The sequence below is a fragment of the Sporosarcina sp. P26b genome (assembly GCF_002743245.1).
Classification (GTDB): Bacteria; Bacillota; Bacilli; order Bacillales_A; family Planococcaceae; genus Sporosarcina; species Sporosarcina ureae_C.
In genome coordinates, this window is the sequence record NZ_PDYW01000003.1 from 1 (window position 1) to 57,671 (window position 57,671).

General features: G+C 41.5%; 64 protein-coding genes, 1 pseudogene and 2 other annotated features (1 of these 67 running past the window's edge). Of the genes and pseudogenes, 56 read left to right on the forward strand and 9 right to left on the reverse strand.

Going from position 1 to position 57,671, the window contains the following annotated elements; translation table 11 throughout:
• Positions 1–98: 98 nt before the first annotated feature.
• The 14 genes and pseudogenes from CSV69_RS03740 (at position 99) to CSV69_RS03810 (ending at position 14,572) form a co-directional block, all read left to right on the forward strand.
• Entirely contained in the window at positions 99–1,421 is a 1,323-nt protein-coding gene (locus CSV69_RS03740; protein ID WP_143560793.1) for a TcaA NTF2-like domain-containing protein, read from the forward strand.
• A 15-nt stretch (positions 1,422–1,436) separates the two neighbouring features.
• Complete coding sequence (locus tag CSV69_RS03745) at positions 1,437–3,377, forward strand: dynamin family protein (RefSeq protein ID WP_099692736.1); 1,941 nt, start codon at positions 1,437–1,439, stop codon at positions 3,375–3,377.
• Complete coding sequence (locus CSV69_RS03750; RefSeq protein WP_099692737.1) at positions 3,374–5,161, forward strand: dynamin family protein; 1,788 nt, start codon at positions 3,374–3,376, stop codon at positions 5,159–5,161. Before CSV69_RS03745 ends, CSV69_RS03750 begins: the two co-directional genes overlap by 4 nt.
• Positions 5,154–5,534 (forward strand): hypothetical protein, encoded by a 381-nt coding sequence (locus CSV69_RS03755; RefSeq protein ID WP_099692738.1) that lies wholly within the window; start codon positions 5,154–5,156, stop codon positions 5,532–5,534. Before CSV69_RS03750 ends, CSV69_RS03755 begins: the two co-directional genes overlap by 8 nt.
• A gap of 72 nt (positions 5,535–5,606) precedes the next feature.
• Positions 5,607–6,242 carry a hypothetical protein gene (locus tag CSV69_RS03760; protein ID WP_099692739.1) on the forward strand — a complete coding sequence of 212 codons (636 nt, stop codon included), beginning with the start codon at positions 5,607–5,609 and terminating at the stop codon, positions 6,240–6,242.
• A 228-nt stretch (positions 6,243–6,470) separates the two neighbouring features.
• Positions 6,471–6,689, forward strand: a binding site (T-box leader).
• A 53-nt stretch (positions 6,690–6,742) separates the two neighbouring features.
• Entirely contained in the window at positions 6,743–9,388 is a 2,646-nt protein-coding gene (locus CSV69_RS03770; protein WP_099692740.1) for a valine--tRNA ligase, read from the forward strand.
• A gap of 209 nt (positions 9,389–9,597) precedes the next feature.
• Positions 9,598–10,083 (forward strand): GNAT family N-acetyltransferase, encoded by a 486-nt coding sequence (locus tag CSV69_RS03775; protein WP_099692741.1) that lies wholly within the window; start codon positions 9,598–9,600, stop codon positions 10,081–10,083.
• 43 nt (positions 10,084–10,126) lie between these two features.
• Positions 10,127–10,723, forward strand: a pseudogene (locus CSV69_RS03780) (class I SAM-dependent DNA methyltransferase).
• Between the two features lie 52 nt (positions 10,724–10,775).
• Positions 10,776–11,807 (forward strand): S66 family peptidase, encoded by a 1,032-nt coding sequence (locus CSV69_RS03785; RefSeq protein ID WP_099692742.1) that lies wholly within the window; start codon positions 10,776–10,778, stop codon positions 11,805–11,807.
• Between the two features lie 70 nt (positions 11,808–11,877).
• Positions 11,878–12,402 (forward strand): GrpB family protein, encoded by a 525-nt coding sequence (locus CSV69_RS03790; RefSeq protein ID WP_099692743.1) that lies wholly within the window; start codon positions 11,878–11,880, stop codon positions 12,400–12,402.
• A 61-nt stretch (positions 12,403–12,463) separates the two neighbouring features.
• Positions 12,464–12,982 carry a hypothetical protein gene (locus CSV69_RS03795; RefSeq protein ID WP_085426426.1) on the forward strand — a complete coding sequence of 173 codons (519 nt, stop codon included), beginning with the start codon at positions 12,464–12,466 and terminating at the stop codon, positions 12,980–12,982.
• 54 nt (positions 12,983–13,036) lie between these two features.
• Positions 13,037–13,486: a hypothetical protein gene (locus CSV69_RS03800; protein WP_099692744.1), complete on the forward strand. Its 450-nt coding sequence runs from the start codon at positions 13,037–13,039 to the stop codon at positions 13,484–13,486.
• A 79-nt stretch (positions 13,487–13,565) separates the two neighbouring features.
• Positions 13,566–13,877 (forward strand): hypothetical protein, encoded by a 312-nt coding sequence (locus CSV69_RS03805; protein WP_099692745.1) that lies wholly within the window; start codon positions 13,566–13,568, stop codon positions 13,875–13,877.
• Positions 13,878–13,978: 101 nt separating this feature from the next.
• Complete coding sequence (locus CSV69_RS03810) at positions 13,979–14,572, forward strand: dienelactone hydrolase family protein (RefSeq protein ID WP_085428960.1); 594 nt, start codon at positions 13,979–13,981, stop codon at positions 14,570–14,572.
• 57 nt (positions 14,573–14,629) lie between these two features.
• Here the strand turns inward: CSV69_RS03810 and CSV69_RS03815 are convergent, their stop codons facing one another.
• From CSV69_RS03815 to CSV69_RS03830, 4 genes are all read right to left on the reverse strand, one after another.
• Entirely contained in the window at positions 14,630–15,214 is a 585-nt protein-coding gene (locus CSV69_RS03815; RefSeq protein ID WP_085426423.1) for a helix-turn-helix domain-containing protein, read from the reverse strand.
• A 158-nt stretch (positions 15,215–15,372) separates the two neighbouring features.
• Positions 15,373–16,287, reverse strand: coding sequence for an MBL fold metallo-hydrolase (locus CSV69_RS03820; protein ID WP_099692917.1), 915 nt, complete (start codon positions 16,285–16,287; stop codon positions 15,373–15,375).
• Positions 16,288–16,289: 2 nt separating this feature from the next.
• Positions 16,290–17,075 carry an ATP-grasp domain-containing protein gene (locus tag CSV69_RS03825; protein ID WP_099692746.1) on the reverse strand — a complete coding sequence of 262 codons (786 nt, stop codon included), beginning with the start codon at positions 17,073–17,075 and terminating at the stop codon, positions 16,290–16,292.
• On the reverse strand, positions 17,072–17,938 hold the full coding sequence (locus CSV69_RS03830) for an ATP-grasp domain-containing protein (RefSeq protein ID WP_099692747.1): 867 nt from the start codon (positions 17,936–17,938) through the stop codon (positions 17,072–17,074). The genes CSV69_RS03825 and CSV69_RS03830 overlap by 4 nt, the downstream gene beginning before the upstream one ends.
• A gap of 59 nt (positions 17,939–17,997) precedes the next feature.
• Between CSV69_RS03830 and CSV69_RS03835 the strand changes: the two genes are divergently transcribed.
• The 30 genes from CSV69_RS03835 to pheA all read left to right on the forward strand — a co-directional run bounded on the left by CSV69_RS03835 (position 17,998) and on the right by pheA (position 43,137).
• Entirely contained in the window at positions 17,998–19,209 is a 1,212-nt protein-coding gene (locus tag CSV69_RS03835) for a bifunctional folylpolyglutamate synthase/dihydrofolate synthase (protein WP_099692748.1), read from the forward strand.
• A gap of 107 nt (positions 19,210–19,316) precedes the next feature.
• On the forward strand, positions 19,317–19,757 hold the full coding sequence (locus tag CSV69_RS03840; protein WP_099692749.1) for a PulJ/GspJ family protein: 441 nt from the start codon (positions 19,317–19,319) through the stop codon (positions 19,755–19,757).
• 13 nt (positions 19,758–19,770) lie between these two features.
• A complete protein-coding gene (locus CSV69_RS03845) occupies positions 19,771–20,238 on the forward strand; it encodes a prepilin-type N-terminal cleavage/methylation domain-containing protein (protein WP_255396848.1) in 468 nt (155 codons plus the stop codon).
• Between the two features lie 13 nt (positions 20,239–20,251).
• Positions 20,252–21,601, forward strand: coding sequence for a hypothetical protein (locus CSV69_RS03850; protein ID WP_099692751.1), 1,350 nt, complete (start codon positions 20,252–20,254; stop codon positions 21,599–21,601).
• A 25-nt stretch (positions 21,602–21,626) separates the two neighbouring features.
• Complete coding sequence (locus CSV69_RS03855; RefSeq protein WP_099692752.1) at positions 21,627–23,153, forward strand: VanW family protein; 1,527 nt, start codon at positions 21,627–21,629, stop codon at positions 23,151–23,153.
• Positions 23,154–23,168: 15 nt separating this feature from the next.
• A complete protein-coding gene (locus CSV69_RS03860; protein ID WP_099692753.1) occupies positions 23,169–24,836 on the forward strand; it encodes a GspE/PulE family protein in 1,668 nt (555 codons plus the stop codon).
• 11 nt (positions 24,837–24,847) lie between these two features.
• Positions 24,848–25,885 carry a type IV pilus twitching motility protein PilT gene (locus CSV69_RS03865; RefSeq protein WP_099692754.1) on the forward strand — a complete coding sequence of 346 codons (1,038 nt, stop codon included), beginning with the start codon at positions 24,848–24,850 and terminating at the stop codon, positions 25,883–25,885.
• A 2-nt stretch (positions 25,886–25,887) separates the two neighbouring features.
• Positions 25,888–27,099, forward strand: a complete 1,212-nt coding sequence (locus tag CSV69_RS03870) for a type II secretion system F family protein (protein ID WP_099692755.1) — start codon at positions 25,888–25,890, stop codon at positions 27,097–27,099.
• A gap of 118 nt (positions 27,100–27,217) precedes the next feature.
• Positions 27,218–27,640: a type IV pilin protein gene (locus CSV69_RS03875; protein WP_099692756.1), complete on the forward strand. Its 423-nt coding sequence runs from the start codon at positions 27,218–27,220 to the stop codon at positions 27,638–27,640.
• 185 nt (positions 27,641–27,825) lie between these two features.
• The gene (pilM, locus tag CSV69_RS03880; RefSeq protein WP_099692757.1) at positions 27,826–28,818 is read left to right on the forward strand and encodes a type IV pilus biogenesis protein PilM; all 993 of its coding nucleotides are present in this window, start codon (positions 27,826–27,828) and stop codon (positions 28,816–28,818) included.
• Positions 28,819–28,825: 7 nt separating this feature from the next.
• Complete coding sequence (locus tag CSV69_RS03885; protein ID WP_085426406.1) at positions 28,826–29,533, forward strand: PilN domain-containing protein; 708 nt, start codon at positions 28,826–28,828, stop codon at positions 29,531–29,533.
• Entirely contained in the window at positions 29,526–30,212 is a 687-nt protein-coding gene (locus CSV69_RS03890) for a hypothetical protein (RefSeq protein ID WP_099692758.1), read from the forward strand. The genes CSV69_RS03885 and CSV69_RS03890 overlap by 8 nt, the downstream gene beginning before the upstream one ends.
• A gap of 11 nt (positions 30,213–30,223) precedes the next feature.
• On the forward strand, positions 30,224–30,979 hold the full coding sequence (locus tag CSV69_RS03895; protein ID WP_099692759.1) for a prepilin peptidase: 756 nt from the start codon (positions 30,224–30,226) through the stop codon (positions 30,977–30,979).
• 91 nt (positions 30,980–31,070) lie between these two features.
• Positions 31,071–31,697, forward strand: coding sequence for a hypothetical protein (locus CSV69_RS03900; protein WP_085426403.1), 627 nt, complete (start codon positions 31,071–31,073; stop codon positions 31,695–31,697).
• A gap of 84 nt (positions 31,698–31,781) precedes the next feature.
• Positions 31,782–32,381, forward strand: coding sequence for a Maf family protein (locus CSV69_RS03905; RefSeq protein ID WP_158232601.1), 600 nt, complete (start codon positions 31,782–31,784; stop codon positions 32,379–32,381).
• A complete protein-coding gene (gene radC / locus CSV69_RS03910) occupies positions 32,381–33,079 on the forward strand; it encodes a RadC family protein (protein ID WP_085426401.1) in 699 nt (232 codons plus the stop codon). Before CSV69_RS03905 ends, radC begins: the two co-directional genes overlap by 1 nt.
• A gap of 169 nt (positions 33,080–33,248) precedes the next feature.
• Positions 33,249–34,262: a rod shape-determining protein gene (locus CSV69_RS03915; RefSeq protein WP_085426400.1), complete on the forward strand. Its 1,014-nt coding sequence runs from the start codon at positions 33,249–33,251 to the stop codon at positions 34,260–34,262.
• A gap of 24 nt (positions 34,263–34,286) precedes the next feature.
• Positions 34,287–35,180, forward strand: coding sequence for a rod shape-determining protein MreC (mreC, locus tag CSV69_RS03920; protein ID WP_085426399.1), 894 nt, complete (start codon positions 34,287–34,289; stop codon positions 35,178–35,180).
• Complete coding sequence (gene mreD / locus CSV69_RS03925; protein WP_085426398.1) at positions 35,177–35,698, forward strand: rod shape-determining protein MreD; 522 nt, start codon at positions 35,177–35,179, stop codon at positions 35,696–35,698. The genes mreC and mreD overlap by 4 nt, the downstream gene beginning before the upstream one ends.
• A 19-nt stretch (positions 35,699–35,717) precedes the next feature.
• Entirely contained in the window at positions 35,718–36,389 is a 672-nt protein-coding gene (gene minC, locus CSV69_RS03930) for a septum site-determining protein MinC (RefSeq protein ID WP_085426397.1), read from the forward strand.
• Position 36,390: 1 nt separating this feature from the next.
• Positions 36,391–37,191, forward strand: coding sequence for a septum site-determining protein MinD (minD, locus tag CSV69_RS03935; RefSeq protein WP_085426396.1), 801 nt, complete (start codon positions 36,391–36,393; stop codon positions 37,189–37,191).
• A 101-nt stretch (positions 37,192–37,292) separates the two neighbouring features.
• Positions 37,293–37,835, forward strand: coding sequence for a peptidoglycan DD-metalloendopeptidase family protein (locus CSV69_RS03940; protein WP_085426395.1), 543 nt, complete (start codon positions 37,293–37,295; stop codon positions 37,833–37,835).
• The gene (locus CSV69_RS03945; RefSeq protein WP_085426394.1) at positions 37,832–38,449 is read left to right on the forward strand and encodes a metalloprotease; all 618 of its coding nucleotides are present in this window, start codon (positions 37,832–37,834) and stop codon (positions 38,447–38,449) included. The genes CSV69_RS03940 and CSV69_RS03945 overlap by 4 nt, the downstream gene beginning before the upstream one ends.
• Positions 38,450–38,519: 70 nt before the next feature.
• Positions 38,520–38,596, forward strand: a sequence feature (ribosomal protein L21 leader region).
• 13 nt (positions 38,597–38,609) lie between these two features.
• Positions 38,610–38,918 carry a 50S ribosomal protein L21 gene (gene rplU, locus CSV69_RS03950; protein ID WP_085131022.1) on the forward strand — a complete coding sequence of 103 codons (309 nt, stop codon included), beginning with the start codon at positions 38,610–38,612 and terminating at the stop codon, positions 38,916–38,918.
• Positions 38,919–38,924: 6 nt separating this feature from the next.
• Positions 38,925–39,251 carry a ribosomal-processing cysteine protease Prp gene (locus CSV69_RS03955; RefSeq protein ID WP_085426393.1) on the forward strand — a complete coding sequence of 109 codons (327 nt, stop codon included), beginning with the start codon at positions 38,925–38,927 and terminating at the stop codon, positions 39,249–39,251.
• 12 nt (positions 39,252–39,263) lie between these two features.
• Positions 39,264–39,557 (forward strand): 50S ribosomal protein L27, encoded by a 294-nt coding sequence (gene rpmA, locus CSV69_RS03960; protein ID WP_085426392.1) that lies wholly within the window; start codon positions 39,264–39,266, stop codon positions 39,555–39,557.
• A gap of 348 nt (positions 39,558–39,905) precedes the next feature.
• Positions 39,906–40,439 (forward strand): Spo0B domain-containing protein, encoded by a 534-nt coding sequence (locus CSV69_RS03965; RefSeq protein WP_085426391.1) that lies wholly within the window; start codon positions 39,906–39,908, stop codon positions 40,437–40,439.
• 3 nt (positions 40,440–40,442) lie between these two features.
• Entirely contained in the window at positions 40,443–41,738 is a 1,296-nt protein-coding gene (gene obgE, locus CSV69_RS03970; RefSeq protein ID WP_085426390.1) for a GTPase ObgE, read from the forward strand.
• A gap of 27 nt (positions 41,739–41,765) precedes the next feature.
• Entirely contained in the window at positions 41,766–42,221 is a 456-nt protein-coding gene (locus tag CSV69_RS03975) for an ACT domain-containing protein (protein WP_029053700.1), read from the forward strand.
• A gap of 31 nt (positions 42,222–42,252) precedes the next feature.
• Complete coding sequence (pheA, locus tag CSV69_RS03980; RefSeq protein WP_099692761.1) at positions 42,253–43,137, forward strand: prephenate dehydratase; 885 nt, start codon at positions 42,253–42,255, stop codon at positions 43,135–43,137.
• Positions 43,138–43,339: 202 nt separating this feature from the next.
• Here the strand turns inward: pheA and CSV69_RS16760 are convergent, their stop codons facing one another.
• Entirely contained in the window at positions 43,340–43,486 is a 147-nt protein-coding gene (locus CSV69_RS16760; protein WP_157129917.1) for a hypothetical protein, read from the reverse strand.
• A gap of 207 nt (positions 43,487–43,693) precedes the next feature.
• On the opposite strand from CSV69_RS16760, the gene CSV69_RS17100 reads away from it, so the two are divergent.
• From CSV69_RS17100 to isdG, 4 genes are all read left to right on the forward strand, one after another.
• Positions 43,694–44,821, forward strand: a complete 1,128-nt coding sequence (locus CSV69_RS17100) for a LysM peptidoglycan-binding domain-containing protein (protein ID WP_233192320.1) — start codon at positions 43,694–43,696, stop codon at positions 44,819–44,821.
• A 6-nt stretch (positions 44,822–44,827) separates the two neighbouring features.
• On the forward strand, positions 44,828–45,697 hold the full coding sequence (locus CSV69_RS03995; RefSeq protein WP_099692762.1) for an aminoglycoside phosphotransferase family protein: 870 nt from the start codon (positions 44,828–44,830) through the stop codon (positions 45,695–45,697).
• Between the two features lie 12 nt (positions 45,698–45,709).
• Positions 45,710–46,435 carry a YebC/PmpR family DNA-binding transcriptional regulator gene (locus CSV69_RS04000; protein ID WP_085426385.1) on the forward strand — a complete coding sequence of 242 codons (726 nt, stop codon included), beginning with the start codon at positions 45,710–45,712 and terminating at the stop codon, positions 46,433–46,435.
• 145 nt (positions 46,436–46,580) lie between these two features.
• A complete protein-coding gene (gene isdG, locus CSV69_RS04005; RefSeq protein ID WP_099625890.1) occupies positions 46,581–46,901 on the forward strand; it encodes a heme oxygenase in 321 nt (106 codons plus the stop codon).
• A 72-nt stretch (positions 46,902–46,973) separates the two neighbouring features.
• Here the strand turns inward: isdG and CSV69_RS04010 are convergent, their stop codons facing one another.
• Genes CSV69_RS04010 through tatA form a run of 3 tightly spaced genes read right to left on the reverse strand, consistent with a single transcriptional unit; the run spans position 46,974 to position 49,816 of the window.
• Positions 46,974–48,722 carry a GMC family oxidoreductase gene (locus CSV69_RS04010; protein ID WP_099692763.1) on the reverse strand — a complete coding sequence of 583 codons (1,749 nt, stop codon included), beginning with the start codon at positions 48,720–48,722 and terminating at the stop codon, positions 46,974–46,976.
• 17 nt (positions 48,723–48,739) lie between these two features.
• Complete coding sequence (locus tag CSV69_RS04015) at positions 48,740–49,579, reverse strand: gluconate 2-dehydrogenase subunit 3 family protein (protein ID WP_085426382.1); 840 nt, start codon at positions 49,577–49,579, stop codon at positions 48,740–48,742.
• A 33-nt stretch (positions 49,580–49,612) separates the two neighbouring features.
• Complete coding sequence (tatA, locus tag CSV69_RS04020; RefSeq protein WP_085426381.1) at positions 49,613–49,816, reverse strand: twin-arginine translocase TatA/TatE family subunit; 204 nt, start codon at positions 49,814–49,816, stop codon at positions 49,613–49,615.
• Between the two features lie 688 nt (positions 49,817–50,504).
• Here tatA and CSV69_RS04025 point away from each other — a divergent pair.
• Positions 50,505–51,020 carry a GNAT family N-acetyltransferase gene (locus CSV69_RS04025; protein ID WP_099692764.1) on the forward strand — a complete coding sequence of 172 codons (516 nt, stop codon included), beginning with the start codon at positions 50,505–50,507 and terminating at the stop codon, positions 51,018–51,020.
• A gap of 66 nt (positions 51,021–51,086) precedes the next feature.
• Here CSV69_RS04025 and CSV69_RS04030 read toward each other — a convergent pair whose 3' ends face one another.
• Positions 51,087–51,710: a hypothetical protein gene (locus CSV69_RS04030; protein ID WP_099692765.1), complete on the reverse strand. Its 624-nt coding sequence runs from the start codon at positions 51,708–51,710 to the stop codon at positions 51,087–51,089.
• Between the two features lie 154 nt (positions 51,711–51,864).
• On the opposite strand from CSV69_RS04030, the gene CSV69_RS04035 reads away from it, so the two are divergent.
• The 7 genes from CSV69_RS04035 to CSV69_RS04065 all read left to right on the forward strand — a co-directional run.
• Positions 51,865–52,431, forward strand: coding sequence for an NADPH-dependent FMN reductase (locus tag CSV69_RS04035; RefSeq protein ID WP_085426378.1), 567 nt, complete (start codon positions 51,865–51,867; stop codon positions 52,429–52,431).
• Positions 52,432–53,132: 701 nt separating this feature from the next.
• Complete coding sequence (gene ruvA / locus CSV69_RS04040) at positions 53,133–53,738, forward strand: Holliday junction branch migration protein RuvA (protein WP_099625894.1); 606 nt, start codon at positions 53,133–53,135, stop codon at positions 53,736–53,738.
• Between the two features lie 19 nt (positions 53,739–53,757).
• Positions 53,758–54,756: a Holliday junction branch migration DNA helicase RuvB gene (ruvB, locus tag CSV69_RS04045; protein WP_085426376.1), complete on the forward strand. Its 999-nt coding sequence runs from the start codon at positions 53,758–53,760 to the stop codon at positions 54,754–54,756.
• Positions 54,757–54,774: 18 nt separating this feature from the next.
• Positions 54,775–55,827 (forward strand): tRNA preQ1(34) S-adenosylmethionine ribosyltransferase-isomerase QueA, encoded by a 1,053-nt coding sequence (gene queA, locus CSV69_RS04050; RefSeq protein WP_099625896.1) that lies wholly within the window; start codon positions 54,775–54,777, stop codon positions 55,825–55,827.
• A complete protein-coding gene (gene tgt, locus CSV69_RS04055) occupies positions 55,828–56,967 on the forward strand; it encodes a tRNA guanosine(34) transglycosylase Tgt (protein WP_085426374.1) in 1,140 nt (379 codons plus the stop codon).
• Positions 56,968–57,014: 47 nt separating this feature from the next.
• On the forward strand, positions 57,015–57,281 hold the full coding sequence (yajC, locus tag CSV69_RS04060) for a preprotein translocase subunit YajC (protein ID WP_369823338.1): 267 nt from the start codon (positions 57,015–57,017) through the stop codon (positions 57,279–57,281).
• A gap of 108 nt (positions 57,282–57,389) precedes the next feature.
• A protein-coding gene (locus CSV69_RS04065; RefSeq protein WP_085426373.1) for a DUF421 domain-containing protein crosses the window boundary here: on the forward strand, positions 57,390–57,671 show its beginning. 354 nt of this gene lie beyond the right edge of the window; the window shows 282 of its 636 coding nt (coding positions 1–282); it begins with the start codon at positions 57,390–57,392; its stop codon lies off the right edge, out of view.

The following is a 57,671-nucleotide window of genomic DNA, read 5'->3' on the forward strand; positions in this document are numbered from 1 at the left end:
AACCATCCACTTTTCCACTTCCTATTCCTCTCTTTCTATAGACTAGCTTCAGTATATAGAAAGTAGATTTATATTGGAAAACTGTTGATTCTTATTTGTTGGAAGCTGTTGAATCTAGTTTAACGTTTACAATAGATAGGTTTGAAAAGTATCTAGGAGATTTCGAGGTTATACAATATATGCCTTCATTATCAACAGAAAATCTTTTAAGTGTTTATTTAAATTATGAACCACTAACTGAAATAAAACGTAATAAAATTCTAGAACGACTTACTTATGATGTCGAAGAAAAATTGATTAGGGTTTCGAAGATTCGAAAAAGAATTGTAACACTTACAGGTGCCGCAGTCATGGGTTTCTCTTTATATAAATTTGATGCAATAGATAAAATCAAATCCATGGCAGATAATGATGAGGAACTTCTAGAAAGCGTGTATAGCAATTCGACTTTCGAGGATAATAACGGGAGTGACTTTGAAAATATACATGTGACTCCGACAGATGTTGAAAGTGAATCTAAAAGTACCACAGCAGTAACGATTGAAGTAGATGAAGCAGATTTAGAAAATTTTATAATCAATTATCGCCAAGCGTATATGAATGCATTAAATTATCCTTCATTTAACGAAGTGTCATCCTATTTACTTGAAGGTAGCAAGGCATACGTTCAAATTCAAGACTATATTCGTGAGATATCACCATTGGGAGATTACTTTAACTTTCAATCGATTAGTGCAGACAACTTTAATAGGATAGGACCTTCGAATTATGTGATTGCTACAACAGAGCATCTACTATTTGAAGAATCAAATGGAACAAAAACTCAATATGAAAGACAAAAAGAATATAATGTACGTCTGCTATCTTCTTCCACGTTTAAGATAGAAGGAATAAAGATTTTACGTACAGATAAGAGCAGAGTGGCAAGCAGTTCAGTATCGGCTGTTGAAACTAAGAAGCAAAAGAAAGTTGAAAAACAGAATACTGCTGAACAAGTAACCACTACTACAAATAAAAATAAGACAGAAGAAAATTTAAAGATAACAAAAAAACCATCAATAGTAGAAACGTCAGAAGCACATCATGGGAAATTCGTTCAAGACTATTATGTTGCGTATGTAAAAGCATTAAATGAAAGAAATCCTGAACGAATCAGTTCGTTTATGAGAATGGATACCAATGATTGGCAATCGATCTCGGATGGAATTGCAAACTTGTCTGAAGATACATCTTATACTCTCCTGGCTTCCAATATAGAAAGTAAAGAAATGATGAGTGAAGACTATTATGAAGTTACCGTTTATGTTGAAATTGAAGAACGAGATTCAACTGGAGTTCATATTGATCATTATGATTCTTTGATGTACATCATTGAAGAAAGCGGACAGTTCTATATTAGAGATATGGTTGTTAGTCATTAAAGAGGAGAGAATTGAATGTCCATTTCGCTAGATACATATCAAAAAAGAAAAAAGCAGTTACAAGGCATATTGGGTCTGCTATCTTTTGTACTGCAGGATTTAAACAGTCTGGATGAAGTAAAAGAAGTTGAATCTTTGAAAATGGACCTCGATCATGAGCAATTTCAACTTATTGTGGCAGGTGAATTTAATCGAGGGAAATCAACGTTTATCAATGCTTTATTGGGACAAAAGTTGCTTCCGGCGTCAGGGATACCTACGACCGCATTTAGAAACATAATTATTTATAGTGAAGAACCCAATATTGTAATCTACTATAAAGGTCAGAAAAAAAACAAACAAATAACTATAGAACAATTTTCGGATTTAATAGCACCGAAAGAGCCATATTTAGAAGATCCTGAATCTCAAAAAGAATATGATCAAAAAATTTCTGAATTACTTGAGATTGATAAAGCTGAACTTGGGTATCCGTTAGAATTATGTAAGGAAGGCGTTACTATTTTAGACACCCCAGGCTTAAATGATATGAACGCAGCACGTAGTTATTTAACGGAGGAATTAATTCCAAGGACTGATGCGGCTATTTATTTATTGTCTGCTAAACACCCATTATCGCAGTTAGAGATGAATTTTTTAAAAGAGCGATTATTAAAAAATTGTATTGATAAAGTTTTTGTGGTTATTAACTTTAAAGATGCATTAAAAACTGATGAACAAAGAAATGACGTATATACATACGTTGTGAAACAATTAGAAGGTATTATACCTTCTACGAATATATATCTAATTTCAAGTTTAGCTGAATTGAATAGGCATCGGACAGAAAATGGAGAAAATTTGATGAGTAGAGGAAGGCCCATGAAAATATGGAGCGACGAAGACACGGGTTTTATTCCATTAGCAAAAGATCTATCAAGTTTTTTACAGTATGAACAGGGCGCAGTGAAAATGCGTAAGCCAATTAAAAAAGCACAGAAAGTTATTGATGAGTCTATAAAGCAGAAAATCAACATTGGATTATCTGCTTTAGATAAATCAAAAGAAGAGCTTGCTATAAAAGTGGATGAGTTTGAAAGAAAGCTGATTACTATTCAAGAAGTAGGAAATAATGCTCAAAGTATCCTACGAAGTCAGCTGCAACGAGAAGAATATCGATTCAAAGAATGGTATGAAGAACAACTTAGTTTGATCGTCAATGAAGGAATACAGGCAGTACAGACTTCATCGACATCTACTATTGAAGAAATGGAGCAATTTGTAGAATCTAAAATTGCGCCACTCGAAAGAATAATATACGAAGCGAAAAAGCAAAGAATTCAAGTAATTTTAAAGAGTTCTATAGAAAAGGCAAGTAGCAAGCTTAGCGATGAATGGGAAATTTTTGACCGCCAATTTGATGAAGAATTTATTAATAATGATTCCAATGAAGTTCATCTAACTAAAGAACAGGAAACAGTTGTTATAGAAAGATTTGATATATTTGATAATCTGATAGATGAACTTTCCTCTGGATGGCATAGTAAAAGTATTAGTGAAAAATTAATGAGTGGAGCTGGTATCGTTTTAACAGCAACTGCTAGTGGCTTTTTTGGACTAGGCAGGTTTCTTTATGATTGGCTATCAGGAAAGCCAAACGAGAGCGAGCGTAACTTTGCAGCTATACAACTTAAGCTTAATAAGATGAAAATTCAAAAGATGGATTTATTTAAACATGAGTGGGAAGTTATTTCATCCGAATGGCAAGAGCAGTATGAACAAAGTATTGAACAACAAGTTAGACGTAAACGACAACAATTAAAAGAGTTACAGCGTAATGCACATTTAGAGGGACAGGAACTTCAAGAGAAAAAGAGCTTATTGATAAGACAAGGCAAAACATTGCTAGACATTAAAAGTGAATTGACTACTATGGAAGTAATGTTGGATTCAAGAAATGAGGAAGTGTCCGTATGACTGTATTAAATGAACCATCTATTAAGCAGAAAACTATAATTCAACAAACATGTAAACAGCTCGATAGCCTGATAAAATACAGTGCTGTCCGACCGATGCTACAGCAGTTATATACTGATATGGAAAATGATTATTATACAATTATCGTTGTAGGGGAGTTCAACAATGGAAAGTCTACTTTAATTAATGCGCTACTTGGACAACCGGTGATGCCAACGGGTCACTTGCCTTTAACGGCTTCTATACATGCAGTGTTTTTAGGAGAACAATTTGAATTTCAAGTTGTTACAAAGTCTGGTATGTCTGAAAGAAAAATACTGACTACTGAATCACTAAAGAAATATAGTACTGAGGGTGAGAATGAGCAAGAAGAAGTGGAGTATGTAAAGGTATTCATGCCGTCTTCCTTATTAGAAAATCGTGTGGTACTTGTAGATACTCCGGGCTTAAATGATTTGAATGAACATCGTGAGAATATTACCAAAAAGTTTATACCACAAGCAGATGCTGTAATATACACAATGAATATAAGACAAGCACTGAATCAAAATGAATATGAATACTTAAAGAAGTTAACAGACGATGAAGGAATTAATCAATTTGTTTTTGTGGCAAATTTTAAAGACGAAATAGAAGATGACGAGGTTGAAGATGTAATAGATTATATCGAGCGGAAACTTTCAGGATTATTGCCAGGGCAAAGACCTGCTGTTATTCCGGTAGCATCACTTTTAGGAATTGAAGCTAAACAAACGGATGATCTTGAACTACTGGAATACTCCGGTATTAAGCAAGTAGAACAAGCTATTCAAGGATTGTTAGCAAATGGTAAGCGGCAAATAGATAAGAATGCTAGATTCACAACAAGAATGAATTTACTGCATAATTTAGCGTTGAAAGAAATACGTGAAATGAAGTTTATATTAGAAGCTGATTCGCATCAGCTTCAACAATATTTAAGAGCTACAACTGAATGGATTGAAAATAAAAAAAGTTGGATGGCTGAAATAGAAGAATATATAGAAGAGCGGCAAGAAGAAATCGAAGATATGGCAAGTAAATCTATCTATTTCTTCATTGATAAGCTAGAGAAAAAAGTAGATCAGCGTATCACTGTATTTAATGGAACCGAAATTGATCATTTTGTTAATGTGGAAATACCATTATTAGTATCGAATAGTACAGAAGATTGGATTGAGAACTATACATCGAAAATCCAAGTGCTGTTTACTAAAGTTGAGCATGAAATTTCAAAAGGACTAAGCGAATCTTTTGAACAAACGATTAAATTAGTTACTTATTCTCAAGATGAGATTAAATTGGAGTCCTCTGTGAATCAAATCGAAATTAATTCAGGAAACAGTAATGTAAAAGCAGGCGTACTAATGGGTAGTGCGGCTACAGTTGTCATGATTATGGGTGGCGGTGTATTGTTACCAGTTATTGGTATGGCAGCACTTCCTTTTGTGCAGAGTAAGTTTAATAAAAACAAATTAGAACAGTTAAAACCTGTTATTAAAGAATCATCAGCGACATTTATCAAAGAAAACAAAAGAGAACTTGAGAAAGCGGTACTAAAATATATTTTAGATAGCATGCAACAAGTAAAGAATCATTGTTATAGTGAGTTTGAAAAACAGCTCGAAATAAAGAATGTTCAAATAGAAAAACAACTACAATCTTCACAAATAGAAAGTGATAATATTTCAATGCGCTTACAAGAATTAAATCAATTTGAAAATGAAATTCTCAAATTATTAAAGGAGGACACGAATCATGGATGACTTTATGAATAATTCTTCATCACCAGCAGATTCATTTGATAATGACTTCAGTACTTCAAGTCATTTTGATGGAAATGTGTTTAAAGAACCGATAGATGTATCTGAAGCTTATATAGCTCATCATCCTATAGACGGTAAAACAGTATATTTAACTTATCAAGATCCCTTGAATCATACGCATAAAGTTGAGTTTCAGCCTTTTGAAATGAAGAGCAGTTTAAATTTTGTTGAACCACATTCTGTTAAAGGCTATCACCGAGCAGATGGGACTCCTGTAAACGGATATTACCGAGATGGTGATGGAGATACGAGCGTTGATCGTGATGTGGATCAAGGAGGAGGATACTTCCGTAACGATTCAATAGATTTCTAAATTCAGCTTCACTTCTAAACTCCGTATTTTCTTCATATAGTAGCCTGAGTTAAGAAAAGGAGTGAAGCAAATATGACGACGCATCAATGGACATTACAAGAATCTTTTTATTTCCCTGCTGAGTACGGGGCATTTGCAGAATCGGCTGAGGTAAAGGTGACGCCTGGCTTTACGGAAGAACGGACGGAAGAAGCGATTCGTTTGCAAGGGATCTATCATATTGCAGCAAACGTCGTGTTTGACGCAGACAAGCAGGTGGAGCTCCCAGCGGAAGACTTATTGGTTATTAATGATGTCGAAGTGGAGAACAGCAAAGGATATTTTGAATATGCGGTGCCACTGAATGTAGATCTACCAGCTGAACTTGATGGAAACTTGCAACTGGAAGTACAGGATGTTAAAACTACATCACAGGAAGATGGCGGATTAAATTTAGAGTGGACGGTTCACTTGAAGCAGGAACAACCCGTGCAAGAGCCTGTACAAGAACCAGTTGCAATTATAGAAGAACCTGCAGAACCCCAATTGACGGCTGCATCGACTTCCCATATGCAGTTTCTTGCTAATGCTGATCGTGCGCTAGAGCAAGTCCACAATGAAATGGAAGACTTTCTCTTATACATCGCCGAAATGGATGACGATGTCACGAGAAAGATCTTCCATTCAAATAATGTTTTTGTAGAAGCAGAAAGACAAAGCAGCGAGTAAACAAAATAATAATATGTCTCCGGTTGTCGGGACAATAAGTAATCGCACTAATTGGAACACGGTCAACGGGATGATAAAGCCTTTACAGTAAAATCTCGTTTTCCGTAGCCAGGGCGGCAACAAGTAGGGGTTATAACCTTTTCGCATCGTTCACCATCCTTTCCTTATCGACTAGTATTCAGTTGACGGACACAGTATGCTTCGCTTATAATAATGAAAGATAAGAATATAAATGCGAAGAGTAGGCAAGTACATGTGAAACGTTTTCTTTAGAGAGGGTACGATAGGTGGGACGTACCTGGGAACAACATATGGAAGTCCCCTATGAGCAGTTTCTGTGAAATTTTAGTAGCAGGAACCGGTGAAGACCGTTACCAAATCATGAAGATGTAATGCTTTTTAGCGTTCATAAATAAAGGTGGTACCACGAGCTCCTTCGTCCTTTTACCGGGATGAGTGGGGCTTTTTTGTATCCCTTTTTATTTGAAGGAGGAACTATAATGACTGATGAATTGACAATGCCGACTAAATACGATCCGCAGGCAGTTGAAAAAGGACGTTATGAGTGGTGGCTTGAAGGCAAGTATTTTGAATCGGATGTAAAAAGCGAGAAAGAACCGTACACGATTGTTATTCCACCACCGAACGTGACAGGGAAGCTTCACTTAGGTCACGCTTGGGATACAACGTTACAAGATATGCTCATCCGCATGAAACGTATGCAAGGGTATGATGCATTGTGGTTGCCAGGAATGGACCATGCGGGAATTGCGACACAAGCAAGAGTTGAGGAAAAACTTCGCGCTGAAGGCAAAACTCGCTACGATCTTGGACGTGAGAACTTCGTACAGGAAACTTGGAAGTGGAAAGAAGAATACGCGAGCCATATCCGCGCACAGTGGGCAAAACTTGGTTTGGCACTTGACTACTCACAAGAACGCTTTACCCTCGACGAAGGTCTTTCAAAAGCGGTACGTGAAGTGTTTGTTAAATTGTATGAGAAGAAGCTCATTTATCGTGGCGAATATATCATCAACTGGGATCCTGCAACAAAAACAGCGATTTCTGATATCGAAGTCATCCATAAAGATGTGCAAGGTGCATTCTATCATATGCGTTACCCATTGACAGATGGCACAGGTTCAATTGAAATTGCGACAACACGTCCCGAAACGATGCTCGGTGATACGGCTGTTGCGGTTCATCCAGAAGACGATCGCTACAAGCACTTGATCGGGAAAATGGTTACATTACCAATCGTTGGACGCGAAATTCCAATCGTGGCGGACGATTACGTAGAAATGGACTTCGGAAGCGGCGCAGTGAAAATTACACCAGCGCATGACCCGAATGACTTTGAAATAGGTAATCGCCATAACTTACCACGTATTCTCGTGATGAATGAAGACGGATCGATGAATAAACTAGCAGGTAAGTATGAAGGTATGGATCGTTTCGAATGTCGTACGCAAATCGTTAAGGATTTACAAGAGATGAATGTGTTATTTGAAATCGAAGAACATATGCACTCTGTCGGTCACTCGGAACGAAGCGGCGCAGTAGTGGAGCCTTATCTTTCTACACAATGGTTCGTTAATATGCAGCCACTTGCCGAGCAAGCGATCAATCTGCAGAAAAATGAAGAAGAAAAAGTGACGTTTGTGCCTGAGCGTTTCGAGAAAACGTATTTAAGTTGGATGGAAAATGTTCATGACTGGTGTATTTCTCGTCAACTTTGGTGGGGCCATCGTATTCCAGCTTGGTATCACAACACAACAGGTGAAATTTATGTGGGTCAAGAAGCACCGGCTGACGCAGAAAACTGGACACAGGACAATGACGTACTTGATACTTGGTTCTCATCTGCTCTATGGCCGTTCTCGACAATGGGCTGGCCTGACGTAGATAGCGAAACGTTCAAAAAGTATTACCCAACGGATGCCCTTGTTACAGGATATGATATTATCTTCTTCTGGGTGTCTCGTATGATCTTCCAAGCACTTGAATTCACGGAAGAGCGTCCATTCAAAGATGTTTTGATCCATGGTTTAGTTCGTGCGGAAGATGGGCGAAAAATGTCTAAATCGCTTGGTAACGGTGTAGATCCAATGGACGTAATCGAGCAATACGGTGCAGATGCATTGCGTTACTTCCTTGCAACAGGTTCTTCACCTGGTCAAGACCTACGTTATTCTACAGAAAAAGTAGAAGCGATTTGGAACTTTGCCAATAAAATTTGGAATGCTTCCCGTTTCGCATTAATGAATATGGATGGAATGAAGTATGAAGAAATCGATTTATCAGGAGAAAAATCCGTTGCAGATGCATGGATCTTAACTCGTCTGAATGAAACGATTGAATCAGTAACTAGCTTGTCAGACCGCTATGAGTTTGGTGAGATGGGCCGTGCGTTGTATAACTTTATCTGGGAAGACTTCTGTAACTGGTATATCGAAATGGCGAAGTTGCCGTTATACGGTGAAGACGAAGCAGCGAAGAAAATGACACGCTCGGTTCTTGCGCATGTTCTAGATCACACGATGCGTTTATTACACCCATTGATGCCGTTCATTACTGAAGAGATTTGGCAGAACCTTCCGCATGAAGGCGAGTCGATCACAGTAGCGAAGTGGCCTGAAGTGGACACAGCGATGATGGACAAGTCTCGCTCTTCGGATATGAAGTTGTTGGTGGATATTATTAAAGCGGTACGTAATATTCGCGCTGAAGTAAATACTCCGATGAGTCGCAAAGTCGATTTGTATATTTCGGCGAAAGATGAGACGACAGTGGCTGTACTAGAAGAGAACCGTAGCTATCTAGAGCGTTTCTGTAATCCGGAGACGTTGACGATTGGCGTGAAGGTGAGTGCACCAGGTAAGACGATGTCGGCGGTCGTGACAGGGGCAGAGTTGTATTTGCCACTTGAGGGATTGATTGATATTGAAGAAGAGCTGGCTCGTTTGACGAAGGAGCTTGGCAAGTGGCAAGGTGAAGTGAAGCGGGTTCAAGGCAAGTTGTCGAATGAACGTTTTACTGCGAAAGCACCTGAGTCAGTTGTTGAGGAAGAGCGTGCGAAGGAAGCAGATTATTTGGAGAAGTATGCGGCGGTTGAGCGTCGTATTGCGGAACTGAAAGAGATCTAAAGAGAATTACGACCCATTTGACAGTGTGATGCTGTTGAGTGGGTTTTTTGTTGGAGTAGGTGAGGAGAAGAGAAGAGATAAGTAACCCAAACCCAATGACTTAAAAATTCTTTAGTAGAAATCCAGTAATACGCTATGGATAGTATTACTGGCGAGTTATGGGTATAATTGGATTTATAATATTTCGAAATAGGCGAGGGGAATTTTATATGAGCTATGTGGTGCGTGAAATGAAAGATGAAGATGTTGTAAGTGTCCAGCATGTTGCTAGTGAAAGTTGGCATACTACGTATGAGGGAATTATTCCTCGGGAAATTCAGGATGATTTTCTCCGGGTGGCGTATAGTAATGAGATGTTGAAGAAGCGTTTGGCTGGTTCGCATGTATTCGTTGCAGAAGACGCGAGTGAGGTAGTTGGGTTCGTTGATTTTTCTCCGGTGGATGAGGCAGGTAGGACAGAGCTACGAGCGATTTATTTATATCCTGCAAAGCAAGGAGAGGGAATAGGAACAGCACTTTTAAGAAAAGGGATAGAAGAACTTGAAGGTGTGAAAGAAGTTGTCGTGGAAGTCGAAGAGGAAAATTTGATCGGAAGACAGTTTTATGAAGCAAAAGGATTTAAGATGGTTGCGGAATATGATGAGGATTTTGCTGGTCATATATTGAAGACGGTTCAGATGGTGCTGATCATTTGAATGAAATGAGATGGAAGAAATCACTAATTTAGGAGAGTGTACTATGGAGGAAAATGTATTTGAGCAAATGGCAAAAAGATACGATTCGGATGAATGAAAGGAATTAGCTAGGATTGTAGCGGAGGAAGTAAAGCCGGAAGTACAAGATAGTCGTTCAAAATCATTAATTGATTATGGAAGCGGTACGGGATTGGTTGGGTTAGCATTAGCGGATCTGGTAGAGTCAATTTTACTGGTAGATTCATCTCAGCAAATGCTGGAAGTCGCGCAAGCTAAAATTTCTCGAGGTGAAATTACAAACGCAAAAGTTCTTTATACGGATTTCACACAGGAGAGTCCTGAACTTCAGGCAGACATTGTTTTAGTATCATTGGTTCTACTTCATGTTCCAGATACTAAAAAAATACTACAGGAATTATATAATGTTCTTACTGAAGACGGGAAATTGATTATTATTGATTTTGATAAAAATGAAAAAGTAACACATCCGAAGGTTCATAACGGATTTGTACACGAAGAATTAAAACAGCTGTTATCAGAAGTAGGTTTTAAAGACATTGAAATTAGAAACTTTTATAGTGGGAAGAATATTTTTGTGAATGAAGACGCCACGATGTTGATCTCGACAAGTAGAAAGTGATGTATTAATAAACAAAACTCTATCATAAGAAGTATTCAAAGGGAGGTTTAATATGCTGAAAAAACCAATGAAACTACAACCAGGAGATACCGTCGCAACAGTCAGTCCCTCATGGGGAGGCGCGGGTGAACCTGAGATCAAGTGGCGTTATGAACAAGGTGTGAAAAGACTGGAAGAAGTGTTCGGATTGAAAGTAGTGCCAATGCCAAACAGTTTGAAGGGAGGAGACTATCTGTATGAGAATCCGCAAGCGCGTGCTGAAGATTTGATGACGGCATTTCGTGATCCAACCATTAAAGCAATTTTTGCGAATATCGGGGGAGAAGATAGTATCCGATTGCTTCCTTATATCGACTTCACGGTCATACAAAATAATCCGAAGATATTCAGTGGATACTCTGATGTCACCATATCCCATTTGTTTTGCCATAAGGCAGGTATCTCTTCATTCTATGGACCGGCTATTTTAACGGACTTTGCTGAAAATGTGGAGATGGATCCCTATACGATCGAAATGGTGAATCGAACTCTCTTTTCGAATGAAATAATCGGTGAGATTCAATCAGCAGAAAGTTGGACAAGTGAGCGGCTAGAATGGATTGAAACGAATAAACATACCCGTCGTACGATGAATCAGAATACTGGCTATGAGGTACTTCAAGGTTCGGGTACTGCAAAAGGTCGACTAATTGGTGGCTGCATTGAAGTATTGGAGTTTGCGAAAGGGACGGAACTTTGGCCGGATACAGCGTACTGGAATGACAGTATTCTGTTCTTCGAAACATCTGAAGAGAAACCTGAACCGGATTTTATTCGATACTGGTTGAGAAATTATGCAGCACAAGGAATATTGCAAAAAGCGAATGGGATTATTTTTGGGAAACCTCAAGATGAGAAATATTACGAAGAATATAAAGTGGAAATTCGTAAGGTGATGAAAGAGTACAGTTTAGAACATTTGCCTATCTTGTACAATTTGAATTTTGGTCATACGGAACCTAAGTTTATGTTACCTTATGGGGCGATAGCGGAGATCGATTGTGAACGAAAGAAGTTTTCAATTCTTGAAAGTGGCGTAGAGTAAGGAAAATGTTTAGTGTTGGATGCCATTTTCTGCCTGGAGATTAGAAGATCTATTGTTAAGGAGACATTATATGAGAGTGATAGTTGTTGATTATCATACAGAGTGGCCTAAACTCTTCGAAAAAGAGTGCCAAAAGTTAGCTGCTATTTTTAAAAATGAATTAGTAGATATTCATCATATAGGTAGTACTTCTGTTGAAGGGTTAGCAGCGAAACCAATTATCGATATACTGCCCGTAGTGAAAAGTATTGAAAATGTGGATGCTTTAACTGTGAAAATGAATGAAATCGGTTATGAAGCACTTGGGGAATTTGGAATTGCAGGTCGGCGCTATTTTAGAAAAGGTGAAAATCTTAGAACGCATCAAATCCATGTATTTCAAGAAGACAATCATTACGATATCACTCGCCATTTGGCTGTTAGAGATTATCTTCGTGTTCATTCTGAAAAAAGTAAGCTTTATGGAGACTTGAAAAAGAAACTGGCTAACGCGTTTCCTGACGAGATTGAATGTTATATAGATGGGAAAAATTTGTTTGTGAAGGCTCTGGAGGAAGAAGCACTCAGTTGGTATGAAGTGAAACACAGGGGCTAATATTCCAAGATTGCTCAATTTTATTTGTCTTAATTAAAGCGATTAATGTAGGGGGATTAATATGCAGAAAGATTTCATATGTAGAATTAATCAAGATGTCCTGGAAAAGTTTGAACTGGCATTGCAACTCAATAAAGAGAACGCCGACGATGTACTGGAGAAACAAATAATGCAGTATATAGCAAATAGCTTTTCCAGAGTCTCACAAGAATATAGTGAACCGAAAAGATTAAAAAGTATAGATGTTGGAAAATTAAACGCAGATACTGGGAAAGCTCGAACGAAGATTCCCATGTGGGCATATAAATCTCAACAAAATAACCATAAAATCGTACGAGCATTCTTTCAAGTCGAAAGTGAATATGGAGTTGTAACGCTTGATAATCTGATAAATAGATGCGCGGATGAGAAAAAATATCCTACTACTTATGTTAAGAATTTCATGGGGAACTTTAATTCTATGAAATCTGATGGACATAATACACATGGTAAAGTTTTTGAAGTTCATAATGGAGAAGTCATTGTGTGGGATTATATTGAGGATGTATTAATGAACTATAAATCCAATTTTTGTAGATAATAACAGTACCGAATATTGATTACAGATTAATTGTGTTTAATATGGAGGTGTTCTATGAAATCAGTCTACTTGTTGGCCTTCGTAATATGTTCTGCGTTTTTATTCAGCGCTTGCCTTGGTGAAAAATATGATTTCACACCGCCAGATGTTACGCTTATGAATACCACAGACTATCTTGAAACAGAAAAGCTAGCTGCGGTAAATATCGAATGGGATTCAGATCAATTGTATACTAAGAAAACAGATGATATATTCGCTGTCGCAAAAGAACAGAAAACTTTAGTGTATGGTGCAGGACAAGAAGTGAGCGTCGTGTTTGTGAGTCAAGACTTCGCTATTAAGAAGCTTAGTGCTTATGTTCTTAAAAATGACATCAAGACCGATATAGAAGTAGATGGCGAAGTGTTTTCTATGCCTGAAGAAAAAGGTGAATACATTATCGTTTTGCATCTTCTCGCGGATAGCGGAACAGTAGAATATGTAGGGAACGTGCTAATAGAGTAGCAAGTAGATGTATAGAAGAAAAACCATCTACTTTACATAATATAATTATTTGTTTCGTTTTAAGAAAGGGGCTACTAGTATGCAAACGATCATAGATATTTTCGGCATTGTACTTCCTATTATAATAGCGGGCCTGATTGTGGTGTTTGTCATTAGACGTTTAGACAATAAAATGAAACAAGGGGCTTTGCCTAAGAAAAAGTCGACGAGCGCCCAGACATTACTGGACAGTTTGATACCGCTTGGCATGTTGATTGGTTGTATACTTGGTTTGCTTATTAGTATGATTTCTCCAATAACGTTAGGCTTTGCGTTTAGTTTAGGCGCGTCATTAGGTTTATTAGGTGGATATTTCGCTTATGAATTTTATGGTAGCAAAGAAGAGATGTAAAGAAATGAGGTATACGATATGATGAAAAAAGTAGTATCTGCTTTGGTGGCGGTTCTGATCATTGAATCGGTTACTTTAGGTAAACGCGCATCTTGAGCGACATGTTGAAAATACAGACGGGTTCTTCGAGTTGTGTTATTGTCCTCCATGAAATATACGGAATCAACCTATTTATACAAGATATATGTGAATCACTGTCTAGGCAAAACTTTGATGTAGTTTGTCCGAATCTATTACCGCAAGTAATCCCTTTCGATTATATTGAAGAAGGAATGGCTTATAAGAACTTCATGGCATACGCGGGCTTCGATGACAGCGCGGAGAAAGTAATAGAGTTAGTGAAGGGTATGAAAGAACAATACTCGAAAATATTCATCCTAGGATTTAGTGTAGGGGCTACAGTTGCTTGGTCGTGCAGTGAGGAAAAGGATGTAGATGGAATCGTCGGATATTATGGATCACGTATTCGAGATTATGTGGAGATTCAGCCGACGTGTCCGACATTGCTTTATTTTCCTAGCGCCGAGAAGTCGTTTGATGTGAATGAAATGGTAGTGAAATTAGACAAACCGAATGTGGAAATAGAAGTTTTTGATGCGCAGCATGGATTTTGTGATCCGTATGCTACCGAATATGATAAAGCGTTAGCTCAGATTACATTTATGAAAACAGTAGAATTTTTTAGAGCCAATTAAAAAATCATAAAAAAAGCACTTCGTTGATGGAAGTGCTTTTTTGCCGTCTATTTTCGCTTAGATCAATTGATAATAAAAACCGAGTTTTGTATCGTACCATAGCAATGTGCCGTGCTTTCGTATAGGTAGTCTTGTTTGGAAGTTCCACTCAGGATATTGTTTGATGATTTGGACTTGGTCACCCGTGGCGAATGCGATAAACGAAATATAATGATCTTTTGTCATCGGATGAACACTTGAAATAAATCGTTCATTGTCCATTTCTTCTATAGTTAATTTTTCTTCATCTATTGCTTTCTTTGCTTCAAGAGCTTCCAGTTTTCTGCCGCAGCAAGATATTGTAATATCGCCCGTTGCCATGACGATATTATTGCATGATGGACAGACAAAGTACTTAGATTTTTTCATATTTCCTCCTATGAATTCATTGGAAAGCAAATCACCTTCCAAGATATTTTCTATGTTGACGCCTAATAGTCCGGATAAATCAGATAGTAGCGAGACATCAGGATAACCATATCCACGCTCCCATTTGGAGATGGTCCGATCTGAAATGTTCATTTGATCAGCCAGTTGTTTCTGTGTAAGTCCTTTTTCTTTACGGACTTTATAAATTAATTCACCGACCTTATTTGTACCCATCGTTTTCCCTCCTGCTCTATATTAATCATAGGGGTAGACAGCTTTCGTTTCAACAAACGCTCCGTGGAGTTTATATAGTATGGATCATTCCTCAACTAAAAAGAAGCTACCGCAGAGAATCATTGGAAAATGACGTTCTGCAATAGCCTCTTTTTTTATCAGATCCACAATGTCTCACCAATTAGTAATTTCTTCAATCGATCTTCATCCAACCGCAATTTATTCCACTCCGCTTCCAGTCGTTCGATCGCTTCTGGACCCGTGTCATCTGCCAAGTGGTACGCTCCGTAATGCATCGGAATGAATGTCGTGGCCGCTACTTCTAAAAATCCTTTCACCGCATCTTCAGGAGTTAAATGACTTTCCTTCATGAACCATTCGGGCTCATACGCGCCAATTGGCATAAGTACCGTATCAATAGTAAAACGTTTCGCTATTTCTTGGAATCCACGGAAGTATCCTGTATCCCCAACGAAGTAAATGGCATGATGTTCACTTTCGATGATCCAGCCACCCCAGTGAGAAGTATTCGTGTCCGTCAATGTACGTTTCGTCCAGTGCTGTGCGGGTACGAACGTGAACGTCATGCACTCAAGCACAAATGAATCAAACCATTCCGCTTCAATCACTTTTTTATATCCACGTATCTTAAACTTGCTGCTCAATCCAACTGGAACAAAATATGTAGGATTGCCTTTTAGACGTCTGATCGTTGCGAAATCCAGATGATCATAATGGCCGTGAGAAATGAATACGACGTCGATCTCCGGTAACTCTTTAAGAGAAATACCAGGTTCAGTCAATCGATTCTGAAATCCCATACGCTTCGCCCATACCGGATCAGTAAGTATATTCAGCCCATTGATCTGAATTAAAAAAGTCGAGTGCCCAATCCAAGTGATCGATGTCTCTGATCGATTGATAGAAAGTTTTTCTGTTTCTTTAGAAGGTGCTTGCTCGATCACGACGCGTAAATCTTTCTTATTCTCGCTGCGTTCCTTCTGCCAGCGAATCATATCGCGGAGAGTCTTATGTGTGTCTACATCATCTAAATTCGTATAGCGTTTTCGTATCATCATATATCACCCAGTTGTTTACTAATATAGTCGAGTAATTTCTTTGCGACTGAAAAGTCATGTGTTTGATACAGAGAGCGTGCACCGACAGGATCTTCAATTTCATTGAGCAACCAACCGCCTTCAGTAGGAAGTATGAAATCAATACCGATATAATCGCTTGAAATTGCCTGGGAAATCTTTTGGACTTGTTTCGTTTGAGAATCGTTCAAAGTAAACTTTTCGATTTTACCGCCTAATGTGTAATTAGATTTGAATGAATCCTCTGCACCTGTTCGTTTCACAGCTCCAAGAACTTCGTTGCCGAGCATAAATACACGTACGTCAGTTGCATTGGATTCAATGAAAGGCTGTGCGATTAGCTCGTCAGAATTATATTGATTCAACACTTCTTCAACTTGTTGCGTTGATTCACATAAAAACACTTCGCTTCCACCATGACCTCCACGAGTTTTCAATATGAAAGGCAACTGTGGAAGTCGATCCGCTCTGAAGGTAGGTACTGCTGGAATCCCTAGCAAAGTTGCGAGCTCAAATGTACGCAATTTATCATTGGCGATCTTTTGAACACTCGCTCGGTTATACATGCGATATCCGGCTTGCTCTAAATCTAAAGACAAATCAGGATGACGGTCTCGGAATAAAATGAAGTCTAGAGGTTCAGTAGGCCGCACGGTTATCAGTTTTAATTCTATACCGGTGCTAGTCGCTTCTTTCAATAAGTCTTCGATAAACGCCTGATTCCGTTTTGCTTCCTCTTCATTATAGTAGACTACACCTTTCATTTAATCTTCTCCAATATGTACGCGATCATCGCATCAGCTACGTTAATGCCAGTGACATTCAAGAGATTACGAATATGTGCCGCGCCATTGACTTCACAGACTACAGGCTGTTCATCCGGACCGAATAACAGATCGACTCCCGCGAATTCAGCACCTACTGCTTTTGCAGCTTCCATCGCAAGGGTTTCCTGTGCGGCTGTCAATTCTACAACTTCAGCCACACCGCCGTTCGTAATATTCGCTCGGAAATCTGTCTCCGAGTGACGATACATAGCTGCAATGATCTGATCGCCAACGATATTGACGCGGAGATCCCGTCCTCGACTGCTTTCAATAAATTCCTGGAATACATAATCGACTCCACGTAGTTCATGAACTTTCTCGTCAAACGCTTCCTTCGTCTCAATCAAATAGACTTTCATACCGAATGAACCATGACCTTCTTTAATAATCATCGGCAAACCAAGTGTCTCAAGAACATGCTCGTAATAACCGCTATCGGTAATTGTGAAATTCGTATAGACTTTCGGTGCGATAATCGTCTTCGGCATCGCAACGCCATGTTTTGCTAACTCCAAATACTGCTTCGCTTTATTATCACACGTCTCAATAACTTCAGGATCATTGAAGACAGGAATACCCGCATTTTTCAAATACGTCGCAAGCAATGTATCTTTATCAAGAAAGACAACGAAGTCAGGTGCATTTGCAATGTGGTTCTGCACATCCATCAATACTTCATAATTTTTCAGGACTTTCGCTGTCACACCCGCACGTTCTGCCGCATCTTGAACAAGTCGTGCCTGATCCTCGAATTTATCACTCGTCAAACTACCATTATAAATAACCCAACAACTTTTCAATCGGGACGCCACCTTTGCTATACTGTATATAACTTAATTTTAGCACAGGAGGAATTTCTTTGATTCCAAAACTTGACGAATATAAAAAACAATTTGAACTTATGAGTGATGACTCGATTAAACCAGGGTTAGACGCGATAGAAGAGGCATTAGCATGTGTGTTGAATCCCGAGAAGGAGCTACGGATTATTCATGTGGCAGGTACAAACGGTAAAGGTTCAACGATTGCGGTAATGGAAGCGATCTTGCAGGCACATGGATTTGAAACAGGCGTATTTTCTTCACCCGCAATCCTCGACGTACACGATCAGATTCGAATCAATGGAAAGCCGATTACACAAGAAGAGCTCGAGTATGTGTTTGAGGAAATGGAAGCAGCAGGACTGAGCGGCATACTGACGGACTTTGAATTATTGACAGTGGCGGCTTTTTTGGCGTTCCGTAACGCGGACCCTGATTATGTATTAATTGAGACAGGCATGGGCGGAAGACTCGACAGTACCAATGTAGTGACGCCTTTAGTATCAGTCATCACATCAATTGCGCTTGACCATACAGGATTTCTTGGAGACAGTGTAGAGAAAATTGCAGCGCACAAAGCGGGCATCATTAAACCATATATTCCTGTAGTCATAGGGGAGTTGCCAGAAGACGCGAAAGAAGTTGTGCTGGCTGAAGCGAAGAAGTGTAAAAGTTTGGTAAGGACATATGGAGAAGAATTCATAATGAAATCAGGGGAGACAGAGACGTTTAGTGGTATGTCTACTTTTGAAATTCCCGTTCGAAATATGAAAGGGCCACATCAAGCGATCAATCACGCAGTGGCTTTAGAAGCACTATCATTGGCAGGTGTACCTTTAAAACAAGATAAAGTCGCTGATGCTATTGCGCATGTTTCACTGCCGTTTCGATTCCAGAAGATTGCTGAGAACGTCTATATCGATGGAGCGCATAATCCAGCTGCGGCACGTATGTTGGTGAAGACGATTGAAGAGCAGTTTCCTGGGCAGAAAGTGGACTGGGTTGTGGGGATGTTGAATACGAAAGATTATAAAGCGACGTTAGAGATATTGGCGCCGTTAGCGAATAGTTTTACGTTTGTTGACTTTCCGCATGAGCAGGCTGCGAAAGCGGGGGATTTGCAGGTGGTTTGTCCTATGCAAGGCAGTAGATTAGTTTCTTCTAATGAAATTGATTTAAAATGTTCGAGAAAATACATAAAAGTAGTCGTAGGCTCCCTTTACTTATTAAGTAGTTTAATGAGACAATAGGCTTAATAGAATGATTTTTATAGACTGTTAGTTTTATAGTAAGGTATTTAGTTTTAGTAGGAGTAGTAGAATGTGATGATAAATGTTTATGGGGAAGGTGTAATGTCATGAAGTGGAAAAATGAAAGAGGCTTTACGCTGGTTGAAATACTGGCTTCGTTAACTATTCTTGGAATTGTTTTCATTAGCTTTATGACGATATTTCCTCAGATGAGTAATTTCAATGCGAAAACTGAAGCTAAGCTAGAAACGCTAAATCTTGCAAAAAAGGAATTGCTAGTTTGGAAGGGAAACCCTTTGCCTTTAAATAAGAATGAGGATTTGGAGGACATTAAAGAGGACTCCTTAACAAAGCCAGGACATGTTATTTATGAATACAAATATAAGAAAGAACCTTCTTTCACATATCGTGTAATCTTGAAAAAGGAATCCGACTTGTCTACGACACAAAAAGGTGAAGCTCAATTGTTTCGAATTCATATTACCGTATTTAAAGGAGGACGTGAAATTAGTAAAACATTCGGCTATATGAAAAAAGACGCGGAGTAATGGAGGGCTTGTTATCAAACATAATGAACGAGGTATGACACTTGTTGAGGTACTGGCTACACTGTTGTTAGTGACTTTAGTTACCGGATTAATATGGACGACAATATCTATTAGCTCACGCTCTAATGTATTAGAAACCAACAAATTAAGGTTGCAACAAGAAGGTAATTATATTTCTACTGAAATTCTAAGGATCCATCGCACCTGTAAAGAATATGATTTGGTCATTACACCTACTAACATCAGCGTAGAAAATTGTGAAATTGATAAAACTCAAGAAAGTAAAAACTTTCATATCAGTCGAGACTTTATATACAGTGTTGGTGATCAAGTGATACCTCCAGAGGGGGTTCGATATGATATTGAAACAGATACTGAAGACTTGGAGATTCAGGAATTTAAGATAACTACTCCAGAAAATACGAAGCTAAGTATTAACTTTCCGTTAATAGCTTCTAGATATAAAAGATCTTCCTGGTGAAAGGATGATAACTATGAACAATCGAAAGAATGAGAATGAGAATGGGTATGCATTGGTAATTGTTTTATTCGCTATTGTTTTTATCATGATCACGAGCGCTGTATTTATGAGAGGTTCGATCAGTCATGCGAAACAAGAAAAGATTGTGGATGCTAACAATCTAGCATATATGGCAGCTGAAATGGGCGTAGATTATTATAAATGGAGTTATATTAATAAATATAATGCCATAAAAGCGGAGATTTGGAAAAAACATAACGATAAATTTTTAGTAGAAAAAGCAGTGATCAATAATAGTGAAGAATCTAATAAACCAGAAGCCATTAAGAAGATGGCGAAACAAAAGAGATTAGATGCGTTAGAGGAACTATATATAAAATTGAGAGAATATAATATTGCCCCCGCTGAATTAGCTGCTGAAAGTTATAAATTTACTAATAGGGCAGTTAACGTAACAAAAGACACATCAGCATATTCGATAGATATTATTGGAGATATCGATGGGAAATATAATTCAACTGTCAAACCTTTGGAATTCACTTTAAGTTTTGTTATACCCGAATTTAACGTAAACCAAGCAGATGCTAATGGGACGGGACAGCAGAGTGGAGAATTTAGAAGTTTAGACTGGCTTAAGACTGGTCATTTACCTTTCATCAATAAACCTTCAGTAAAATGTCCCTCAATTACTGCTTGTTTAGAAACGAATGTTGAAAATATCAGCAACTTTAAAGGCCCAGCAATATATTTTGCTGAAAATGCTATAAAATCTAACAGTGGTAACCTTGGAAAAGATTATAAAAGTACTTCAATTTATGTAGTGGGTGAGCTCGGTCCATTCAACATTAATAATATGAAGAATATTAATTTTTATGCTAAAGGAAATATTTCATTTAAGAATATGAATAATACAGATTCATTAAATCTCATGACTCTTGGAAATTTCACAGTTGATCAAGCTGAATTAAATAGAAGCTTTATTGGAATACGAGGCAATTTTGTTCCTAAGAAACATCTGTCTATTAATGCGTCAAGCACCCTGGCAGTTAAAGGCAACTGGGAACCTAACTCAGGGAAACAATCAATAACAAATAATTCGAAAGTCTGTATAGGTGGATATGTTAATTTAAATCAAATAACAATTGACTCTACGAGTAAAATTTATTTTGTATTAAGGAAGGCTACGGAAAACTATCCTAAAAAAGATCCCAGGTATGTAGCCATTAATGAATCAGACTATATAAATAACCCCAGTACCTTGTTTGAAAACTGTGGTAATTCCACAACTAATCCAGATACACCTAATCCAATTGAACCGTATTGGGAAAAGCCTGAGATAGAAGTGGAATACTACAAAATATAGCTAAAATATTGCGAGGCGATAACTATTGAAACCAAAACTTTACAAACTCTGCCTTTCTTTGGGTGCACTATTACTAGCCATCTCAGCACTATTCGCCCAACAAGCCTACGCAGGAGACGGCTTCTTCTCAAACTTTAAGAAGTTCAGTAAACACACATACGTAGGGCCATTTGATATATCCGGACGTTCTAAAAAAGAAGCGAAGGAAAAGTTGCTAATGGACTTTTCTGGCTTGGAACAAAATATGTTGGTTCAACTTATAGTTCAAGATGATCAAGTCGATGTTCCTGCGGATATTGTTAGTTTTGACCCTGACGCTACACTGAACCAAGTTAAAAATGGTAATGATAATTCATTAGTGGCGAGTGTCTCTCGTGAAGGTTTACGTACTGTCATGAAACAAAACTTTAATTCGCTTACATTTAATGAAGATGAAGTGGAAAAGATTGCTTCGCAAATAGAAATGCAATTGCGGAGCGGAATTATGCCTCAGCAAATCTATATAGCGAATTTCATTCCAGAGCTATATGAGCAGAAGCAAGTTATTGCGTCTGCTGAATATAAAGTAGATGAATTGGCTAAAGGGCTACGTTTATTGATGGAAGACTTGGATGGATTGGAGATTCAGCCGAACACTTCGTTTTCATTCCGTGAGTATCTTGAAGGTAAAGAGTCTGCTAGTGCAACAGATTTGCAGATGACGATTATGGCGTCTCTTCTATATAAAGCAGCGTTGCAGACGAATTGGGTTATGGATGAGCGGAATATTTCCACGGAGTTACCGTTAGGTGTAGAGCCGGGATTTGAAGCGGCAATTAACCGCAAGCTTAATTTGGATTTCATTTTCACCAATCCAAATCAAACCGTTTTCACGATTCGCACTAATTGGACAGGCTCTCAATTGGAACTTTCTATAGAAGGACTTCCGTTTGTTCATCGTTATGATACTGAAGTCGAGAGCATTACAAAATATGATCCTAAAACAGTTATTCGTTACAGTGCATTCGTATCAGCCGGTGCGATAGAGATTGTAGACAAAGGTAAGAAGGGTATGGAAGTGGCAGTTAAGCGTAATGTCATGCTAAATGGTTCGTTGGAAGAAATTGAAGATGTCTCAATCGATTTTTATGCACCGCAACCAATTATTGAGCGTCATAGTTTAGAAAAAGTGGTAGAGCAAGTTCCTGATAGTAATGTAGATAGTAATTCTGGCAATGCCGATGGAAACAGTTCAACTAACGGGTCAACGGATAATCCGTCTAATTCTGGTAACTCTAGTACTGGTTCACCTGATGGCAATTCTAGTAACGGGAATAATTCAGGCTCTTCTACTGGTAGTGGATCGGGTAGTGATGGTAATTCTAGCAATACAGGATCAGGAAGCACGGGTTCAGAGTCATCTACTGGAAGCGGATCAGGCAACAATGGTTCTTCTTCAGGTAATGGTTCAAACAACTCAAACGGATCTGGTGGGAAAGATGATGTGAAATATGATTACGATAAAGGCGGCAATCTGATTGAAGTCGATAAGAATGGTAATCCAATCGATTAATAAAGGGGGATTCAGATGGCGACAACTAGAAAGCGTCTTGGGGATTTATTAATAGAGTCGGGATTATTGTCGGACGAACAGTTAATGACTACGCTGAAAGAAAAGACGCGTGATGAACGACTTGGCGATGCACTATTGCAACGCGGGTATATTACTGAGCAGCAATTGATTGAGGTGCTCGAGTTCCAGCTTGGAATTCCTCACGTCAATTTGTTCCGTTATCCGTTTGATCCGAAATTGTTCAATATCGTGCCTAAAGGTTTAGCGAAGCAGAAGATGATTGTGCCGTTGAAGAAGGACGGAGATAAGTTATTCGTTGCAATGGCAGACCCGATGGATTACAACACCATTGAAGATTTACGATTGTCTACAGGTTTCCACATCGAAACTGCGATTGCGTCCAAAGATGATATAAATCGAACGATTACACGTTATTATGATGATGAATTATTCGATGATTTACTCTTTGAAGAACCTGAAACGACAGCGAGTCAGTTAGAGCAACAAGAAGATATTGTCGATAACGATTCTCCTATTGTGCGTCTCGTTAATCAGATTATATCCAGTGCTGTTTCTATGAAAGCTAGTGATATTCATATTGACCCTCAAGAGCATCAAGTCGTTATTCGTTTTAGAATTGATGGGAAATTGCAGACTGAACGTGTCTTACCTAAACACATGCAGTCGATGTTGCTTGCACGGATAAAAATTATGGGGAACTTGAACATTACGGAATCACGTATGCCACAAGATGGACGTATTAAAGTGATGATCGATTTTCGTCCGATTGATTTACGGTTATCGACATTGCCAACAGTTTTTGGTGAGAAGATTGTAATGCGTATTTTGGACTTGAGTAGCTCTTTAAATGATATGACAAAGCTTGGTTTTGGTCCGACGAATCTGCAACGTTTCCTTGAAGAGATAGAGAAGCCAAATGGTATCGTGCTCATATCAGGTCCAACGGGTTCAGGTAAATCGTCTACGTTGTATGCCGCTTTGAATCGATTGAATAGCGAAGAAGTAAATATTATTACGATTGAAGATCCAGTAGAGTATCAATTGGAAGGTATTAATCAAATTCAAGTGAATTCTAACGTAGGATTAACATTCGCTACGGGATTACGTTCTATTTTGCGTCAAGATCCTGACGTAGTAATGGTAGGGGAGATCCGGGATAAAGAGACTGTAGAAATCGCGATTCGAGCTTCTTTAACAGGGCATTTAGTGTTGAGCACAATCCATACGAATGACTCGGTTGCGTCCATTTCACGTTTGCTTGATATGGGAGTGGAGCCATTCCTTTTAACTGCATCACTTAATGCGATCGTGGCTCAACGATTAATTCGTCGGGTTTGTCGAGATTGTGGAACTATGCAGCAAGCGACGCATCGTGAAAAAGAGATATTCGCCAAACGTGGGAAAACGATTGAAACGGTTAACCGTGGCTCGGGTTGCTCAGCATGTAATATGACAGGTTATCGCGGACGGATTGCGATACATGAAGTGTTGATCATCAATGCCGAAATGCGCGACGCGATTAACCGTGACGCTGCACCTACTGTATTCCGTGAAATTGCGGAGAGAAGTGAAACGATTTTCCTGATAGACGATGGTTTAGATAAAGTAAAGCAGGGCATTACAACTACTGAGGAAGTATTGCGAGTGGCCCTAATAGATTAGGAGTGTTTGCGGTGAACGAAAGAATTGATCAATTACTTACTGAGGCCTTTACTATCAAAGCGTCTGACATTCACTTAACTGTTGGCGTGCCTCCAATCTTCCGTGTGCATGGTGACTTAAAACGTTTTGGCGAAACGATTTTGACTGATGAAGATACAAAGGAAATGGCGTATCAGACGATTCCAGAAAAGATGATGCCGGCTTTTAAAGAAGCAGGACAGATTGACTATTCCTATGAAATCGCTGGTGTTTCTCGTTTCCGTGTCAACGCATTCCAACAACGCGGTTCGATTTCATTGGCATTCCGGACGATTCCAACGAAGATCCCGACGATTGATGACTTGAACATGCCTGCAACACTGAAGAGTTTGTCAGATACTGCACAAGGGCTGATCTTAGTTACTGGGCCTACTGGTTCAGGTAAATCCACGACGCTTGCGGCCATGATCCGGTATATGAATGAAACGATGCGAAAGCATATTATTACGTTGGAAGATCCGATTGAGTATATGCACAATCACGGTTCGTCGATCATTGACCAGCGAGAAGTTGGCTTTGATACACTGTCGTTTGCGGATGGATTACGTGCAGCTTTGCGTCAAGATCCAGACGTCATTCTCGTAGGGGAGATGCGGGACTTAGAGACAATTTCTACGGCGATCACCGCTGCAGAAACCGGTCACTTAGTTCTTGCCACTTTACACACATGGAGTGCCGCTTCGACAATCGATAGAATCATAGACGTATTTCCACATGGTCAGCAAGCGCAAATTCGTGTTCAGTTGGCTGGGGTTTTGAAAGCGGTTGTATCTCAACGTTTATTCCAGACGATTGATAAACAGGGAAGACGAGCAGCGACAGAAATTATGATTAATAATCCAGCCGTGTCGAACTTGATACGATCTGAAAAGATTCATCAAATTCCGAACGTGATTCAGACAAGCCGCGCTCAAGGCATGCATATGATGGATCACTCTGTAAAGACATTAATGGAACAGAGAATCATTTCGTACGAAGAAGCATTACCGTTCTTGCAAGGGGATGATTGATCGTGGCTCGTTTTACATATGAAGGGCGAGATTCGAAAGCGATTCGTCGTGGTACGGTGACGGCTACGAATAAACGCGATGCAGCGATTAAGTTAAAAAGCCAAGGTATTCGCGTAGTAAGTTTAGTTGAGCAAAAGGAAACCGTGTTGACGAAAGATATAACTATCGGTAGTCCGGTTAAGCGGGATCAACTGATTATGTTTTTGCGTCAGTTTTCTACTCTTCTTCAAGCGGGAGTTACGATTGTGGATGCGGTGAGGATTTTGTCCGCGCAAGTAGAACAGGCTTCATTTCGGAAAATCTTGACTTCGATTCAGGAAGATTTACGAACAGGAACACCGTTGTCGATAGCTTTTGGAAAACATCCTAAAGTTTTTGAACCATTAATATTGAATATGGTGGCGGCTGGGGAAGTTTCAGGAACTGTGGATGAATCATTGGAACAACTGGCTGAGCATTTCGAGAAAGCGTATCGTACGAGACAGAAAGTTACTTCGGCTATGGCGTATCCAGTTGTAGTAGGGATAATAGCTATCGCGGTAGTCATTTTCCTTTTATGGTTCGTCGTACCGATGTTTGTTGATATGTTCGATAGTATTGGTGGACAATTGCCTTGGCTAACTCGTGCAGTAATGGCAGCGAGTGATTGGATTGGAAATTACTGGTATCTACTTCTTCTTATTGTTTCGGTGATTATCGCAGGCTATGTATTAGTTCGTAACAATCCAAAAGGGAAGTACATTTTAGATACTATCTTATTGAGATTGCCTATATTCGGTAGCATTGCTCAAAAGTCTTCACTCGCTATGATGACTCGTACATTAAGCTCTATGTTCTCTAGCTCAGTACCCATTCTACAAGCCCTAACCATGACAGAAAAAGTAGTTGGAAATGAAGTCATTTCAAAAGTAATTGGTGAGTCTAGAGTATCAATGGAACGTGGCGGATCTTTAACGGAGCCTATGTTAAACCACTGGGCATTTCCTCCGCTAATCCCACATATGATTGCGATAGGAGAAGAAACTGGTTCTTTGGACTCCATGTTGGCTAAAGTAGCAGATTTCTATGAGAAAGAAGTAGAAGCCGCTACAGACCGCTTAAAAGCTTTAATAGAGCCTTTGATGATCGTTTTCTTGGCAGCCATAGTCGGGACTATAGTTTTGGCAATCATGTTGCCGATGTTTAGTATGTTTGAGCAGATAGATAGTTTGTAACAGAAATAACAAATGTTATGGATAAAATTAAGTTAATTCAATAAAACTAGTGTTATTATCCTATTAGTTCTGATATACTATATTCATAGAGTAAGGAAAAACAAGAGGAGGAAATTATATGAAAAAGTTTATGCAAAAGAAATTAAATCAAAAAGGTTTGACGCTTGTCGAGCTACTAGCTGTTATTGTTATTTTGGGGATTATCGCTGCGATCGCGGTGCCGGCTATTGGGAATATTATTACGAATTCTAAGGTTAATGCTATGAAAGCTGACGGACAGAATATACTAGCTGCTGCTCAGATGTACTTTGCAGAAAATGGAGAGAAAACAGCTGAACTTGTGGATTTAACTGGTGGAGGATTTTTAAATGATGTTGGTGGAATTACAGAAGCGACTGTTAGTAAGGTTGATGGTGGAAATACACTAACTGGAGTTGCCACAACAAAAGGTGTTACTGTAACTTTCACAAATGCCACTTCAAAAATGATTACTGATGCAGATGTGAAAGCTGACGCTGCTCCAGTAGCTATAAGTAGATAATTCTTTTAAATCAATAAAAATGAATTACGATTTATAATAAGAGACTTTGGAGATGTTTTTCCAGAGTCTCTTTTCTCTATCAATCTTCCCTTCTCCCATACCATTTGCTATACTTACACATAACTAGTAACTAAGAAAGAACTATATTATACCCTTGCTGTTACTCGTCTGGAAGGAGTTCGTTCATGTCTATACTATCCAATATAAAAAGTCCGCTTTCCAAACTATCCATCCCTACATTCGGTCGGAAGAAGCGTATACATTCGTTAACTCTTGACGACGATGCGATCCGTTATGTACGCATTAAGTCACGTCATCCGATTGTGTTGGATGTGGCGAAAGAGTTGCCGCTTCCTGAACACACCATCATGGACGGCCGAATAGCCGAAGAAGACATGCTACGGGATGTTTTGACGGAAGCTGTGAAAGATTGGAATCTTACGAAGCGTGATGTGGCGTTTTTGGCGCCCGATACATATGTCATTATCCGTCGTGTTGCCTATCCTGAAACGGTGGATCATGAGGATTTGAAAAGTCATTTTTTCATAGAGATTGGCTCGACAATTTATTTGCCGTTTGATGACCCGGTGTTTGATGTGGTTCCGTATACCGCCAATGATGCGCAAAATGAAGCGATTTTGATTGCGTCGAAGGAAAGTATTATGCAGACGTATGAATATGTGTTGGAGTCAGTGAAGTTGAATCCCGTTGTGGCGGATATTGCGCCGCTTTCTCTTTATCGATTGGCTCATCATGAACATCAATTTGAAGGGTCGGAACATATTTTACTTGCGGATTTGCATGGGCGGAATTTAACTGTGTCGATTTTCTATAATCATTTCCCTTTATTCATCCGCTCCATGGAACTCGAAGTGCCGCTCAGTATGACGACGGGTGAAGTACTTGAGCAACAGATTGAGCCGATGACGATTGTGATGGAGCTTGAGAAACTAGCAAACTTCTACCGATTTAATTTGGCTGAAACAGATTCAGCGATTACCCATTTAATATGGAACAGTACATATACACAACAAGAAGAATTATTGCAGATGGTACGGGAGCGGTTAGCAATTGACGCGATTCCCTTAGTGAAAGAGCCGATAAGTTGTGTGGATGGTACAGCGATTACTGCCGACTTCCATCGAGTAATTGGTCTCGCGCTGAAGGAAGAGGTGTAGTACGCGTATGTTAGTTGATATAAATCTACTACCGGAGAAGATCAAGGAGCGGGCTACTTTTTTGTGGATTGCCATTGCGATTCTTTTGGTAGCCATCATTAGTTGGGTGGTTCTATATATGATGGCTGCGAAAAATGACGAAGAAGCCCAGAGATTACAGCAGTCTACATATGAAATACAGAAACAACAAGAAAGCATAACGTCCCAGTTGCGTCTGTCTGCCTTCGGTCAAGAAAAAGAACAATTGGCCGCCACAGTGGATTTCCTAAAAGCGTACCAATATAAAACGCATCCTCTTATAGAAGATCTTTCGAGAGCATTGCCTGATCGTGGGTTCTTCCAAGAGTTAACGTTCACTGCACCTAACGAAGTGACGTTGAAAATTCAGTTTGATGATCTGATGGAACCTGCGCTCTATTTAACTCGAATGAAAGCATCGTCGCTAGTAATTGATGCGACGTTCGAAGGAATCGAGACAGAAAAACTGGATGTGGAAGAACGTGAAAATGTCTTGCCTAGATATTTCGCTACATACTTCATTCAGTTCGTAGACGACCGCGCGTTACCAGGTACCGATGCAGACGTAGACCCCGATGCGATTGAAGAGCCGCAAGAGGAAACGCCACCTGCTGAAGAGCAGCCAACAGAACCTGCACCGGAAGAACCACAGCCACCTGTAGATGCTGACTCGGAAGGGGGCGATACGGTTGAATAAGTATCTAACTAAACGTCAGATGGAGATTGGTTTGGTTGTATTGGTCTCCATTTTCCTTATTGCACTTGTCTATTACACGGTGACAAACATCTACTTGCCGGCGAAAGACAGCAAGGATCAGATGACTGCGCAGTTGGCTTCAGAACGTGATGTTTTATTTTCGATGCAAAAGCAATTGGCGAATAAAGATCCGAATGAAACGGTCACCTCGGCACCGCTTCAAAAAGTCGTGCCTGTTATTCCACTGGAGGATGCGTTGCTCATTCGTCTCGAGAAGGCGGAAGTGAAATCCAATAGTCGAATTGAAGAAATCAATTTTTCGAAAGAAGTATTCGACATGGAACTATTGCCGGAATCGGTACAAAACTTGGAAACGATCTTGATGGAAGTGACGCTCGTTGCGGATACATATAAGCAAGTCGATACGTTCATCTATGAAATCGAAGAAATGATTCGGATTATGAATGTAGAGACGATTCAATTCGAAGCGACAGCTGAGAAAACGGAAGAAGAATCGGATATCGGTGAAATGAAAGTCGTGATTTCATTTAATGCGTATTTCCGTCCTGATCTCGTCAATTTACAAAATGAGGCGCCGAAAGTGGATGCGCCGCCACCTGCATTGAAGTTTGATCCAACGACGATCAATAAAATGACAGGTACCGAGAAAGCGGAGTAAGGAGGCAGTTCATGGAATGGCTCTATAGTGTGTTTTTCTTCCTCTATGGCATTACGTTCGGCTCGTTTTTTAACGTAGTCGGACTGCGTGTGCCGCTGAAGGAGTCCATCGTCTCGCCTCCTTCGCACTGTACGACGTGTGATCGGAATTTGACGGCGGTCGACTTAGCGCCGGTATTCTCTTACGTGTTTTTGCGTGGGAAGTGCAGAGGCTGTAAAGAGAAGATCAGTGCGCTTTATCCCACGATGGAGCTGATTACAGGTGTGCTGTTCGTTTGTGCGTACTTGTATTTTGGACTCCAGTGGGAACTGGTTGTGGCGTTGTTGTTTATCTCGATGCTTGTTATTTTAACGGTATCCGATCTTAAGTATATGTTGATTCCGAATAAAATTTTATTACCGTTTGGTATTGCGATATTCATTCTGCGTTTTGTTAGTCCACTGACACCTTGGTGGGATAGTTTGCTTGGGGCGGCGGTCGGTTTCGGTATATTGTTGCTGATTGCGATTGTGTCGAACGGCGGCATGGGTGGCGGCGATATAAAATTATTTTTCGTCATCGGCTTAGTTCTCGGTACGGTACAGACGTTAGTGACGCTGTTTCTTGCTTCATTCATTGGTGCGATTGTCGGTCTTATTTTCTTGAAAAAGACGAAGCAAGGACGTAAAACACCTGTGCCATTCGGTCCTTCGATTGCGGCCGCTGCACTCATTGCGTATTTCTACGGCGCGCAGCTTGTCAGTTGGTATACGGGTTTGTTGAACTAAATCGGTAAATGTTTATGGACGAGACGACAACAGTCTCGTCTTTTTTTGCGTTCGTTTTGGTAAGGTGGAAGAAAACTAGTGGAGTGATGGAATGAATTTCCGCAGGACGTATTCAAAGAACATTGTCATTCGGGCGTTGATACAAGGTGTGGCGATCGGCTTGGTCGCCGTGCTCGTGATCGGGCTGACGATTTCGAGTACAGGAGGTAAAAAAGACAAGGCAGATAAGGCGGTAGCGACGAATGGGCCGAAGACGGAAGAGAAGGCAGGTGCCGCGGAAGACGGGGAGACGATGTTCGTCAAGCAGCATGGTGTGTTTTCGAGTCAAGAAGCAGCGACTGATTTCGTCGCGGAGAATCCGGGTCTTACGACTACGGCGATCGTGCCAGCTGGTGGTCAGTTTTACGTTTGGGGAGCGGCATGGTTGAAAGAAAGTGACGTCGTCTTGAAAGAAGGCGAAGACGCGTTCAAGAAGAGAATCACTGTCGTACCAGGCACTTGCAAGTCTGCGGACGCCGGAGAAGTGAAAAAAGCGTTGTTCGCAGAGGATTTATCGAAAATTGAATTGTCTGCGAAGGGGAAAGACGCGAAAAAGGATGGGGACTTCGCGAAGAAAGTGGCCGCCATCACTGCGTTTACACAGGATTCTTCTATTGCAAGACTGCATTTATTGGCACACTATTCGAACCAAGATCCGTGCTTCAAAATTCAATTTTGAGCCGAAATACGGGGAAGAATTGAATTTTGCCCTTTTTTCAAATCGCCTGCAATAGCGTACACTATGAAAAAGGGGGTTGTTCCAATGAAATTTACAAGTATAAAACCTATCGTTCTCGCTTCTTCTTCGCCGAGACGTAAAGAACTATTGCAGTTGGCAGGAATTGATTTTACGGTGAGACCGAGTGATGTTGATGAGGATGTGCCGTTCACGCCTGAAGAACCGTATGAATATGCGGTGCGTTTATCGGAGCGAAAGGCGCATGCGGTATTTGAGTCACAAGAGGAGATCATCATTGCGGCGGATACGATTGTGGTAAGAGAAGGCAAAGTATTCCCGAAGCCTGAAGACGATCAGCAAGCTATCGATTTCTTAATGGAGTTATCTGGAGAGTTACATGAAGTAATTACTGGTGTGACGATCCTTGCGAAGGGCAAGACAATCCAGTTTTCCGGTTTATCGCAAGTGAAGTTCAGAAAACTGGACGAAGAACTCGTTCGTGCATATGTGAAATCAGGTGACGCTTCGGATAAAGCAGGAGCGTATGGCATCCAGACGCAAGGGATGTTGTTTGTGGAAAATATGGTAGGCGATTATCAAAACATTGTCGGGTTGCCGGTCAGTGATCTGGTCAATCGGATGCGTGGGGAAGGGTTGCTGATTTTAGAAGGCGGTGACACGTAATGCCACTTGATTTGGCACCGCAGATGATGATCCGCGATGTGCATATCGCTGACAGGCCCCGCGAACGGCTGATTCGGGAAGGGGCAGGCAATTTATCCAATCAAGAATTATTGGCGATCTTGTTGCGTACAGGCTCACGTTCAGAGTCTGTATTAGTGCTTGCGAACCGTGTGTTGTCAACAATTGACCGTTTGCAGGATTTGAAAGAGTTGACAGTCGATGAGATGACAAAGATTAAAGGAATCGGTGAAGCGAAGGCGGTGCAGTTGCTTGCGGCAGCGGAACTTGGCAAGCGTTTGTATCGGACAGCACCGCATGAACGGTATAAGATTCGTTCACCGGAAGATGCTGCGAATTATTTGATGACGGATATGTCGTCGTTGAATCAAGAACATTTCGTAGTGTTGTTTTTAAATGTAAAAAATGAAGTACTACATAAGCAGACGATTTTCATTGGCAGTTTGAATTCTTCCATCGTGCATCCGCGTGAAGTGTTTCGAGAAGCGTTTAAACGTTCGGCTGCATCAATGATTATTTCCCATAATCATCCGAGCGGTGACACCACGCCTTCGAGGGAAGATATCGAGGTGACGAAACGCCTCATGGAAGCGGGGCAGATCATGGGTGTGGACGTGCTTGATCATATTATCATCGGGGATCAGAAATTCATTAGTTTAAAAGACAAAGGATACATCTAAAAGCAAGAATCGTGTCGGAAAAAGTGAGGGGACTGGGAAATCAGTCTCTTTTTTGCTATTTTTCGCAAACTAGCTATGTGACGCTGTAAATTAAGTTACCTTTCCGTTATAATGTGGTGTATGCTTTTAACAACACCGATGACGGTTTTTGTAGAAGGGGAGAATTGACTTGTTTGGTTTCAGATCACGAAACGTAGGAATTGACTTGGGAACAGCCAATACTCTAGTTTTCATTAAAGATAAAGGTATTGTGCTAAGGGAGCCATCTGTCGTAGCGAAAAATACGACGACTGGTGAAATCGTTGCAGTAGGCAGTGAAGCACATGCGATGATCGGACGTACTCCGAGCTCAGTCGTGGCTATTCGCCCGATGCGAGAAGGAGTTATTGCAGATTTTGAAACAACAACGGATATGATTCGTCATTATTTAAAAGAAGCGTTAAAGTCAACTGGCACTTCTTGGACGAAGCCGACTGTGATGGTTTGTGTGCCTTACGGTATTACGTCAGTCGAACAGCGTGCAGTGACAGATGCTGCAATTCAGGCGGGTGCAAAAGCTGCGTATACGATTGAAGAGCCATTTGCGGCTGCGATTGGTGCGGATTTACCTGTATGGGAACCAACCGGCAGTATGGTCGTCGATATAGGTGGAGGAACAACAGAAGTTGCTATTATTTCGCTCGGCGGTATTGTAACGAGCACATCGATCCGTGTAGGTGGAGATTCCATGGATACGGCTATCATAACGTACATCCGTAAAGAATATAAATTGATGATCGGTGAACGTACAGCTGAAAACATCAAAATGCAAATCGGTTCGGCGTTTGATTTGGATAAAACCGAAAAAATGGATATTCACGGCCGTGACTTGTTGACGGGTCTGCCGAAAACGATGGAGATTAATTCACAGGAAATCACGAAAGCATTGCGTGAGCCTATGGATTTGATTATTGAAGGTATGCGGAAGACGCTTGAGCAGACACCACCTGAATTGGCGTCAGACGTCATGGAGCGTGGAATTGTCTTAACAGGTGGCGGTTCATTACTTCGTAACCTTGATAAAGCGATTTCCGAAGAAACTAAAATGCCTGCATTCGTTGCAGAAAACACGCTCGACTGTGTCGTGATTGGAACAGGTAAAGCGCTGGATAATTTAGAACTGATCAAGAAGATTCAGTCATAATACTAATTGGAGGAGATGTAGGCAATGCCGCGTTTTTTTTCCAATAAACGATTAATCATTTTATTAGTAGGAGTAATCGTCCTAGTGGCATTAATTGCATTTTCACTTCGTGACCGAAATCATGCAAATGTACCGGAACAAGCAGTGAAAGATGTCGTAGGTTTCGGGCAGTCGCTCGTTACGAAACCAGCCCACTTTGTGACGGGACTCATTGAGAATATTGATACGATGCTTAATACATACGAAGAAAACAAACGATTAAAAGAGCGTCTGGAAACGTATGCCGCTATGGAAGCGGAGTTAGTAGATGTGAAAGCGAATAATGTGAAGTTGCGGGGAATTATTGATAAACAAGAGGACCTGCGTGCATTTGAGCCGATCCAGTCTACGGTGATCTCGCGTAATCCCGATCAATGGGAAGAGAAGGTCATCATCGATAAAGGAACGACGTCTGGAGTGGGCGTCAATATGGCGGTCATGACAGCGCAAGGATTGATCGGGAAAGTGATTCTATCGACTCCTTTTACGTCTACAGTTGAATTGATTTCAACGGAAAATAGTGCTTTCCGTGTGGCGGCAATGGTTGTAGGTGAAGAGGAAATGTTCGGTTTGATCGAAGGATATGATCGAGCTTCCCGACAATTGATCATGAAGCGGATTGATTCGAGCTTTAAAGTAAAAAAAGGAATGCAAGTGACGTCTTCTGGTCTCGGAGGAATCTTCCCGAAAGGTATTTTAATAGGGGAAGTAACTGAAGTTTCTACGGATGACTTTGGTCTGACGAAATTAGCGTATATCAAACCGGCAGCAAGCTTCTCGCAACTCGATCATGTGATGATTGCGAAGCGGACGATGACGGTTGTGGATGGTACGGACGGAGGCAACTCCGCGGATGCTAAAGGGGACGATGAATCATGATCCGATTCATCATTCCTGTGATTGCTGGACTCTTGTTTTTCCTGGAACCGATTTTCAGTCTGTTTTCACCGATTGAAATAAGCGGAGATTTGTATATTTTGGTGCCAAGGTTCGTAATCGTCTATTTAATTTTCATTGCGACGTATTATAATAGCAAGCGAGCGATTATTTACGGATTTATCCTTGGACTGTTGTATGATATGTATCATATTGATATTATTGGATTATACACATTCATGTATCCGCTGATTTGTTACGTTGCTGCGTTAGTAATTCGACAAATTGAGCGTCATACGGTGACAGTTATGGTATTATCATTAGTAATGATTGTGTTACTGGAATTGTTGTCGTACTTTTTTGCTAGTGTGATTGCGTTGACTTTTATTGATTTCGGTGAATTTTTCACGCATCGACTAGTTCCGACAATGATTGCGAACTCATTATTCATCGTAATGTTCGGTTATCTATTCAAACAGATTACAGAAAAAAGATTTTTTCAAAAGCAAGCAGGTTTTTAAGTATTGTGAGGTGATGTAGGTGACGAAATCACAGTTGATAACGATAAAAGGTACAAAAGACGGCTTAGTTTTACGATTGGATGATCATTGCGCATTTTCCGATTTACTAGGTGAGTTGAAAGAAAAAGTACAGAGCAGTGTGCTTGAAGGTGTGTCTGAAGTGCAGTTGCATCTAGGGCATCGTTATTGTGACGAGAAAGACATGAACAAAATTCAATCGGTCATTCATACTTCCCCTCATTTGCGAGTTTCGAAGGTACATAGTGACGTCATTTCGTTAAAAGAGTGTGAGAGAAAGTTGATCGAGAAGCAGTCCGAAACCTATATAGGAATCGTTCGATCGGGTCAAGTCGTAAAGGCTGATGGCGATTTGGTTATTATCGGTGATGTCAATCAGAGTGGGCAAGTCATTGCAGGCGGCAGTATTTATGTACTCGGTCGTGTCAAAGGCATTGCACATGCGGGCGCACAAGGCAATAAAGACGCAGTCATTGCTGCATCTTGGCTGGAGGCGACGCATCTGAAAATTGCGGATAAGATCGAGATCATGACCGACGAATTGACGGTTCTTTCTGAGCAACCTGAAATGGAATGTGCGTATCTTCAAAAGAATGGGCAGATTGCGATAGACCGTCTTCAGGAGCTCCGATATTTACGTCCGGACCTTGCTACATTTAAGGGAGGTATATAATTTGGGAGAAGCAATTGTTATTACTTCTGGTAAAGGTGGCGTTGGTAAAACAACAACGTCAGCCAATCTAGGCACCGCTCTTGCGTTACAAGGGAAAAAAGTGTGTTTAATCGATACAGATATCGGTCTGCGTAACTTGGACGTTATTCTTGGCTTAGAAAACCGGATCATTTATGATTTGGTCGATGTGGTGGAAGAGCGTTGTAAAGTACACCAGGCTCTTGTGAAGGACAAGCGTTTCGAAGATCGACTGTTCTTGCTGCCAGCAGCACAGACGACAGATAAGAGTGCCGTGAATCCGGAACAGATGAAGAAGCTCGTTTTGGAATTAAAGCAAGATTATGATTATGTCTTGATTGACTGCCCAGCAGGAATCGAACAAGGTTTCAAAAACGCTATTTCTGGTGCGGATCGCGCAATTGTCGTGACGACTCCAGAAATTTCCGCTGTACGTGACGCAGACCGAATTATTGGACTGCTAGAAGCGGAAGAAGGATTGGAACCGCCAAAATTGATTATCAATCGTATTAGAAGCGGCATGATGGAAAGCGGCGAAACATTAGATGTCAATGAAATCACGACGCATTTGTCGATTGATCTACTCGGTATCGTAATGGACGACCAAAACGTTATTTCTGCTTCAAATAAAGGTGAACCTGTCGTGATGGACCCGACAAACCCTGCAGCAATAGGCTATCGTAACATTGCCCGACGCATCTTAGGTGAGTCTGTGCCATTGATGACGATGGAGAAAAGTAAATCAGGATTCTTCGGTAAAATCAAAAACATGTTCGGCAAATAATACAATCGTAAAACTCAGTGCCTTTAATGGTACTGAGTTTTTTTTCATTCGTCATTTAATTCTCCTTCTTTTCATACACTGCAGGTAAGGGAGGGGACGTGATGAAATGGAAAACAAAATGGATCATCGCTATTGTGCTGATGGTATCTGTTGTAGGTTTATCAAAACTTGAAGAACGCCAGCTAGTTAATATACCGATAACGCAATATGTAACGACTGGAAAAGACTTTGTGGTGATGAAGAAGTGGGTTTCTTCTTGGATGGCAGATGATGAAGTCATCACGGTATCGGGGGATTCCGTATTTAATCCGTTTGAGACGTATGAATCGTTCCAACCTTATCAGGACGGTGCCATTATCTCGTATACTCAACCGATGTCGATTACGTCGCAAGGAAGTGGGCTAGTCGTCTTCACGGGCTACACAAGGCAGTCAGGCAAGACGGTTACCGTTCAGTACGATAACGGCGACGAAGTGACGTATGGATTCGTAGGGTCGTTCTCGACGCTTCCTTACACAGCTGTGAAGCTTGGGGATGAGATTGCGATGATGGACGAGGAAGCGGTGTACATCCGCGTGAAACGCAATGGGATTCCGCTCGAGCCTACAGTACTCGCAACGTATATGTCGGACGGTCAGCAATGAAGTACCGTATTCATCCGGTATTATTACCGATCTTTTTATTTTTCATGATCGTCGGTGGTGTGTCATTGTACGCAATGCTCTTATTCTCTTTACTTTTTCATGAAGTAGGACACGTATTGGCCGCACGACACGTCGGAATGAAAATTAGGAGTTGTACTATTTTACCGTATGGAGGGGAATTGCAATTTGTTAATCGGCAGCTGGCAAGTAAACGGCAACGGCTGATCGTGGCGCTCGGTGGACCTGTCGCGACAGCCGTTCTGTTACTACTTGGCACGTATTTGTCATTTCCGGGAGAAGCGCAGTTCGTGAAGATTCAACTGATCTTACTGAGCGTCAATTTATTACCTATCTTGCCACTTGATGGCGGACAAGTCGTCTCGGTTTTACTTGAAACGGAAGAAACAAAATATACCACGCGCTCAAACTTCTTACTGTATTCCATCATTGCGTCCGCATCACTTTGTGTGTTCTTCATTGCCTACTTGCCAGCCAGTTTGCCGCTCGTTATCATTACGTCGTTTTTAGCGGTTCAAAATATTATTTCGTATCGTTTTAGGAGGTATGAGCGAGTCTTTGAACAACTGACTAGAAAAGAGACTTCCTTCTTTTAAAAGATTGTGGGAATAATGCTTGACCTATTGTTTTCTATGTGATAATATTTTACTGTTATTGATTGTAGCACCCGTGCTACAACCGCACTGAACAGGTTCAAGTATTCGCTGGTCGAATCACCTGTCAAGGCGAGTCTGTATAAATTGAGGAGGTGCAAGTATGTACGCAATTATTGAAACTGGTGGAAAACAAATCAAAGTTGAAGCGGGCCAAGAAATCTTCATTGAGAAGATTGCTGGTGAAGCTGATGAAGTGGTAACTTTTGACAAGGTGCTAATGGTGGGCGGAGATGACGTTAAAGTCGGTGCTCCATTCGTAGAAGGCGCAACTGTAACAGGTAAAGTTGTCAAGCAAGGCCGCGCAAAGAAAATTGTTGTTTTCAAATATAAGGCGAAGAAAAACTATCGCAAAAAGCAAGGACACCGTCAGCCATACACGAAAATCGTTATTGACGGAATCAATCTGTAATCCGGCATGATACATGTCAGAATTATAAAAGAGCCTTCTGGGCGCATCTCAGTCTTTGAGATGGATGGTCATGCAAACTTTGCAGAACACGGACAAGATCTAGTTTGTGCTGGTGCTTCTGCCGTATCATTTGGTGCGGTGAATGCCATTATGCAATTGACTTCGATCGAACCTGATGTCGAGCAAGGGACGGATGGCGGATACTTACGTGTGGCGTTTCCGGTAACGGAACAAGATGCTGAAGTTCAGCTGCTCCTGAATGCTATGATTATTTCTTTACAAACGATTGAATTAGACTATGCAGATTTTATAAAATTATCCTTTGAAAAGTAGGAGGTGGCAGCTATGTTACGTTTGGATCTTCAGTTTTTCGCATCGAAAAAAGGAGTAGGTTCTACTAAGAACGGTCGTGACTCACATTCGAAACGTCTTGGCGCTAAGCGCGCAGATGGACAGCATGTTTCAGGTGGATCAATCCTTTATCGCCAGCGCGGAACAAAAATTCACCCAGGTGAAAACGTTGGTCGCGGTGGAGATGATACTCTATTCGCAAAAGTTGACGGCGTCGTTCGTTTTGAACGTCTTGGCCGCGACAAAAAGAAAGTCAGTGTCTACCCAGCAGCAACTCAAGAAGCTTAATTGGATAGCATGACCCTGTGAAAAAGGACTGCACTCGTTGCAGTCCTTTTTCTGTGTTTTGAGATGGTTGTTAGATTAGTTCTTGGCCTTATGAGCGGATAACGCGTGTCTATGAGCGCTTGTGGCGTGGGATAGAGCGATTAGTGGGTGTCTATGATCACTCACCGCTTTCTAAGAGCGGCTACGGGAGTTTATAGAGCGCTTAGGCATGAACTATGAGCGAACAGCAATTCATTGTAACGTTCAGACACATATTCTAAGCGATTTTGACTACGGCGAAGATTTTTTTAGTGATTTGCGCGTGAAAATGCTATACTAAGAAGTACGAAAACAGCTGGCGGTGAAAAAATGGGGAAGAATGAGCTAAATGTGTCGCAAGCAGTGAAATTTAGTCGACACGATCACATGAACGATCTGCAATTGATCCTTATGAATATCGATATGGGGAAATATACAGAAGCGCGAAATTGCATCCTTGAGAAAACAGCAGACATGCAACGTGAGGCATTGCTTCAGAAATTATGCATGCCGCTTACTGAGGAATGGATTACGACACTAGCGTGGCGCTATCCGGCTTTGATGGTGCAACTGTATTGTGAGATTACGGAAAAAATTGATTCAAGTGAAATTGACGAAGTGTTGGTCGATTACTTGGAGCAAGTAGTGCTGGCTGTGGAATCAAAAATTCAGCGCTACGCAGATTGTCCCGTGACACTAGAAGTCACGACAGACACTGCATCTTGGAGTATTCAATTGACATTTACCGAGCTGTACGCGAAGCAACTAGACATCCCAGAACATTCATCACAGCTTACGGTCGAAGTCCACGGTGAACCGAATCAATGGACGTTTACTATCAGTGGACAATTAGGAGGATTATAAATTATGTTTGTGGATCACGTTAAAGTATTTGTAAAAGGTGGCGACGGTGGCGATGGTATGGTTTCGTTCCGTCGTGAAAAATATATAGCCAATGGTGGACCATCCGGTGGTGATGGTGGAAAAGGCGCAGACGTTATCTTTATCGTTGATGAAGGATTACGTACGCTAATGGATTTCCGATATCAGCGTCATTTTAAAGCTGAACGAGGCGAACACGGTCAGAGTAAAAACATGCACGGTCGTAGCGGTAAAAGTATGATCGTTAAAGTTCCCCCTGGTACAGTCGTTAAGGATGCCGAAACTGAAACGATTATTGCGGACTTGGTCGAACATGGCCAACAAGCGGTCATCGTGCGTGGAGGACGTGGAGGACGCGGTAACAGCCGTTTCGTTACGCCACAGAACACGGCACCGGAACTTTCTGAAAAAGGTGAACCGGGTGTTAGTAAAGATATCGTGCTTGAATTAAAAGTTCTTGCTGACGTGGGTCTTGTTGGATTCCCAAGTGTTGGGAAATCAACGTTATTATCAGTCGTTTCTTCAGCGAAGCCTAAGATTGCGGATTATCACTTTACTACATTAGTACCGAATCTCGGTATGATCGAGACAGATGATCACCGCACATTCGTTATGGCAGATTTGCCTGGATTGATTGAAGGTGCGCATCAAGGAGTTGGACTAGGACATCAGTTCTTGCGTCACATCGAACGTACGCGTGTTATCGTACACGTTATCGATATGTCAGGACTTGAAGGCCGTGAGCCATACGAGGATTACCAGACAATCAATAAAGAACTTGAGCAGTACAATATGCGTTTGACTGAACGTCCACAGATTATTGTGGCGAATAAAATGGATATGCCGGATGCGCAAGAGAATCTGGAAACGTTTAAAGAAGCACTTGGTGATGAAGAGATTCAAGTGTTCCCGATTTCTGCATTGACGAGAACGGGCTTGGATCCATTGCTGTATGCGATTTTAGATCTGCTTGAAACGACACCGGAATTCCCGATGTTGACGGATATGGATGAAGAAGAAGCAAGTAACTCTGTATTGTATAAACACGAATCGACTGGACCTGATTTCATTATTTCACGTGACGATGATGGCGCGTTTATGTTGTCTGGTTATACATTAGAGCGTTTGTTCCAGATGACGGACTTCAACTTCGATCAATCAGTACGCAAGTTCGCTCGTCAGATGCGTGGTATGGGAATCGACGATGCATTGCGTGAGCGTGGTGCGAAAAACGGTGATATCGTTCGTATCATGAGCTACGAGTTCGAGTTCTTGGAATAAGGAATGGCTCGTTTTGGGGGGAGCAAAATGGAACAAATCGGGGAAGGTCAGTTTTATTTAGTCCGCGAAGATGTATTGACCGAGTCAATGCAAAAAATGCTGGAAGCTAAACGAATGATGGCAAGAGGCGAAGTGACGACGATCCAGGAAGCAACTAAACGGGTCGGTCTGTCACGGAGCGCCTTTTATAAATATCGTGATGCCGTGTTCCCGTTCGAATCCATCGCGCGGGACCGGATTTTGACGATCTTTATTCAACTGGAAGATTTGAAAGGCTCGCTGGCTGTGCTTTTGGAAGTCGTGTCAGAAGCGAAATGTAATGTGTTGACGATTCACCAGACGATTCCTGTCCAGGGGCGCGCCAACATTACGTTATCGCTGGATGTAACGGAGATGGAAATTAAAGTAGAAGCATTTTTACAGCGTCTCAAAGCACCTCGATTTATTGATTCTGTTGATTTAATCAGTTCAGGGGTTTTCTGACCTCTTAAACCAGTGGGGAGATGAGAGATTCATGACAGAAAAGAAGTATGTACCATCCGTTGCGTATTTGGGGCCCGAAGCATCATTTACCCATATTGCAGCATCCGATTTATTCGGAATGGAAGGGTTAATGCCACGTCCGACGATTCCAGATTGTATTGAAGCAGTGACAGAAGGACATGTTGCCTATGCGGTCGTTCCGTTGGAGAATGCGCTGGAAGGTTCTGTACCGTTGACGATTGATTACGTTTTCAATAGTAAAGAGTTGTTTATCGCAGCCGAAATTTCCACGCCAATTGAGCAACATATGTTGGTCAATAAATCGCAGATGAATCACTTAGATGAATTGGATTCGATTCAATCTCATCCGCATGCATTGGCGCAATGTCATAAGTTTTTACAGTATCGTTACCGTGGAGTTCCGTTGATTCAGACGACGTCTACTGCAGCGGCAGCAAAATCTATTTCTGAACAGCCGGAACTACGTGTTGCAGCAATTGGCAACCGTTTGGCAGCAGAAACGTACGGCTTACATATAGCAGAAGAGAATATTCACGATTTCCATTTCAACCATACGCGCTTCGTCGTGTTGTCGTTGCGCAAGGAGAAGCTGAAGCATTCGAAGCACGCTTCTTCGATCAAGACGACGTTGATGGTGAAGTTGCCTGAGGACGACCGTCCAGGGTTGCTGCATCAGATTTTGTCGGTGTTTTCATGGCGCCGTTTGAACTTAAGCAAGATCGAGTCGCGGCCGTTGAAGACGGGTCTTGGCCATTATTTCTTCATTATCGACATTAATGAATCTGACGAGCATCCGATGATGATGGGCGCGATGGAAGAGTTAGCAGCACTAGGTTGCACCGCACGTTCGCTAGGAACTTATTATGTCTATGAGTCTGGGGAGTTTGTTTCCTGAGATAGTTAGGCTGGCTATGATGTTGGGGAAAGGGATTGGTGCTACGGAGGTGACGCTTTCTGGTGGGGACGTCTGCCGCTCCAATCCCTGTAGTATAAGTGGGATGTATTTATTTTGGCTTATTAAAGTTATACTTGTAGAAGGTTTTATAATTGAACTTGAACAGCCCTTGAACTTAATTAAGTTCAAGGGCTTTACTAATTTACACACTATCGCAAAAAAGTGTTCTACGTCCATCCGCTATAACAGTAGGATTGAAGCGTCCGCCAGCTGGAGCTTCAATCCCTTCGTACTTGCTAAGTAACTCTTCCATTGTAACTTCTTTCGTTCTTGAACTGAACCAAGTCAAGGGTAATTTCTATTTCATGCACTTTTTAACCAACATTCTCTACTGATCTGACCTAATTCGCAACCATCCTCTATTCCCCAGGATGGTTTTTTATTTGTAATAAACTAGTCCCCGTCGAATATACATAACAAGAGAGGAAGCCTACACAAATTGTCACAAAAGTAGGCGTCCGTTCATACGATGGATTGATGGAAGGGGGAATAGTTAGTGGAAGTTCATATTGTCGTCAAAGGTGATACATTATGGAAGATCGCAAGACAGTACGGTATACCGTTCGAGGAACTGAAGCGGGTGAATGCTCACCTAGCTAATCCGGACTATATCGTTCCCGGCATGAAAATCTTTTTGCCAATGGATAAGAAAAAGCCTCATCATAAGGGTGATCACACGAAACCGCATGAGAAGCCACACGAGAAGCCACATCATGAAAAACCGCAACAGGAGAAACCACATCAGGAGAAACCACACCATGAGAAACCTCATCACGAAAAACCGATGAAGCCGCCACATCAGGAGAAGCCTTCTAAGCCGGCGCCTCCACAAGCGAAACCGCCAGTGCATCAAGTGCCGCAGCTACCACAAGCTCCACCGATGCCGCCGATGCAACAGCAACCTGTGCCACAACCGCCAATGCAACAGTGGCCAGCACCCGCACCACCAGCGATGCCACAACAACCGCAAACTCCACCGGCAGCGCCTCATATGCCGCAAATGCCACCGAGTATGCAAGCACCACCGATGTGGCAAGCAGTATTCCCAGTTTGCGGATGGATGCCGATTTTCGATGCGGACTGCCATCCACATATGCCACAACAACCAATGCAGCAAATGCCGCAAATGCCACCGCCTGTGCAGGCGCCAATCAAACCGATGCCGCCATGTGAGTCACCTAAGTGGCAGGAGGAATCATCTCACCACCATAAGCCGGTTCCCGCACCAATGCCGGACGGTTGGCAGTTAATTGAATCGAGTTCATTACACATGAAACCAGCTCCGATGCCACAACCAAAACCGCCTGTCATGCAGCCGATACCGGAACAACCCGCACCGATGCCAATGCCGCAACAACCGACAATGCCGCCGAAAGCAGACATACCGCCATCCTGGTGTCCGTCAAATCAACAACAATGCTCGCCGAATTGGCCAGTTCAACCTCAATGGTCGACACAGCCGGAATGTATGCCAGCGATGCAATGGATGCCATATCCGCACATGATGCCGATGCCGATGCCACCTATGTGGCAGCAACCTCCTGGTTATCAGGGTGATTGTGGGTGTAATACCCCTCAACATCAGCCGATGCCAATACCGGAGGACTGGCACCGAAACCAGTAACCGCATATGGCAGACAATCAGCGATTTACCAAAATCAAAAAGAATGTCTGGAAAATGGAGTCTGGCGGAGCTATGTATTCCATAAAGAAGTACGCATCACTCGCACAAGCTGTGAAGGTTCGGCAAGTTCATCAATTACTTAGTGCACAGCATTTTCCGCATATCGCGCCAATCGTCGATAAGTCGGATCCGTTGCTGATTATGCAGCCATGGCTTGAAGATGCCAAAGCGGTCAACTTTAAAAGAAGAATTGATCGTATCGATTCATTCCGTGCGCTGCAAGCATTACATGATACGAAATATTCGATTGATTGGGAGTCGATTTCCTGTCTTCCGCATTATCATATGCTGGAGAAGTGGGAAGTCCGACTTGCGCGATTTGAAGAGTTACGGGAGATGTGTGAAGCATTTCTACCTTCTTCGACGATCGATCAACTGTTGACGTATGGGAAAGATTCATTGCAAATCGCGAAGAAACAACCACCGCCTGTTAGTTCTTTGACGCTATTGCATGGAGATGTCGTCCATCATAATATTTTGCGGGACACAAATGGAAGGATTTGCTTTATCGATTTTGATTTAGCGTGCCTTGGGACGGAAGAAGATGAACGGGTGTTGTGGATGCATCGTGTGTTGCCACAAATTTCGTATAATCCGACTTTTTTGATGGGGGAGCATCAGGCGTTGCAAACCTTATCCAACCAGTCGCTTGCGAAGCTTTTATATCCGAATGAAGTGCTTCGGGAATGGTTGCATTTATTGTCATTACCTTTCGCTCAACAGCAACGGATGGCCAGCAAACTCCTACATTTCACTGATACTGCACTCTCACATTGGCCGAGATTATGGTATGATGTAGAGCGAATGATGAAGTAGGAGGTTTGATCCATGGCAGGCCATTCAAAGTGGAAGAATATCCAGAACAGAAAAGGCGCACAGGATGCAAAACGAGGAAAGATCTTTCAGAAGATGTCGCGTGAAATTTACGTGGCAGCAAAGTCTGGCGGAGACGATCCAGACACGAATCCAGCTTTACGTCTAGCAATCGATAAATCCAAAAGTGTGAATGTACCAAATGATGTCATTCAGCGAGCGATCGATAAAGCAACGGGTTCAGGTGCGGACGAAAATTACGAAGAAATGATCTACGAAGGGTATGGACCAGGCGGCGTAGCGGTTCTTGTCTATACACTGACGGAAAATCGTAACCGTACAGGACCGAATATGCGCGTGGCGTTCAATAAAAACGGCGGTAGTTTAGGAGAAACGGGCTCCGTCAATTATTTATTTGAACGCAAAGGCCGTTTGTTTATCGAACGTACGGAAGAAACGGACGAGGACGCGGTTATGATGGCGGCTTTAGAAGCAGGAGCAGATGACATTGTGTCAACAGAAGATGGTTTTGAAATTCTGACTGATCCATCCGAATTCCTGAACGTAAAAGAAGCGCTTGAAGTCGAAGGTTTGGAGTTCGTTTCAGCAGAAGTAGATATGGTTCCATCCGTTTATGCGGATTTGACCGAAGAGCAACAAGAACAATTTATGAATATGATCGATGCATTAGAAGATGACGACGATGTACAAAACGTCTATTCTAATGCATCGGAAGAGTAATGAATGCTAGCCAGCCAACAACTTTACTTGCGTAAAAGTTGTTGACTGGCTTTTTTGTTATTGACAATGATAATGAGATTCATTATCATTTAACTTAGTTGCTGAAGAAAGTATACTCTTTAGTAGATTAAAAGGGGGAATAAGTATGATCATCGTAACAAATACAAATAAGATTATAAAAGATCGTGGACATGAATTGGTTACGCGTTTTGATAAAAAAGGAAAAGTGGAGCAAATGGAAGGGTTTCTAGGACTGGAAGTATTGTTCACGGATAATTTACCAGATTATGACGAAGTGACGATCAGCACGCGTTGGGAATCTAAAGAGGCGTTTGAGGCATGGACGAAAAGCGACGCTTTCAAGGAAGCGCATTCACATCGCGACGGACAGCCAGGATACGTGATTAGCAATAAAGTGTCATTCTATGATGTTAGAGTAGTGCGTGATCCAATCGTTGCGGTGTGAGTGTAATGAAGTGTTCAGAAAAAAATCACCCCTCACTATCTTGTTGCTAAGTGAGAGGTGATTGAATATTAATTATGCTTTAACGCCAGAAGATTTTGGCTGCGTCAAGAGACCGCCTTTTTCTTTTAAGTATTTTTCAATACCTTCAGCTGCACGGTATGATAGGGCACCGATTGTTGGGGTAGGGTGGTGACTACTGAAGTGTGGTAGTGCAGATCCGCCAACGACGAATAAGTTTTCCATTTCCCACAGTTGCAAGTAGTTGTTTACCGCAGACGTTTCTGGATCTTCACCCATAGCTACGCCGCCAATATAGTGCATACCGCTGTAAGTGTGGTCAAATTGGTCTGGCATTTCGTCCTGATCAATAATGTCCGCACCCATTGCTTCTACGATTTCGGTACATTTTTCAATACCGAATTTCGCGATGTTCTTATCTTGTTCTGTTAATTTATTTGTAATACGCAATAATGGATCACCGAACTCATCTTTATACGTAGGGTCCAAGTCCATAAAGTTGTGCCACCAAGGCATAACTGCTGCTGAGTACCAAACCGTTAATGTACGGAAAGCATAGAAGAGTGATTTCTCTTTAAATTCTTCACCCCATGTTGGTGTACCTTTAGGGACGAAGTTATTCTTAATCGCTGCATCTCCGTATTGACGAAGTTCGATACCGCCACCGTGAATGAAGTCTAAATCTGTGTGGTCGAATAGGTCCGCGTCATAGTCACTTAAAGCGCCACCTAATCCACCAGCACCCATGTAGTAGTTGAATTTCTTGTCATTAAAGAATCCTGTTGCACCTAGGAATGTACTGTTGAATTGTCCTGTAAAGTTACGGCCAATCGTTCCTTTTCTAGTCTCCGGGTTATAGATTTCACCGATATCCGATAGCATGAGCAGGCGGTTATTTGAGAATGTGAATGCCGCAAGAACGACAACGTCAGCTGGTTGTTCGAATTCTTGACCTGTTCTTGTATCCGTATATAAAACGCCTGTCGCTTTTCCGTCTTTATGCATAACTCTACGGACGAGTGAATTGGTTCTGATTTCACAGTTACCAGTTTTGCGAGCAGTCGGAATAACCGTTGCTAGAGGATCTGATTTTGAACCGAAGTCACAGCCGTACATTGTACAGAACGAACAGAACATACATTGGTTCAACGTTTCACCATCGGGATTCGTATATGTTTGAGACATGTTTCCTGAAGCCATTTGATAAGGGTGTAAGCCGATCTCTTTTGCCGATTCTTTAAACAACTTAATCGCAGGAGAAGCTAGCATAGGTGGGTTTGGATACTCATTTGATCTCTTGTCACCAAGTGGATCAGGTTCTCCTGAAATCCCAGCCGTTTGTTCCCATTTAGCATAATATGGTTCTAGTTCATCGTACGTAATTCCCCAGTCACGAATTTGCATGCCTTCTGGAATTTTGCCTTCTCCATAACGTTCGATAGTTTTTGAACGAATCTCGAAGTCATATGAACGCCAACGGTATACGGAACCTGCCCAGTGCATACTTCCGCCACCAAGGTCCGTCCCTGTGTTCATATCTTTTTGCAAGCGTACAGGTAGTGCAGCATCGCCTATTGAAACACGAGATGTAATCGTATCGCCTGTTAATTTTTCGATCATTTCATGTCTATTTGTATAACGTAACTCATCTTTAACACCTATAAAATCTGAACGTGTTTGATCTTTCCCACGTTCCAACATGACGACTTGATAGCCTGCTTTGGATAGTTCAGCTGAAACGATACCGCCAGCCCAACCACTACCAACGACTACTACGTCTACTTTATCTAATTTTTTAGCCATTTCCGCGTCCTCCTAAATTAAAGCCCTTGATAATTACGTAAACTTGAAGGCTCCATTACAATAAACTCTTCTTCTTCGATTTTATCTAAAAAGCTCATGATCGGCCCAGGGTATTCTTTCATTCTCCAAGCTTCCATATTACGATTTCCACCGTAAACAGGATCTGCATACACGCCTTCAATAGTTGTTTGACGTAACAAGCTAAAGAAGTCTGCGGAATCTACACCACTGAATTTCACTTCACCTTTTTCAAACATTTGTAAAATTTCATCTTGCTGTTCAGGTTCTAAATTAATAAAACGCTCATTAAATTTATCTTGTGACGTTTTCTCCATAGCGTTAAGCCCTTCAAGGAAAAACGTACCTCTCGTCATTTTCGTTTGATAGTTAGCCGTACCAGCTGGTAACTTCACAACAGTGGACGATGTGATGACTTCGTTTGTTTGACGTTTTTCTTCTTCATATACGTCTGTTTTTGTAATCGATGGGAAAGGACCGACCATATAGTCATTCGCATTTCTTCCCCAGTTGCTTGCACATTGACGGTCAATGAAATAAGGCACGCCTAGTTCAATTGCACCCATTCCGTTTTTATTCTCTGGATAGATTCTTTCAGTTGCAGCAGATAGCAACGCGAAGTCTTCATTTCGACTGAAGAACGTACGTGCATCAAACGTAACTTGCTTATCAGCTTGTGGCGCAACATCTTTTTTCGAATCTTTTTGGAATTGGCTCGTCAGTAAACCACCAAAGAGGGAGCCACCTAAAAGTCCACCAGCGACAAGACCGCCACTCTTCAAAAACTTTCTTCGACTTAAATCTTGAGTATCTTGATTGGAATCTTTGTTATTCGTCATCGTTTAGTTCCTCCTTCACATTTGTCATTGTAGTTACTTTATGGACTCGGATTTTTCTGAATCAGTTTTTTTGTCTTTGTTATCATCTTCCAAAATGTCACTTGTTGCCTTTTTAAATTCTGCAAGTGTTTTACCGACGGCAGAACCAATTTCCGGCAATTTTCGAGGTCCGAATAAAATTAGAATAATGACTAAGATAATTATTAATCCAGGTACACCGATGGATGCTAAACTCATAAAACTCCCTCCTTTTACATTATTTTTTACATGTTTACAATGTATTGGTAGAGCTCTGGCTAGTTTGCTAAATTCGTAAGGGAATTCTGGCCCTCATATATGATAGTGTTATTCGACAAAAAATGCAAAGTAATTCTACGAAGCTTTTTAAGTTGTTTCATTGCATGAATTAATGAAATAATCTGCTTTAATAATATAATAAAAATAGTTATGAATAGATGTAAAATTAGAAGTAGTCACAGTATTTAAAAGGCTAAGTATTCAATTCAAAAATGCATAATTTTGAAAACAGATGAGCAGGGTAGTGGTCTAGTTACAATTATGTGTATAATTTCATGCATAGTAAAAGATACACAAAAACACCATGAGAAATTCTCAAGGTGTTTTTGTATAGGCGCTCACTATTCAATTATTCTAGCGACTTCAGATTTTTAACAATCTAGCATTAATTGCTACGATCACAGTACTTAGTGACATTAAAATAGCACCGATGGCTGGGCTTAAAACTATCCCATAGTTGTAGAGAATTCTGGCAGCTAACGGTATGCAGAACTGTATTAAATGTAATTTAATTTGCTAGAATAGTATAGAAAGAATTTTAAAACGGGTCCATGGATTGCATGCGATTTTAAATCAAGTGAGACTTCACTAGTATTATATACATAACTAGATAATGAGGAGTGATCTATTGATAGTAAGAGAAATAGAAATATCGGATGCGGAGAAACTTTCCCGTCTAATGGAGTATGTAGAAGCGAGTTCAGATTATATGTTGATGGAGGCTGGGGAAAGAGAAAATGATTATGCGCAACAAATACACAGGATACAGCGTATAAAAAAGAGTAGTAATTCTACGATCCTAGTTGCTGAAAATGAACAAAACGAGTTAGTAGGATATTTATTTGCAATCGGTGGTGACGCGAAACGGAATAGACATTGCGCATATATTGTAGTGGGGATTACTGAAACTTTCAGAGGACAGGGCGTCGGCACGAAACTATTTATAGAGTTGAATCAGTGGGCAGCGAATCATCCTATACATCGATTAGAGTTAACGGTCGTTACTCGAAATGAAGCAGGTTTGTCTTTATATAAAAAGATGGGGTTTGAAATCGAGGGAACTAAAAAGCATTCTTTATGTATCGGTGAAGAATTTGTTGACGAATATTATATGGCCAAGTTCATAGACCCTTCTATCGAATAGACTAGTTACGTCCTCATTCCATTACGAATGAGGACTTTTCAAGTATGTGCATGCGTTTCTCCTTGTTTATTTACGTACTTCTAGCGTCTCCAACATCTGTTCAAATCGTGCGCCATGGCCTTCTTGTGCTTCCAGGAAATAGTTCTCCTTAATGAGCAATGTGCCATCGTTTACTTCCATCATGTAGATCGTCACAACTTCACTATCCGACTCATCTCCGGAAGTACCGTGTAATGAAAGTGCGTTGACTGGCGCAGAAATCGTTTTTTCTTCAAGCGGCATAGTATATTCCTGTTCCATATCTTCCATTACACTTTCTGGCGTTTGATCTTTGACGTATAGAAATGTCATATTCACCTCAGGATACCCTTCAGGCACTTCATCAATCGGCATGAGCTTGTCTTCTTTTTCACCGGTCTCAAACGTATAGCGTTCCGGATCAATATACAGTGAATACATGGCATCGCTACCTTCGACGAGGTCCATTGTGATAGTGGAGTCTTCTCCCTCAACAGATAGTACTACATCCATCGTAGATTCACGTTCAGGCAACGTCGTCGTTTCTTCTGGTGTTTCCTCGACTGGCGTTTCTACTGGCGGCTCCACTTCATCAGTTGGTTTTTCTGTTGCTGAATTACAACCGACAAGTAGTAGTGACATCGCAAAACTCGCATAGATTATTGTTCGCATACAGCTTCCTCCTTTAAAAAGACGTAGAACTGCTTTATATGTATACGTTTACATGCAAAGAAGGTTTCAAATGTCAAGCAAAATATTAGAAATCAAAACGAGCATGCGATATGATAAGTCCTGCAGATATTAAAACATAAGGGAGATTTATATTATGACAATCAAAGTAAAAGCAGTAATCGGTAGTACAAGTTCCACTTCATACAATTTAAAGTTAGTGAAATTCATGGCTAAACGCTATAAAGAAGAATTGGAAATTACTCCGGTTCTCATCAACGATTTAGAAATGTTCTCTATTGATATTGAAAGCGAACCAACTGTAGCAGTTCAAACATTCAAAGATGACGTGAAAGATTCAGACGCAGTGATGTTCGCAACACCAGAATATAACTTCTCTATTCCTGGCGCAATGAAAAATGCATTGGATTGGTTGTCACGTGGAGGCGACTTTACGTTACATGGTAAAACGGGCTTTATCGTAGGGTCATCGATGGGAGTTTTCGGTTCAGTAAGAGCGCAGATCCACTTACGCGAAATTCTATCGAACCCAGCATTAGCACCTAACCTATTGCCAGGTAATGAAGTGTATATTGGTGCGGTTCACACGAAAATGGACGAAGAAGGAAATATTACAGATGAAGCAACAATCGCATTCCTTGATACGGTTGTACAGAATTTCATCGCTTTCCATAAGAAACAACAAGCAATGGCTCACGCATAATTAGAATGAACGGAGCTGTCCAAGTCGTCATGACGTTAAATGACGACTGGTGACAGCTCTTTTTTGATGCGAAATAGTATGCGATAAGAAAACAAAAGGCTGGCAGAGGTGTTGGGGAAGGGGATTGGTGCTTCGGAGGGGACGCTTTCTGGAGGGCGGGCGGTGAACCACACCCCGTCGCTTCGCTCGCAGGGTGTTTCACCTGTCCCGCTGATCCTCCCAGAGTCGCCCCTCCTACGCTCCAATCCCTTGCAGTGTAAGTGGATGATACTTTATGTTGTGCATTGAAATTAATGTTGTAACAGGCATTGAACTTCAGTACTTGAATCTAAATAAGTAAGGGTAAAACAATAATTCATACACTTCCTACAGTGAGTGATCTAAGTATCCGTACTATCAATGTAGGATGGAAGCGGAAGCTGGCGGCGACTCCCCGATGGATCAGCCCGATCAGGTGAGACAACCAAAAGAGAGCGCAGCGAACTGGTTGGCTCACCGCGGGCCCATGGGAAAGCGTCCGCCAGCTGGAGCTTCCATCCAATCACACTCAAAAATTCTCTCACCACTCCAAAGTATTCGCTTTTGAACTTAAATTACTTAAAATACACACCTATTTTATTTATGCAAATTTCCGAAGGTCGTACAAGTAGAAAACCCGTTCGTATGCTATAATAACAGGTATACTTTAGGGGGAGAATACTTTGTACGATTACATAAAAGGTTATGTGACACGCGTGACACCGGAATATGTTGTGCTGGAGCAATCGGGGATCGGCTGGCAAGTGATGACGCCGAATCCATTTGCGTTCCATATAACAGATGAGGTTCAGCAAGTGTTCACGTATTTGCATGTGCGTGAAGACACGCAATTATTGATCGGATTTAAGACACTTGAACAGCGTGAACTGTTCCGCAAACTGATTACCGTTTCGGGAATCGGTCCTAAAGGCGCGCTCGCAATTCTTGCGAATGGCTTGCCTTCTCAAGTAGTAAGTGCAATCGAGCGCGAAGATGAAGGGTTCCTGGTACAGTTTCCAGGTGTCGGCAAGAAAACAGCGCGTCAAATGATTTTGGACTTAAAAGGCAAACTTCATGATCTATTTACGGAGATTGATTTGCCGGATTCGGAAGACACATTGCTTACGCTTGCTGAAAGTGACGAGCTCGACGAAGCATTGCTTGCGTTGACTGCGCTTGGTTATTCGGATCGCGAACTAAAGAAAGTGAAGCCGAAGCTCGAGAAAGAAGAACTCGATACAGAAGGCTATATGCGACTGGCGTTAAAGTTATTATTGAAACAAGGCTAATACGATGGAGGTGGTTCCAATGGATGAACGCATACTGACGAATGAAGCGACGGATTTTGATGATAGTTTTGAACAGTCATTACGCCCGCAATTATTGCAACAATATATTGGTCAGCAACAAGCGAAAGATAATTTATCGATCTTTATCGAGGCGGCAAAGAAGCGGGAAGAAAGTTTGGATCATGTCTTGCTGTATGGTCCTCCTGGGCTTGGAAAGACGACGCTCGCAACGGTGATTGGCAATGAAATGGGTGTTAATGTCCGCATGACGAGCGGTCCGGCTATTGAACGTCCGGGTGACTTGGCGGCAGTAGTGTCTTCGTTGGAGCCGGGCGACGTCTTATTCATCGATGAAATCCACCGGCTAAACCGCGCGATTGAAGAAGTGCTGTATCCCGCAATGGAAGATTTTTGTCTCGATATTATGGTCGGAAAAGGTCCGACTGCGCGTTCTGTGCGACTGGATTTGCCGCCGTTTACATTGATTGGTGCGACGACACGTGCAGGGGCATTGTCTGCACCGCTCCGTGACCGTTTTGGTGTACCGCTTAGACTAGAGTATTATGAAGTGGAATCATTGACGGAGATAGTCATTCGAAGCGCGAATTTATTTGAAGTGGACATTGATCCGTTAGCGGCTGTAGAACTGGCGAAACGCTCGCGTGGAACGCCACGTATTGCAAATCGTCTATTGCGTAGAGTTCGCGATTATGCACAAGTGCGCGGAAACGGGATCATTACACTTTCGATTGCACAAGAAGCACTCGATATGCTACAAGTGGATCATCATGGACTCGACCAAATCGACCATCAGTTGCTCCACAGCATGATCGAACGGTTCCGTGGCGGTCCAGTCGGCATTGATACGCTCGCTGCAAGTATTGGCGAAGAATCGGTGACGATTGAAGATGTCTATGAGCCGTATTTATTACAAATGGGATTTATTCAACGTACATCAAGAGGTCGGATGGCGACAGAAAAGGCTTACGAGCATTTCGGTTATCCGCTTCCTGAGTGACAGATAGGAGTTAGCATGATGGAAGTAGAAGACTTTGATTTTGATTTACCCGAGCATTTAATTGCACAAACACCACTTTTGGATCGCACAGCGAGCCGTTTACTCGTTATGGGACGTGATAACGGTATCGTCACGCATAAGCATTTCCGTGATCTAGTGGACGAACTAGAAGCGGGGGACTTACTCGTGTTGAACGATACGAAAGTATTGCCGGCGCGTTTAATCGGTACGAAAGAAGAAACCGGTGCGACGATTGAAGTATTATTATTAAAAGAAACAGGGGACGACCGCTGGGAAACGTTGGTCAAGCCTTCAAAACGAATAAAAGTAGGAACGATCGTGACGTTCGGTGACGGCTTGCTGCAAGCTGAATGTACCGCTCTTGGTGAACAAGGGGGTCGCGAATTCAAATTTAGTTATGACGGTATTTTCTATGAGTTGCTCGATCAGCTCGGACAGATGCCGTTGCCTCCATATATTACCGAGACGTTGGAAGATCAGACGCGCTATCAAACCGTTTTCGCAAAAGAGCGTGGATCTGCGGCAGCGCCTACAGCTGGTTTGCATTTCACGGATGAAATCTTGGATGCTTTACGGGAAAAAGGCGTGCAGATCGCTTTCATTACGTTGCACGTTGGACTTGGTACATTCCGTCCTGTTAGTGTAGATACAATTGAAGATCACACGATGCATGCGGAATATTATGTGATGACAGAAGAAACAGCGGCACTTGTTCGCGAGACAAAAGCCAATGGCGGCAATGTAGTAGCGGTCGGTACGACGTCTACACGGACGCTTGAAACGATTGCTTCAGAGAATAACGGAGAAGTGGTCGCAGCGAGTGGCTGGACTTCGATATTCATTTATCCTGGGTATGAGTTTAAAGCAATTGACGGGCTCGTGACGAATTTCCACTTGCCGAAATCGACGTTGTTGATGCTATTGTCGGCATTTGCTGGACGCGATCACGTCATGAGTGCATATGAAGAAGCAGTGAAAGAGCAGTATCGCTTTTTCAGTTTTGGGGACGCGATGTTGATCCGCCCTGCTACAAGAAAGGAACGAGATTAATTGGCAGCTATTACGTATGAACATATTAAAACATGTAAACAAACGGGTGCGCGACTTGGGATTGTCCACACGCCACACGGTTCATTTGAAACACCTGCTTTCATGCCGGTTGGAACACAAGCTACAGTAAAAACGATGTCTCCGGAAGAATTAAAGGCAATGGGTGCAGGCATTATTTTAAGTAACACGTATCATTTATGGTTACGTCCAGGAAATGAAATCGTCAAAGAAGCAGGTGGATTACATAAGTTCATGAACTGGGACCGTCCGATATTGACGGATTCCGGTGGCTTCCAAGTGTTTTCTTTAAGTAAATTCCGTGATATTAAAGAAGAAGGCGTTCATTTCCGGAATCATATTAATGGAGATAAATTGTTCTTGAGCCCTGAAAAAGCGATGGAGATCCAAAACGATTTAGGTGCCGATATTATGATGGCATTTGACGAATGTCCTCCATTCCCTGCAACACATGAGTATATGAAAGCTAGTGTCGAGCGTACGTCTCGCTGGGCAGAGCGTTGCCTAGAAGCACATGGTCGTCCGAATGATCAAGGATTATTTGGTATCGTGCAAGGTGGCGAGTTTGAAGATCTTCGTAAACAAAGTGCGCGTGATCTAGTATCGATGGATTTCCCAGGCTACGCAATCGGTGGATTGTCCGTCGGGGAACCGAAAGATATTATGAATAAAGTGCTGGACTATACGACACCATTACTTCCACAAGACAAACCACGTTATTTGATGGGCGTTGGATCTCCAGACTCATTGATCGACGGTGCAATCCGTGGAATTGATATGTTCGACTGTGTTTTGCCAACGCGTATTGCGAGAAACGGTACGTTGATGACAAGTGAAGGGCGTTTGGTTGTTAAAAATGCGAAGTACGAACGCGATTTTGGACCGCTTGATCCGAACTGCGATTGTTATGCGTGTAAAAACTATAGTCGTGCGTATATTCGCCATTTAATTCGTGCGGGTGAAACATTTGGCATTCGTTTGACGTCCTATCATAACCTGCACTTTTTGCTGAATTTGATGGAGCAAGTACGTCAGGCTATACGTGAAGATCGTCTCGGTGACTTCCGTGAAGAGTTTTTTGAGCAGTACGGTTTTAACAAACCGAATGCAAAAAACTTTTAAATCTTGTATAATAAAATTTGATGCTTTAGGAAGGGGGAAAATTAAAAATGATGGAACAATACGGTGGTATTTTCACACTAGTCATTATGGTGGCTATTATGTGGTTTTTACTCATTCGTCCTGCTCAGAAGAGACAGAAGGCAGCGAAAGAGATGCAAACTAGTTTGAAGCGTGGAGACGAAGTAGTAACAATCGGTGGTATTCACGGAACTGTGGATGCAGTTGATGAAACATCTATTTTCTTACGTGTATCGGACACTACAGTTTTGCGTTTTGACAAGCAAGCGGTAGGTAGAGTTGTAACAGCGTCATAATAAAAAGCGGTTATCTACTGGTATGTCCATAGATTGCCGCTTTTTTGTATGCGGGTGTATAGAAAAAAGATCTGCCGACACACTATGTGTGAAGGAGGCAGATGTGCAGTGCATGATTTATGGATCATCGGCTTACGTACGGTCTTTTTATATGTGTTTCTTCTGGTGATATTACGTATTATGGGAAAACGGGAAGTGGGCGAATTAGGTGTCATGGATATTGTGGTCTTCATCATCATGGCGGAAGTTGCAGCTATGATAGTGGAATCACCTGATAAACCGATTTTTGAAGGGATTCTTCCCATCCTTTTGTTACTCGTTATTCAATATATATCGTCGATGATTTCATTGAAAAGCAAGAAGTTCCGTGATTTGGTCGACGGGGATCCT

Coding starts and splice junctions, on each gene's coding strand:
- CSV69_RS03745 (WP_099692736.1), top strand. CDS start 1,437: ATGTCCATTTCGCTAGATACATATCAAAAAAGAAAAAAGCAGTTACAA.
- CSV69_RS03750 (WP_099692737.1), top strand. CDS start 3,374: ATGACTGTATTAAATGAACCATCTATTAAGCAGAAAACTATAATTCAA.
- CSV69_RS03755 (WP_099692738.1), top strand. CDS start 5,154: ATGGATGACTTTATGAATAATTCTTCATCACCAGCAGATTCATTTGAT.
- CSV69_RS03760 (WP_099692739.1), top strand. CDS start 5,607: ATGACGACGCATCAATGGACATTACAAGAATCTTTTTATTTCCCTGCT.
- CSV69_RS03770 (WP_099692740.1), top strand. CDS start 6,743: ATGACTGATGAATTGACAATGCCGACTAAATACGATCCGCAGGCAGTT.
- CSV69_RS03775 (WP_099692741.1), top strand. CDS start 9,598: ATGAGCTATGTGGTGCGTGAAATGAAAGATGAAGATGTTGTAAGTGTC.
- CSV69_RS03785 (WP_099692742.1), top strand. CDS start 10,776: ATGCTGAAAAAACCAATGAAACTACAACCAGGAGATACCGTCGCAACA.
- CSV69_RS03790 (WP_099692743.1), top strand. CDS start 11,878: ATGAGAGTGATAGTTGTTGATTATCATACAGAGTGGCCTAAACTCTTC.
- CSV69_RS03795 (WP_085426426.1), top strand. CDS start 12,464: ATGCAGAAAGATTTCATATGTAGAATTAATCAAGATGTCCTGGAAAAG.
- CSV69_RS03800 (WP_099692744.1), top strand. CDS start 13,037: ATGAAATCAGTCTACTTGTTGGCCTTCGTAATATGTTCTGCGTTTTTA.
- CSV69_RS03805 (WP_099692745.1), top strand. CDS start 13,566: ATGCAAACGATCATAGATATTTTCGGCATTGTACTTCCTATTATAATA.
- CSV69_RS03810 (WP_085428960.1), top strand. CDS start 13,979: ATGTTGAAAATACAGACGGGTTCTTCGAGTTGTGTTATTGTCCTCCAT.
- CSV69_RS03815 (WP_085426423.1), bottom strand. CDS start 15,214: ATGGGTACAAATAAGGTCGGTGAATTAATTTATAAAGTCCGTAAAGAA.
- CSV69_RS03825 (WP_099692746.1), bottom strand. CDS start 17,075: ATGAAAGGTGTAGTCTACTATAATGAAGAGGAAGCAAAACGGAATCAG.
- CSV69_RS03840 (WP_099692749.1), top strand. CDS start 19,317: ATGAAGTGGAAAAATGAAAGAGGCTTTACGCTGGTTGAAATACTGGCT.
- CSV69_RS03850 (WP_099692751.1), top strand. CDS start 20,252: ATGAACAATCGAAAGAATGAGAATGAGAATGGGTATGCATTGGTAATT.
- CSV69_RS03860 (WP_099692753.1), top strand. CDS start 23,169: ATGGCGACAACTAGAAAGCGTCTTGGGGATTTATTAATAGAGTCGGGA.
- CSV69_RS03875 (WP_099692756.1), top strand. CDS start 27,218: ATGAAAAAGTTTATGCAAAAGAAATTAAATCAAAAAGGTTTGACGCTT.
- pilM (WP_099692757.1), top strand. CDS start 27,826: ATGTCTATACTATCCAATATAAAAAGTCCGCTTTCCAAACTATCCATC.
- CSV69_RS03885 (WP_085426406.1), top strand. CDS start 28,826: ATGTTAGTTGATATAAATCTACTACCGGAGAAGATCAAGGAGCGGGCT.
- CSV69_RS03895 (WP_099692759.1), top strand. CDS start 30,224: ATGGAATGGCTCTATAGTGTGTTTTTCTTCCTCTATGGCATTACGTTC.
- CSV69_RS03900 (WP_085426403.1), top strand. CDS start 31,071: ATGAATTTCCGCAGGACGTATTCAAAGAACATTGTCATTCGGGCGTTG.
- CSV69_RS03905 (WP_158232601.1), top strand. CDS start 31,782: ATGAAATTTACAAGTATAAAACCTATCGTTCTCGCTTCTTCTTCGCCG.
- radC (WP_085426401.1), top strand. CDS start 32,381: ATGCCACTTGATTTGGCACCGCAGATGATGATCCGCGATGTGCATATC.
- mreC (WP_085426399.1), top strand. CDS start 34,287: ATGCCGCGTTTTTTTTCCAATAAACGATTAATCATTTTATTAGTAGGA.
- mreD (WP_085426398.1), top strand. CDS start 35,177: ATGATCCGATTCATCATTCCTGTGATTGCTGGACTCTTGTTTTTCCTG.
- CSV69_RS03940 (WP_085426395.1), top strand. CDS start 37,293: ATGAAATGGAAAACAAAATGGATCATCGCTATTGTGCTGATGGTATCT.
- CSV69_RS03945 (WP_085426394.1), top strand. CDS start 37,832: ATGAAGTACCGTATTCATCCGGTATTATTACCGATCTTTTTATTTTTC.
- rplU (WP_085131022.1), top strand. CDS start 38,610: ATGTACGCAATTATTGAAACTGGTGGAAAACAAATCAAAGTTGAAGCG.
- CSV69_RS03955 (WP_085426393.1), top strand. CDS start 38,925: ATGATACATGTCAGAATTATAAAAGAGCCTTCTGGGCGCATCTCAGTC.
- rpmA (WP_085426392.1), top strand. CDS start 39,264: ATGTTACGTTTGGATCTTCAGTTTTTCGCATCGAAAAAAGGAGTAGGT.
- CSV69_RS03965 (WP_085426391.1), top strand. CDS start 39,906: ATGGGGAAGAATGAGCTAAATGTGTCGCAAGCAGTGAAATTTAGTCGA.
- obgE (WP_085426390.1), top strand. CDS start 40,443: ATGTTTGTGGATCACGTTAAAGTATTTGTAAAAGGTGGCGACGGTGGC.
- CSV69_RS03975 (WP_029053700.1), top strand. CDS start 41,766: ATGGAACAAATCGGGGAAGGTCAGTTTTATTTAGTCCGCGAAGATGTA.
- pheA (WP_099692761.1), top strand. CDS start 42,253: ATGACAGAAAAGAAGTATGTACCATCCGTTGCGTATTTGGGGCCCGAA.
- CSV69_RS03995 (WP_099692762.1), top strand. CDS start 44,828: ATGGCAGACAATCAGCGATTTACCAAAATCAAAAAGAATGTCTGGAAA.
- CSV69_RS04000 (WP_085426385.1), top strand. CDS start 45,710: ATGGCAGGCCATTCAAAGTGGAAGAATATCCAGAACAGAAAAGGCGCA.
- isdG (WP_099625890.1), top strand. CDS start 46,581: ATGATCATCGTAACAAATACAAATAAGATTATAAAAGATCGTGGACAT.
- CSV69_RS04010 (WP_099692763.1), bottom strand. CDS start 48,722: ATGGCTAAAAAATTAGATAAAGTAGACGTAGTAGTCGTTGGTAGTGGT.
- CSV69_RS04015 (WP_085426382.1), bottom strand. CDS start 49,579: ATGACGAATAACAAAGATTCCAATCAAGATACTCAAGATTTAAGTCGA.
- tatA (WP_085426381.1), bottom strand. CDS start 49,816: ATGAGTTTAGCATCCATCGGTGTACCTGGATTAATAATTATCTTAGTC.
- CSV69_RS04030 (WP_099692765.1), bottom strand. CDS start 51,710: ATGCGAACAATAATCTATGCGAGTTTTGCGATGTCACTACTACTTGTC.
- CSV69_RS04035 (WP_085426378.1), top strand. CDS start 51,865: ATGACAATCAAAGTAAAAGCAGTAATCGGTAGTACAAGTTCCACTTCA.
- ruvB (WP_085426376.1), top strand. CDS start 53,758: ATGGATGAACGCATACTGACGAATGAAGCGACGGATTTTGATGATAGT.
- queA (WP_099625896.1), top strand. CDS start 54,775: ATGGAAGTAGAAGACTTTGATTTTGATTTACCCGAGCATTTAATTGCA.
- yajC (WP_369823338.1), top strand. CDS start 57,015: ATGATGGAACAATACGGTGGTATTTTCACACTAGTCATTATGGTGGCT.